This is a genomic window from Bacillus sp. SYZHCR11 (genome assembly GCF_057196865.1).
This window is the reverse complement of record NZ_JBXUND010000005.1, coordinates 159,695-217,365: the sequence shown is the minus strand read 5'-3', so window position 1 is coordinate 217,365 and position 57,671 is coordinate 159,695. Positions and strand designations below refer to the sequence as shown.

Sequence of the window (57,671 nt, the reverse complement as noted above, 5' to 3'; positions counted from 1 at the left end):
TTTAGTGAGACGATTTCAAGACAAGCTTCGCCAACTTTTGCTGTCGGTTACTACTATATTAGACTCCGTTTTTAGTGATCCCGCAAACTATAGAGGGTTATAAGTGTTCTTTATAAAATCTTTATATGCTTATGATAACATGTTTTAAGTAATACTTGAAAAGACTTCCAATCTAATTATTCCAGTATCACTATCAATACAACTTCCTTTTAATTGTATTTCTGATCTTGCAACATCACTGTTCATTTTCTAACAAGTATACATGATATAAATCATCAATCTTCACTTACCTATATATCATTACCGCTTTTCCTAAACGAGTATTTCTATTATAAGTTCTATCTATAAATTTGTCTCCATTCTCTATTGAGTATGTATTATCAACTGGAACAATAAATTTATTCGGATCAAATTTTTCTATAGACTTATTTAGATCTTCTGATGTGCCGATACAATTACCTATAATTGATAAATTATTAATTGTTAGAGTAAGCATACTTTGGTGTATTCGTTCTGAATCAGTCTTCTTGTCACTAGCTTCAACAAAATGCGGATGTTGATTTTTATATCCACATGTAATATAACGTCCGCCTTGTTCTAATAGATCAATTGCTTTAATAAGATGTAAATCAAAATAAGGATCAAAGATCACATCAAATTTACCCAAATCAGAATATTTAGACCAGTCAGCCGCTCCTCTTTCTATTTTAAATAATCTTGTAGGAGAAATGAGTCTTTTCTCATCTTCTGTCCAGTCTGATGTCGTGAGCGCTGTTGCCTCAATACCCTTTGAGATTAAACCATTTAAAATAAACATTGAAGTATTAGACCGTGAACTTAGAACAAGTGCTTTCTCACCTTTTTGAACACCTGTCTTCCTTATCATACTTGTGGAGGTCTGTCCTCCTATAGAATAGGAAGCTGCAATTTCATCATCCATAAAATCGGGGATACTTACCAGCTTAGATTTGTGTAATCTTAACCATCCTTTCGATGCTTCGTTAGTTACAACGCCTGGTGCAACACCAGGGAATGGCGGTTCAGGATAAGCACAATCAGGGATAACTCTGTCTCCTATATCAAAGTGATCTACATCAGTACCTTTTTTTATGATTCTGCCGACAAAATCTGAACCAAAGAAAGCAAAAGGAAGTGAATCTATCCCTGTACTTCCAGCCATCTTCAAAGCTGATTTTAATATTAATGCTTTGTCTCTATAATTACATGAAAACGCATCTACTTTAACTAGTACAAAGTTTCGGTTATCTTCATGGTTTGGATCAAAATGTGGCTCGTCAACCTCCACTATTCCGAAATGTAAATCAGTACCCGTCAGATTTACTGGTGACAATAATTGGATATCAGAATCTGAAACTAAATTAGTATTAATTAATGATAAAGTTTTCATTTTTGTCCCGCCCGGCATTAGATTATTTTGTAATGTTTTATATTCTCATAATAAACTTCTCTCTATTAAATCTTTTGGAAATAATAAGGAATACGACAATGTCAATTATTATTAACACTAATGACAATAATAATGAAATTTTAATACCAAATAGCATGGCACCTGCTGCTTGAGATATAATAAGACCCATAATAGGTAATGCCATAACTACGGAAACAGATTGTGCCGATTTACTTGTCTTTACACGTTGAGAAACTGTAATGATTAGTGAAATAGCTAAAAAGACTATTAATGGATCTAAGATGAGCCCAATAATTAACCAGTTTATATCAGGAAATATCATTTCACCAAAGACATAAAAACCAAACGTATCTAAAATAACTCCATATACAATCATTGATAACCATGTAATAATCATGGAAGGTATAGCAGAGGCAAGAATCTTTCCAAGCATTAGTTCTTTATTAGTTAAAGGTGTATATAATAAACCTTCAACAGTTTTGTTTTCTTTTTCGCCAACAAAACTTGAACTAGCTATGACTGTCGAAATGATAACTGGAATCAAGAGAAATAAAGGTTTGAAAAAATACATTAATACCGCATATGCAGCTGATTTTTCCTGATTTAACCCTTGCTGAAGCACCATTTCTTTTGGCAACCTTTCAAGAAATACGCTTATTCCGCCTATAGAAGTGGTAGGTATACTACTTGTGCCGCCCAAAAGGACAACTAATGGTAATATTACACTGAATATAAATGGAACAACCAAAAGGGAAGCTATTGCTGCCTTATCATTCTTGATTTCTAATAAGTCCTTATTGATTAAATTGGTTACGTTACGATTTCTAATCATGACTGCAATTCACCTATCTTATTAAAATATAATTCCTTAATTGTATGCTGCACTTCTGCAACTGAATATACTTTAATATCTTCTAAAATCAATTGCCTGATTAATAAAGCGATATCATCTGCTCGATTCAAACGTACACGGACATATGTTTGGCCATTATTATGTCTCTGCTCTGCTTTACCAAATGTCTTGCTTGTGCTGATTGTTTTCTCGATGGGCGAAGATTTAATATCAAATTCGAAATAAGGCCATTCTTCCTTTAACACGTCTTCTACAGATCCTGATGTTTTAAAACACCCATCTTGAATAATACCAATATCATCTGCTAATTCTTCTAACCCTTGTAATTGATGAGTACATATTATTATTGATGTACCATCATTTTTAACCATCTCTCGAAGATGGTCTGTTAGATTTTCAGACGTCACTGGATCAAGTCCTGAAGTGGGTTCATCCAGTATTAATAGTTCAGGTTTATGCAGCATAGCTCGAGCCAAAGCTGCCTTCTGTTTCATCCCTTTACTAAAAGTACCTAACTTAGATCTGGAACGATCCGTTAACTCAAAAACCTTAAGTAATTCTTTAATCCTTCTCTTTCTATCATTTGCGCTCATGCCATAAAACTTTCCCCAAATATTTAAGTTTTCAACAAGAGTAAGGTTTTCATATAAATTACCATCACTTTGAACACCAATCCTATTTCTCAATGCTGCACTATTCTTCTGGGTAAGGGGTTCATTAAACAACTTAACTGTTCCGTTCGTGGGAGATAACAGGCCGGTAAGTAAACGTACTGTAGTAGTTTTACCAGCACCATTAGGACCTAGAATTGCAAAAGTATGTCCCGTTTCTACATTAAAAGATAAGTCTTTAATAATTTCACGATCATTCATCTTTTTACTTAAGTTAATCACTTCTGCTATCATTAAATTTGCACTCCTATCGATCTTCTCAAGTAAGCAATTATTTTGATTTCATTATTTATCTATTCTTATATCTAAGTGGTCTTATATAGATGAATACTAGACAAATTATAAGTGTTAAAATACTAATGATCATTGAATAACCAAACGCATCGAACTCAATTCCATTTTTTAAAACATCCGTTGGTGAGAGAAAAGTAGTCGGGGACCAATTGTTAAATTGATGAACACCCTTCAAAAAACTGGATATGAAAACAATCATTGTTACTATTAATGCTGATACAAATGGTGAATTAAGCCATATTGAAATTGTGGCACTAACAATTACGAAGAGTAAAAACCCAAATATTTGAAGTGCAAATGCAGCAATAAGGTTTTCAAAATCCAAATCATCAAAGAAGACCCAGGTTTCATATGAAGCAAAAATACTCCCAACTACCGTGCCAATAAAAGTAATTGCTACACTTACTAGTACTTTAGGCCAAAACACTATCCAGGCATTTTCACCACGGCTTTTATAAAAATGCTGTAAAGATTTATCTTTACCGAACGCACACATATCGGCAACCAGATAAGCACAAATTAACATAACCAGTTGGGAGGAATTTTTAAAATAAGAAGCAATTAATTCATGCCAATGCGGGTCTGGCAATATCAATTTAGCATCATTAGATCCACTTAAATTACCAATAATATCGCCTGCATAGTATGTAAACAATGGAGAGGTTAGAGCTGAGAATATAAATACACCTATTAATACCAACATTCTTTTACTTCTTAGCCAATGTAGAAATTCAATCCTAAAAATTAAAATCACTCCTAAGATATTTTAAATGACCGTACCAAATTTGAAAAAGCATCATCCAAACTCATTTTTTTATTGCTGCATGATTGTATGTATTGTGATATGTTAGCTGATATAGACAGTACAGACGAGAAATACTCTTTCGGGAACTTTATAACTCTTGGATTCTGTGACTCTGTAAACACATCTACTCCATTATCTCTAAAATAACTTAGAACATAATCTAATGAAGTGGAATCTTTAATCTCAACCTCTGCATACAAACTGCCTTCACTTAAAAAATCTATTAACTTGCCGCTAAACAATAAATTTCCTTTATTAAGCACTAAGAGTGTATCAGCAATCTTCTCTATATCATTTAATGAATGGCTCGAAATAACTATTGTAAAGCTTTGAGCAATATTAGAGATTAAAGAAAGTATATCTGCTTTTCCAAACGGATCCAAAGCACTTGTTGGTTCATCTAAGAAAATTAATTTAGGTTCTAGTATAATTGCAGAAGCAATACCAAGTCGTTGTTTCATCCCTCTAGAAAATGATCCGACAAATCTGTTTTTAGCGTCTTTTAATCCAACAGAACTTAATATAGTGTCAATATTTTCACTATTCTTTTTAATATTTTTGCGTTTAAGCCTCAATGATTGTTCTAAAACTTCTTCAGCAGTTAGATATGGTTCAAATGAAGGCATATCAGGGCAGTAAGCAATGTCGTTATGATCACAAAAGACATTCCCATTTGAAATTTTCACTTGTCCTAGAATAGTGTTTATTAATGTTGTTTTACCCGCACCATTGGGCCCTATTAAGCCTACTACTCCCGAATTTTCATTTATGGAGCAGGAAATATTATTTAATGCGGTAAAATCGCCAAAAGAAACAGTCAAGTTCTCAATTTTTATAATTTCATCTGTTTTCATTTCCTAAACCTCCGCGTCCCCAAATAAAGTATATGACCCCCCCTAATGGAATTGATATACAACAAATAATCGCCCAAACCCATTTAGAGAATAAATTCGTCTTGTTAATTTTAATTAAATCACTAAAACAAAAATAAAAGTAGATTAGAATCAGCACTATGATAGGTATAATTATTTTTACTTCCATATCCAACTTCCTTTGACAAATAATATCCATTAACCTCAGCAAATGGGGTGCACTTCATAACTCTTAGCCCTTGGGGTAAACACTGTATCAAGAAAAAGGGACGCCTATGATATATAAACCGATTGTTATAACATTTTAACGACATAAGTTGCAGCTACACTTAAGATATATATTTCTCTTTTAATGTAATATTAATTAAAGTATATTGGTTATACTTTAAACCTACCTATAAGCAATCTTGATAGAAATACTATTTCCACCTTTGGAATCATACGTTTTTGAATATAGCTAGTTGTGTTCTGAAATAACTTCCAAGGCATTTGTATGATAGCTATGCGGCAGGTGTAAAGCCCAAATTGTTAAACAGCCCCTGGCCGGGGCTTTTTCAAGAACAAATAACTTAGAAGTTACTCAAATGTTAATAGAGCCGACACATGCTTTAAAAATCAAACTTCAATAAAGGTCGCAAATATATGATATCTCAAAGGTGAGTTTGTCAACAATCGATTATCAAGAATTGGAATAAAGAATGTTTTTTGACAAGTCTTCCGGATCAATGTGATATGCTTTTAACCTTTGCTTTAAAAGTAATTTAAAATCTACATTTGTGACAAAATGGTCTTGAATTGCATCAGCGATTGCACTGCATCTATTCTCACCGAAACTTTGCTGTACGCCGTTTTTAACAATTGGTTCTTCAGCTGTGTATAAATTATAAGCAATCTTTTTGTAAAGCAGGGAACCTGGCATTTCTTTATTTGGATGTTCAACAACTATATCGGTTAATATTTTTTCAACCTTATCAGAATCCTCACTGCTATAAAAAACAATAGCATCATTTCTTGGGTAACTTGATGTGTTTGATAAAATCTTCCCTGAAAAACTTAATTTTTCTTTTACTAATTTTGTTATTGATTTACTCCAAACCGAAATGGCATAATTCGGATGATCAGCAGCTATATAGTGACGTTTAACAGACTGGCCGTGCCGCCCAGACTTAGTATGTACAAACATAAAGAAACCGGGAGTTAAGTTAGGACGAAAACATGGCAAACATACAGTACCCTCAGAATTAAGTTTACTATTTATTCTAACCGCATCCACTTCAACTAAAGAGACTTCCTTTATTTTAACATCTTTCGCAGGAACTAACAATGTAGGATCTTTCACACTGTTAGAAATCATATCATCTAAGTTAGAACTGTGATATCTTTCTATGTTATCCATCAATGATAAATTACCAGTATGCAATGTACAATATAACCATTGAACAAGTTGACTTTTGGGTTTCTTAAGTACTTCAGAATACTTTTCGCCCTTAATTATAATAGTATCCAGATCAGGCTTAAGGGAGATTAAATTATATAATTCATTAATCGTATTTGTATCGGTTTTCATCTTATTCACCTCTATCTTTTAAATCAGATCACTTAGTATCAAAAAGATCTTGCATGTATTCCGGATACAGAATAGCCTGTCTGCCAACTCCTAATATTGCTTTATCCATAGCCGATAAACGAAATGAAAATTTCGCTCTGCTCATAATACGCTCTATCACAAACCAGCCTATATTAATTACCAGCCTTTTTTTATCTACTTTGTAGCTAACTGTGTCTTGATAAGCCTTAAAAGCAGAATGCATAACGGATTCACAGTTGTCTAAATAAGTTTTACCTCTTTCGACAAAATCTTTATCAATCTCTTTCGGCTCAGAAGAATCCTGTATACTTGAAGAAAATGTTTTCAATAATGCCTCAAAGAAAATACAACCTATGAGTCCTGCTAAATCTCTTAATATATCACCGTAATGAAATTCTTCAAAATCTATTATCCATACTTTCTCACCATCATACAGAAATTGATCTAACCGTATATCCCCGTGACACATCCCCATCATATTTTCTTTGTCATTGTAATGATTAAATAAAGCATTAAGCAATTCATCATCATGTTGGAGAAGTGAAAAAAGCTCTAATTCTGCTCCTGTGCAGTTCGCATATTCTTCTATCTCTAAAGCTAAAACAGGTCTGTACCAGTTTTGTCTATGAATTTCACTTCCATTCTTTTCATCAGGAAGCAAATGTATTTTCGCCAATATAACGGCTGCTTTATTTACTAACTCATCCATGTTATCAACTGCTTCGGAAAGCAGACCTTGTAATGATTCAGCATTTTCAATCCACTCGTACTGAAGGGTAAAATCATTTGAATCTGAATTTGTTATTCTTAATGAATTAACATCAATCGCCCCTTCTAGCACTCTATCCCATTTTAGTAGGTTATTGTACCTTCTGAAAACATCCTCTTTTTGTCCAAGTAATTTTTTTTTAAAAAAATACTTATTATTATGAATCTCTTTATATGATACATTACGTCCACTTCCTATTAGTTCCATCTCTCACACCCTCATTTCTGATATATTAAGCATTCCAATGTTCGTAAGAAGTTTATTAGCGCATTCAAATATGTATAGTTCTTCAATTATTGTTAAAGGATATGTCCTATTCAGTGAAAAAACTAAAGATAATTCCCCTTCTTCAATATGACGAGTTGACCACAATGCTGATAATACTCCCGGAGCTGAACCACCTTTATATATTATGACAGGTGTTTGCTTTAGTTCATCCCAAGGCACCCAGTCGTTTTTGATAATTTTATTAACTAGTATCACTATCATTTCTAAAGGGATAAAGTAATCAAGACCTTTTACCCAAGCTACATTTTTAAGAGCCCTATCCCTCCATGTGGATTCCGGTGAATGATCGTAGCACCATGCATCTCCAAAGATTTCTTTTGTAGGGTTGATATTAAGATTGGAGAGTGTTATATGATTTTCAGAGGCTATATTTTTTAAAGAGTTCCTAATTCTGTCTTTTCCAATGACTCTCAGTAAAATATCCATTGCACTATTGTCTGAGACAAGCAGCATTAATGATAATAATTCCTTTATGCTGTAATGTTTTCCTACATCTTTTTCTGATAATCCTGCAGTAAGGACACTTAAGTCCTCGGAGAATATTTCTATTTTTGAATCTAAATCTATTACTTTTTCATTTACAGCTTCATAAACTGCATTTGTTATAGCAATCTTCACCAAAGAAGAAATTGCAAAGTTTTTCTGCTCTCCATTTACAAAGGACTCCTTTTCCCCATTATGAGAAAATATTATTTTAAATGAAGCATCTAATTTCAGGAAAGCATCCTTAAGAGATTTAACATTTGAAATATCTGGTGTATGAGGAATAATCAACATTTTATCCAGAAATCCATCGGAATCAGTTTTTAACTTTATTTCACCGCATATCTGTTGATCAGATATTTTTATTACATTATTCTTGTCGTCATAAGTGTATCGTACTGAACCTAATTTCAGGCCTTTAATAATGTCCGACAAAGCTCTTATTTCAGTTTCTTTTTTTATTGGAGATACCAGTTTCGCTGCATCCTGATACACACAATCCTTTTTATCATTTAACAAATATAGAAATTTCTTATAAATACTATACTCATTCATATGATCACCGCCTCATTTACTAAAATGTATGTAGTGTTTAACCTATGATTCTATTAATGAATTATAGGTTTGATTAACACTCTCTTTATCATTTTAACTAAGAAATTAAAAACTAACGGACCAACTCCATGATACAGAGTATGAAACTGAGACAGACAGAGAGAGCGAAGTACCAACATTACCTAGTTGATTTTCTTCGTTAGCACTTTTTTGAACTTCTACTGGAGAAGTATAAGCAGTATAGCCTGAAATTAAATTTTTCATAATGATTATCACCTCATAAATTATTTGAAAAAAAGATCAGTTTAAGATAAAATTGGTGGAAAAGATTCATATCATTAAAAACAAAAAATAACATTTAAGTAATAATGAGGCAGTGACATTTTTACTATAATATAGTTTGTGGAAAAAGACAAGCGAATTTCCATAAAATTATATTAAAGTTTCAAAGAGGGAATCCTACGGTTCTTGAGAGTCATAATACTGAAAAGGTACCAGGAAACCGAAAAAACCTTATTAGGACAGGCTTGGATCCTCTAAAATAAAAAAGACCGGCTCTATTTAGATCCAGTCTTCGAAATAATATTGGTTTTGAGAAAAAGCTTCGTTCATCCTTTTCCCATCCTTACACAACTTTGGCTCCGTCTTTTTAGCTGAGAGAACGAGAAAGTGTCAGAGAGACAAAGAGTTGTAAGATGGAGTTACAAATAAACTGCAGCAAACATAAATTCTTTTTAACATATATTAGACTTTTCCTCCCGAACCCCCATTTTCATACTTTTTCTGTTCAAAATTAGCTGTTTTCATTCGCTTATCTCACGTTTTTCCAAATCTTTTCATCAGTTAAAATAATGATCTTCGAGAAAAGACAGTCAGGACAAGGTCTGCACATGAAAAAGACCCGGAAATCGGTATTGTTTATTTTACCGAAATCCAGGACTTAATAGGTAAACTATTTTATGACTGGGAAATGTTCTTTTTAGTTAGACGATTTCAACACAAGCTTCGCCACAGCTTCCACATGGGCCGTCTGCGGAAACATATCAACAGGCTGAATATATTCGACGCGATAGTCTTTCGACAGCGCCTGCAAGTCTTTCGCCAGTGTGGAAGGATTGCAGGATACGTAGACGAAGCGTTTCGGTTTTACTTTTTTGATGGTATCTAAAAATGTTCTGTCACAGCCCGTTCGCGGCGGGTCGACGATGACCACGTCGGGACGGAAGCCTTCTTTCGTCCATTTCGGGAGCCAGTGTTCGGCTGTTCCCGTGACATATGCCGCGTTTTTGATGCCGTGTTTTTTGGCGTTTTTCTTCGCATCATCAATTGATTCTTTAATGACGTCCATGCCGCGGATCTCTTTTGCTCCGCTTGAAACCCACATGCCGATCGTACCGACGCCGCAATACGCGTCTACGACTTTTTCTTTTCCTGTCAGCTGAGCCGCTTGTTTCACTTCGTCATACAGCTTGACCGTCTGCTCAGGGTTGAGCTGGAAGAAGGCGCGGGCGCTCAGTTCAAATGACACGTCACCGAGCACTTCTTGAATGGCATGGCTTCCTGCCAGCGCTTTTGTTTTGTCACCGAAAATGACGGATGTGCGCGCGCCATTGACGTTTTGAATAATCGATTTCACTTCCGGCAGCCGGTTCTGAATGGCTTTGACGATCTCGTCTTTATTCGGCAGTGTCTCTTTCGCGGTGACAAGCACGACCTGCACTTCGCCTGTTTCAAAACCGACTCTCGTCACGATGGTGCGGACATCGCCTTTTTTGGTCCGTTCGTTATAAACGGATATGTTGTGTTTTTCCAAAATACGGCGGACGATACCCGTTGTTTTGTTTGTCGCCGGATGCTGGACAATGCATTCCTTAATCGGGACGATTTTATGGGAATCAAGTCCGTATAAGCCGGCAATGATGCTGCCGCTTTGCGAGCGTCCGACTTGGAACTGGCTTTTGTTCCGGTAATTCCAAGGGTTGTCCATTCCGATCGTATCTTTAATGTTCATTTCTTCGACATTGAATCTCGTATGACGTTCCAGAGACTGAATGACGATGTCGCGTTTTTCGCGAAGCTGCTGGGTGTATGCCAGATGCTGAAGCTGACAGCCGCCGCACTGGTCGTAGACCGGGCATGGCGGCGTGACGCGGTGTTCAGACGGCTTGCGGATTTTTTTGACGCGTGCTTCTGAAAATTTCGGCTGCACATTTGTCGCTTCGGCAACGACTTCTTCCCCGGGCAGAGCGCCGGGAACGAAGACAACTTTTTTCTTAAAATAGCCGACGCCCTCTCCGTTAATGCCGAGACGTTTGATGGTCAGCGGAAATGTCTGCCCGATTTTCAATTCGGTAGGCGCCTTTTTTTGATGTTGATTCACGTTTTTTTCTCTCCGTTTCTATATAAAGCCTTTCTCCTGGGAAAGCGGCTGATTTGAAATATCACATTTTTTCAGTATAACATGCAGCCGGCGGTTCCTTCATGTTTTTCACTGGAAGTTTCCAAAAAATGATCAAAGCGGTTTTTCATTCAATACTTCTCCACAAATACAAGGACGCATAGCTTAAATACGGCGCCCATTCGCTGCTTACCTGAAGCATCACGTCTTTTGACGGTTTATCCTCAAGGGCGAAGCGGCGTTTGATGGCATTTTGCAGGCCGATATCCGCCAAAGGAAACAGATTCGGGCGGCCAAGGCCGAACATGAGGACGTTTTGGACGGTCCACGGGCCGATGCCTCTGATGGTGATCAGCTTTTTCATAATGTCTTCATCCGATAAATGGGTAAGTTCCGCCAGATTGAGCGCTCCGTCTGCAATCATGCGTGAAATGTCAATCGCATATTCCGCTTTTCTCATGCTGAACTGGAGCTCCCGCAATTCCTGATACTCAAGCGCCGCGATCGTTTTCGGCTCGGGATAGCACCAGACGCCGTCTTTTTGTTCGCCGAAGGCATGGACGAACCGTTCCGTTAAGGTAAATGCGAAAGACAGGTTGAGCTGCTGGTGGATGATGCATTTCATGAGACAGTTGTAGACGTCATATTCCAAGACGAGCGGGGTTCCCGCATGCTCCTCAAAAAGCGCCGACAGATTTGTTTTTGAGAAATGATCAAGCACAGGCTGAAGCGGCTGTTCCCATTGAAAAATGTGTTTGATCCGTTCAATCATCTCCTCGCGGTCCGTTTCTCCGCTGACGAGGAAGACCGGGTCTGCGGCGGTGCCTTCCGCTTGAACCGTGATGACGGACAGTTTGCCGTCCCGTGTTCTGAGCGGCACTTTGATTGATCTTGCATGAAGATCGACCGCATTCAGCGGATCGAGCGACAGCCTCTCAAGGACTTTATCAAAATGATACGGCGGCGTGACCGAAACCGTTTCCTTCCACATATGCTCCACCCCTTTTTGTCCAAGTATATCATGAAGCGGGCGGGCGGCAATTCGTATACTTTTCTTCATAACGCCGCATGATATAATGGCAGGCGGAGGGTTGTTTATGATACATATAACCGCAATCACAACACATAATGAGATATTAGATAATATCCCCCTATCACGTACAGAACAACCGGACATCGCATGGTACTGGATCGATTTTTTCGGCGCTGAGATGCATGAAACCGAGCTGCTGCGGGATTATTTTCACTTTCATCCGCTTGCGATCGAGGATTGCTTTCAGCACATGCAGCGGCCGAAAATCGACCATTATGACGGCTACCGTTTTTATGTGCTCCACGCCTTGAACCCGGACACACTGGAAATGGAAGAGGTGGACATTTTTCAGTCCGACCGTTTCATCGTCAGCTTCCATTTGCACGAATCCCCCGGCGTCTCAAGGGTGAGAGAACGGTTTTTCGCTTCTCCGGGATTAGCCAAAAAAGGGCCGGGGCACATCACTTATATGATTATGGATCAGCTTGTCGATGAATATTTCCCCGTGCTGTACAAAATTGAAGACCGGCTGAATGAAATTGAAGACAGCAGAACACATAAATCTTACGGCACTTTAATGAATGAAGTGTTTGAATTGCGGACTGATCTTTTGAATCTGAGACGGACGATCATTCCGATGCGCGATTTAATGTACCGGATTTTGAGCCTTGACCATGTAAAAGAAAGCCGTGAAACGAAGGCGTATTTCAGCGATATTTATGACCATCTGTTAAAACTGGCCGAGCTGATCGAGTCAAACCGTGATATGACGTCAGATTTGCGGGACAGCTATGTGACGCTGAATTCAAACCGGATGAACGCCATTATGATGACATTAACCATCGTCTCGACCATTTTTATCCCGCTGACGTTCATCGCGGGGGTTTACGGCATGAATTTCGATAACATGCCTGAGCTTCATTGGAAATACGGGTATTTTATCGTTTTGGGCGTCATGGCCGTTCTTGTCGCCGCCATGCTGTTTTGGTTCGCCCGCAAAGGCTGGTTTAATATTTTCAAGTAAGAACGGCTGCCGGCTGTTCTTTTTTTTGAGAAAACATGATAGTCTGGAAAAAAACGTAAAGAGGTGTGCGCCGTTACCATCCTTTCTCATAAAATCATTTCTTCTGTCCTCCTGCTATTCAGTGTTATGTCCATTGCCCCGCTGTATAACGGCTGTACGGTGTCTGATTACATCTTTGAGTCGCTCGGCTTTTCTTCCTGGTCTGAAGACGGAGCCCATATCTCCGTCATTCCCGGGGTCGTCCTTTACTTTGCGGCGTTAATCTGGTGTGCCGCCGCGTTCAGGCGGACGCTTCCCGCGGCGGGGCTGTTTCTGATCTTTCTCAGTATGGGGGCCGCTTCCGGTATCAGTCCTGCCACCGAATATGCCGCTTTTTCCTTAAAACAGTTCGCGCCCGAAAAAGAGTCTGTCGAATATTTGAAGCACCGCAGCGAATGCAGTCATCTGATTGAGCGAAAAAGAGCGGGCATGAGCTGCACGCTTTATATCAATCATTACGGAAAAGGGGAACAAACCATTTCTGTCACGCCGGATTTATCAGAAAACATAAAGGACGTCACATTCAAATCAAAAACATTCACTGTAAAACCCCGTTCAAAAACAATCATCAAAACCCGATTTACCGGATTTTATAAGGGGACAGCCGCATCAGACTCCGGATGGTCTTCAGAACCGGAACTGAAAGTGGCAATCCTGTACACAGCAGATTAACCATTTTGCATGTATAATGGTGGAAAACTTTTCATTGGAGGGACTGTCAAATGAAGATTGCCATTGTCGGACTCGGCAATATGGGCCGCCCCATCGCCGAAAATATCATGAAAGCCGGATACAGCCTGACTGTATATAACCGGACGAAAGAAAAAGCGGCTGACCTGCTGGATAAAGGGGCCGAATATGCCGAAACGCCCCGCCAGGCAGCTGAACATGCGGACATTGTGCTTTCAATGCTGTCAGACGATGAAGCTGTAACAGGCGTGACGTTCGGAGCTTGCGGCATTATTGCCGGGTTATCTGAAAACGGCATTCATATTTCAATGAGCACGATCAGTACGGCGCTGTCAGAACAGCTTTCCGCCGCACATTCGGGCAGAGGGCAGTCCTTTATTGCCGCTCCCGTCCTCGGCCGCCCCGATGCCGCTGAGAAGGCCGAGCTTCGCATCATCACAGCCGGACCGGCAGAAGCGAAGAAAAAGGCCGAACCGCTGTTTAACATCCTGAGTCAGCAAGTATTTGATACGGGTGAAGAAACAAAAACGGCCAATGCCGCGAAAATCAGCGTCAATTTCTTGCTCGTTTCTATGCTGGAGGCGTTATCTGAATCATTCTTAATGATGGATAAGTTCGGTTTAGAACAAAAACAATTTCTAGAAATCGCCAACGCGCTCTTTGGCTCTCCCGTCTATCAAAATTACGGCACGATCATGGCTGAGGAGAAATTTGAGCCGGCCGGCTTCAAAATGTCTTTAGGGCTCAAGGATACCAATCTGGCGCTCGCCGCCGCTGAACAGGTTTCCGCAAAACTCCCTCTTGCCGAACTGGCGAAGAGCCATTTTGAAAGCGGGATCGCACAAGGCTTCGGAGATTTGGATTGGGCGGCATTGATTAAATGTATCAAATAACAAAACACCTCTCCATTACCAGGAGAGGTGTTTTCTACAGGCGCGGCAGCTTCATTTCTTTCTCAAACATCAGGTCATCAATGCTTTTAAACGTGTAGCCTTCTTTTTTCAAATCGGTAATGGCATCGTCCAGAGCTTCTGAATTGTCCTTTGAAACGGTGTGAAGAAGGTAGATCGCGCCGGGATGCGCCTGCTTTATCATGTGATCATAGGCGTATTGTTTTCCTTTTTGCTCGTTAACCTTCCAGTCGACAAATGCGACGGACCAGAAAACCGTTTGGTAGCCGAGACGCTTCGTTTCTTTGAGGACATATTCGCTGAATACGCCGCGCGGCGGACGGAGATACAGGTTGTCCCGCTTTCCGGTAATGTTGTACACAGCTTCCGTGACGGAATCGAGTTCGTCTTGAATCTGATCGCCCGTTTTTGTCGTCAGATCAGGATGATGAAAAGAATGATTGCCGATGATATGGCCTTCCTTTGACATCCGTTTAATCAAATCAGGCTGCTCTTTCACAAAATGACCCGTGACAAAAAAAGTGCCCGTGACGTGATGTTTTTTTAACACATCAAGCACTTTCGGGGTGTACCCATTTTCATATCCGTTATCAAACGTTAAATAGATGGTCTTTTCTTTCGTATTGCCCAAATAAAAGGCATCATATTTTTTGACCAGATTGTCCAGCTGTCTGCCGGCATCGGGCGGCTGATGATTGACGCTGCGTTTAAATCCCCAGTTTATCCGTTCATTCGGCACCGCTTCTGCGCTGTTGATGCCTCCTGCAAGTAAAACGGCCATGCAGCAAATTGAACAAAACCATTTCATGACCAGCACTCCTTCTGCATTTTTCCTTATTTTGCAGTAGGCCCTGCCCTTTTATACAGCCGCATTATGGAAAAAGAAAACCCCCGGCATCCGCCGGGGGTTATTCCCAATCTTTTTTAAAGCGTTCGTATTTTGCTTCCAGATCATCAAGCATGCCGATGAGCCGGTCTATATCTTCAACATCCGTTGATTCAGGGTCTAATGAATCAATGACATTCATAAACATATCGAGTCTGTTCTTCAGGTAATCGAGCTGCTGATCTTTGCTGTTTACTGCATTCCCCATACTTCCACTCCATTCATTTTTTATAATGGTAGCGTATTTTTTGGCGTTTTTCAATGGTTCCGCTACTTGCGATCTTGGCAGATCAGGTCTAAAATTAACAGTTGGCAGACGTTAGTATGCCCATTTATAAAGGAGTTAGATAGTCATGACACAAAACACAGCACTGCGTCCGATCACACCGGAGTACGATCCTTGGGAAGCGTACATGGATGTCGACCAGTATGGAGATATGAAACTGACGAACGTTGAATTCACAACGACGACTTTGTGCAATATGAGATGCGAGCACTGCGCCGTCGGGTACACGCTCCAGCCGAAAGACCCGGATGCGCTGCCGATCGACCTTTTATTAAAGCGGCTTGATGAAATTCCTCTGTTGCGCTCTATCAGCATTACGGGCGGCGAACCGATGCTTTCGCTGAAATCGGTAAAGGAATACGTCGTCCCGCTTTTGAAATATGCGCATGAACGAGGCGTGCGCACACAGATCAATTCAAACCTGACGCTTGATATCGGGCGCTACGAACGGATTATTCCTTATTTGGACGTTCTTCACATTTCCCACAACTGGGGAACGGTCGAGGACTTTGCCGACATCGGATTTGCGATGATGGAGAAGAAACCGACATTTGAACAGCGGGCGCGCTATTTTGACAAAATGATTGAAAACAGCCGCACGCTGGTCAAAGCAGGCGTAATGGTTTCAGCGGAAACGATGCTGAACAAGCGGACGCTGCCGCATATTGAACATATTCACCGGCAGATTACGGAAGAAATGAAATGCCAGCGGCACGAAGTCCATCCGATGTATCCGAGTGATTTCGCCAGCGCGCTTGAATCACTCAGCCTGAAGGACATGAGACAGGCCATTCATCATCTGCTCGACATTCGCGATGAAGAGACATGGATGCTGTTCGGCACGCTCCCGTTTTACGCATGCAGCCCTGATGAAGAAGACCAGAAGCTCCTCCGCCGCCTGCGGGAAGCGAAAAACGTTACGGTGCGAAACGACCCTGACGGCCGCTCCCGCCTGAATGTCAACATTTTTGACGGAAATATCATTGTCACGGATTTCGGCGATACACCGCCGCTCGGCAATATTAAAACAGACAGCCTTCCCGATGCATATGACAAGTGGAGACAGACGAAGCTGAGCAAAGAGCTGAACTGCCGCTGCACAAACGTCCGGTGCCTCGGACCGAACGTCCTTGTCAAAAACAGTTATTATCAGGACACGGATTTTTCATTACGAAAAGCCAGAGGTTAACAGAAGATGGAAACGACAATTACGGACATTTTGAAAAGCAAAGTGGTTGAGATCATCATCGTCGCTCTCGTGCTTTACGCCGGTGTTTTTCTGATCAACCGCTTTGTCCAGGTGTTATTTAAACGCATAGATTTCTTGGAGGAACGGAAAGGGAAAACGATTGAAAGCCTCGTCCGATCCATCACCCAGTATACGGCGACGATCGGTTTTATCTTTTACGTCATTTCGTTATTCGTTCATGATTTCGGCCGAATTTTAGCCGGGGCGGGTGTTGCCGGTATCGTCATCGGTTTCGGCGCCCAGTCGTTAATCAAGGACATATTGGCCGGTGTCTTTTTGATATACGAACGCCAGCTTCATAAAGGCGATTACGTGACAATTAACAATCTGTTCAACGGCACAGTCGAAGAAATCGGGCTCCGTTCCCTCCAGATCCGTGAGTGGACCGGCAAGCTGCTTACCATTTCAAACGGTGAGGTCAGACAGCTTCAAAACTATAATATTGATTTTATGCGGATTACCGAGTCCGTCGTGATCAGTTACAAGGAAGATCCCGAGCGGGTATATGCCGTCTTAGAAAAAGCCTGCGACATGCTCAATGATGAGCTTCGCGATTCACTGAAGCGGGATGAATTTCTTAATGCGGCGGAGCCGTTTCAAGTGCATGGAATCATGAGCCTGAACAAATTGACGAGAGGCATAGAATTTACCGTCAAAGGCATGGTTCAAGATAAAGAATACTTCTCGGCAAGCCTTGCGGTGAGACGCGTTCTTGCCCGGGAGCTGTACAACAACAATGTGCAATTGCTTGAGGAAATGTATCACACACAAAAAAGCTGATTCCCGAACCGGAATCAGCTTTTTTTAGTTATCTCGGCTGCGCTGTCATTTGAAAACCGAATGTGACGTGATCCTGAACCGGAATCCAAGCCCCGATTCCTTGCGAAGTCACATTTTTGACGACAAGTTTCCGCTTGCTGCCTTTCAGCACCAAATACACTTCACCGTATGTTACTTTTCCTTTTTCATTAACGGCCGGAGCGTAGGCGTGCAGGTAGCCGAGCCGCTGCGGAGAAATTTTGTAGGTTTGATCGCGTTTTGTGCCTGCGCCGATAACCGTTTCAAACGCGAGCGGCAGTTTTGTTTTCTTCATCGCTTTTTGCATCATCATACTTTTTACGTCTTCTGCGTTCGGCACTTTCGCTGTGAGCCCGCCTTTGATTTTGTACTGCTGTTCCTGGGCGTATGAGATAACCGCGGTTTGCTGTCCGCCCCGGTTATCCGCTCTGTTCGTATTGATTTTTTTATATTCCCAGTTGGCGACCGTTTCGTTCGATTGATAGCCGAGCGCCCATTTCCCGAGAAATATTGTCGCCCGGTAGCCGATGGCAAGCGGTGAACCGGAAACCGAGGATTCATTCAGCATTTTTATCAGATGCGGATTTTCGATGTTGATCTCGGATGTATCTAACAATTCCTTTGCCAGTTTGCTCGGCTGAAGCATCGGCTGGTCCTGTGAAGCATTCGGATACGTATTTTCCTTTGAAATGCTTACAACAGAGTTGGGAACCTTAAACGGTTTCTTTGCACCGGCAGACGGCATTGCGAAAAAACTAAAGGATAACAGCAGAATCAGTGTGGCATGAAACAGCTTTCTCATCATATCACTCTTTCTATAGCATTTTCCTTTAGTCTTTTCCTCCGCAATCGTTGTTATCCGCATTTTTTACAGGTTAAAGCAGGAAAAAACCGATCGCCATGATGACATAAGCGGCAAGGAGCGTAGCCCCTTCAAACCAGTTCGAATCGCCGTCATTTGAAATCATCGTCATCAAAAGGACGGATGATATCATCGCCACAAGCTCGGGCAATGTGAATACAAGCGGCATATTGACCGGAAAAAAGATAGAACAGATCACAAGAACCGGGGCTACAAACATGGCGATCTGCAAAGTCGAACCTACCGCGATTTCAACGGCGACATCCATCTTGTCTTTGTACGCCATAATAATCGCCGACGCATGCTCTGCGGCATTTCCGACAATTGCGACGATAATCACCCCGATAAACAGCTCGCTCCAGCCGAACTGTTCAGCCACCGCATGAAACGTATGGACAAGGTTTTCAGATATGTAGGCGACAATAATAGTTGAAATAAATAAGACGGCTGTCGCTCTTTTCCCCGACCACTCTGGCTGCTCCTCTTCTTCCTTTGCCTCCGGCTGATTCGGCTGATAAACACCGCGGTGAGTGACGAGCTTGAAATAAAGAGCTGCCACGTACAAAAGGATCATGATGATGCTGATGCCGACACTCAAATCAAGCTTGTTTTTTTCCCCCATATCCATGGAAAACACTTCGGGAATGACAAAAGCTACGATAATGGCAAAAATCAGCAGGCCTGAATTATGCCGGGCATCATGAATATTGAATTCCTGCCGCTTGTATTTCAAACCGCCGATAAAAAATGACAATCCCGCGACGAGCAAAAGATTGCCGAGCACCGAACCGGTCAGTGAAGCAAGCACGATGCCCGTCAGCCCTTCTTTTAAGGCGAAAATCGATATAATCAGCTCTACCGCATTGCCGAACGTGGCATTCAGCAGACCGCCGATCCGCGGTCCCGCGATAATGGCAAGAGATTCAGTCGCTCTCCCCATATAACTTGCAAGCGCAATAATCGTCAAGCAATAAATAATAAACAAAACCGCTGACGGCCAGTGCATCAGGCCGCCGATGACTGAAAGCGGCACTCCCGCCGCAGCCGTAAAGAAAAAAATCCGATTCATATCTGCCTGGCTCCTTTTTTCGAATAAGTCTTTTTATATCCTTCTCAAAAACTCCTTCAATTACACTTCCTCGGCAGCCCGAATTGGCATTTTCAGGTTGCCGGACGCGGCAAATCCGTGTACGATCAAGAAAGATACTGAAGAAGGAGAAATACGCGATGTCACGACTGTACTTCTTTATTTTGGTTCTGCTTGTTTCCATCTCCGGATTTTCCCAAGGCATGCTTCTGCCGGTGATCTCCGTCATTTTTGAAACGAACGGAGAATCCGCAGCCATAAACGGACTTCACGCAACCGGCCTTTATATCGGCGTGCTTCTGGCGTCGCCGTTTATGGAGGCCCCGCTGCGCAAGCTCGGATTCAAACCTCTGATGGTCATGGGCGGATTTCTTGTTATCATCAGCTTATTCAGTTTTATTTGGCTTCAATCCATATGGTTATGGTTTTTTCTTCGGCTGCTTATCGGAATCGGGGATCATATGCTGCATTTTTCAACCCAAACGTGGGTGACTTCCAAGTCAACGCCCCGAAACAGAGGAAGAAACATTTCGCTGTACGGACTGTCCTTCGGGCTTGGATTCGCTGTCGGCCCGTTCATGGTCCCTCTTGTGAAAACAAGTCCGTCCCTTCCGTTTATCGTATCCGGCTGTATCAGTCTTTGTGCCTGGCTGTTTGTGTTTGCCTTACGTAACGAGTACCCGGCGCAAGGTCCGGATGAAACATCCGGGGACAACAGCGCAAAACGGTTTTACCGCGCCCTTCTTTTCGGCTGGGTCGCTTTTCTCCCGGCTTTCGGGTACGGTTTTTTAGAAACGGCGCTGAACGGAAGCTTTCCCGTGTACGCCCTTCGTTTAGGCATATCCGTGGATGCCGTCGCGCTGATCTTGCCCGCTTTTGCCATCGGAAGTATTGTATTCCAGTTCCCTCTCGGTTTATTAAGCGATCGATTCGGGAGAAAACGTGTCCTGCTCGTCATCTTATTAACGGGTGCCCTTTGCTTTTTGACGGCCGGACTGTTTCCGTCGCCTTCTGTCATCGGCTGCTGCTTTTTCACGGCGGGGATGGCGGTCGGCAGTATGTTTTCCCTCGGCATCAGCTATATGAGCGACCTGCTGCCGTCCCATCTGCTGCCGGCGGGCAACCTGCTCTGCGGCATTTCCTTCAGTCTCGGAAGCATGATCGGCCCGGTGGCGGGCGGCTGGTATATGCAGCGGTTTGAAAGCGCCAACTTGTTTTACTTTATTACGGTGATTCTGGTCTGTATTTGGCTTGCGCTCGTCTTCGGGAAAACAAAGCACAGCCCCGCTTCCGAATCCCATTCCTTTCCGGCCACATAAAAAAGCCGCCTGATCTGAGCCAGGCGGCTTCTTTCTAGTGGTATCCGTTCTGCCCGTTGGCGCTTCCGCTTGTTTTATTCTTCGGGCCGTTTTTTGAGTTTTGTTTATTATGGCTTCCGCCTTTTTTCGTATGCTTGGTCATAGCCGATTCCCTCCGTTTTTCAGCTTGAACGTCATCCGTTCCTCTATAGCTTGCTCCCGCGGTACGGATTTTCATCAGGAAGCTTTTTACGTTTATGTAAAAGCGCGTTGATTTCTCCTCCTAAAATCAACAGGGTTCCCGTAAGGTAAAACCAGATCATCAGGACGATAATTCCCCCGATGCTCCCGTATGTGGCGCTGTAGTTGGCAAAGGTGCCGACGTAAAATGAGAACAGCATACTGACGATAATCCAGCCGGCTGCCGCGAATACAGCTCCCGGCAGGACAAAACGGAGGGAAAGCTTTTTATTCGGCGCGAATATGTAAAGCGCGGTAAACACGATTAAAAGGATAAGCGGACTGATACCCCAGCGGACAACCGACCACACCTGCAAAAACAGGTCCGAGGCGCCGATGAAATCCGCGGCCAGCATTCCGATTTCTCTGCCGAACACCGGCAGAAGCAGTGCGATTAAAATCGTAACCACCATCGCAATGGTTAAAAAAATTGAGGTCAGGCGAATGATGATAAATGAGCGGTTTTCCTCGACTTCGTAGGCATGGTTAAATGCTCTGACAATCGCGTTCATACCATTCGAAGCCGACCAGATGACGGCGATAATCCCGAATGACAAAAGCCCGCCGCTGCGCTTGTTCAGCGTTTGCTCCGTTATGGATTTCACCATGGACATGGCGCTGTCGGGCGCGTATTGATCGACCGCCCCGAGCACGTCTTCTGCCGATATGGGAAGATAGGCGGTGAGCGTCAGCATGAAAATCATCAACGGAAACAATGACAGCAGGAAAAAATACGCCAGCTCCGCCGATTTACTTTGTCCTTCATGCAGAGAAAACCTTGCAAACAGCTCCTTTATAAAACTCATGACATCCCACCTCAATGATCGTTTTTCGAAAAATGCTCCTTCGTTTCTTTTAACAGGTCAATGACCTGCGGCGTCGTCTGCTTCAGCTTGGTGATCTGCCCGTTTAAAAAACTCAGATCTTCCGATACGGTATTGGCAATGTTTTTCACTTGATCCAGTTTTGCGGAAGCCTGCTGCTTCAGGGCTTCAGGATGTTTTCGGTAAAATGCCGCACGCCGCCTGCACGCGTCCATGTTCCGGAAACATGCCTCTCTCGTCGGCTTATGTAATAAGGACAGTGCTCCGCCGGCGGCAGCGCCGATCAGAATCGCTTTTGCCATGATGCGTGTCTGCTTCATCGGTCAATCCCCCTTATAAATGATGGTCTTTCTTTATTGTCTCCAGCAAATGACGGCACCCGGACTCGACCAAAGCGTACACCTCGCTGAAATTTCCGGTATAATACGGATCGGGCACGTCGGCAAGGTCTGACTCCGGTACATAATCAAGCAGCCTTGCAATACGCGGCGCCGCTTTTTTATAACCGGCCATGCTGCGCAGATGTCCGATATTTTCTGCATCCATCGCAATGACGTAATCAAAATCGGTCAGATCAGACTCACGGACCTGCCTCGCCGTGATGCCGCTTGCGCTGATCCCTTTCTCCTTCAGGATCTCCTTTGTCCCTTCATGCGGCGGATTTCCCGCATGCCAGGCGCCGATTCCCGCTGAATCAATGTTAATCTGCCCGTTCAGCCCGTTTTTCTTCACCATATCAGAAAATACCGCCTCTGCCATAGGCGACCGGCAAATATTTCCCAGACAGACAAACAGCACATGTATCATATCGATAACCTCCCTATTCTTTCCCCGCATTTTGAGGATCAAAAACCTTATCAACATCTTAGCAATTTTTCTGCGGCTGTGGAAATAAGCTTTTATTCTAAATGAATTCTGTTAGAATAAAGGGTACGAAAACGGTCATGAAAGGATGCATGAATTTGCCGAGCCAACAAACAGAAACGTTAAACAAAATGATTGAAGACATTTCGCAAAAGCTCAACATGCTCAATGTCGGCGTCATCAGAGCGGAAGATTTCAGTGATGAAAAAATAGAAGATCTTACATACCTTCATCAAATGGTCATGAAAAAAGCATCATTCAGCCCGAGTGAAATGCAGGCCATTGCCGAGGAGCTCGCCTCTCTCAGGAAATAAACCCATGTCAGACCTGCCGAAAAACGGCGGGTCTTTTTTGGTTTAAAAAAGTAAAAAATAAAAGTTCATCGGTTTGACACATATAAAAAGAAGGAGTATAGTAACTGTGAACTTGGTAGAACGATATACTAAATGAGCGGGCCGCTTATCTTTTTTTGTTTAGTAGAACGATATACTCATTGTGATATCAGCGATATTCAAGTTTGTCTATGCAACCGTTGTTTCAAACAGTTTTCAAAGAAAGGCAGTGGTTCAATAAAGGGGAATGGTGCTGTGCTTTTATCAATTAAAAAAATAATTTAATTCTTTATTAACCGCATTAGGGGATGTCATCATGAAAAACATATACACCAAAATGGCAGCGGGTCTTTATATTAACTATTTCCTGCTGGGCATGATCAATATTATTATCGCATCCAATATGGAGGCATTATCAAAACAGCTTCATACTTCCGCAGCCGGTGTCAGCTATTTGGTCTCCGCCATCGGGATCGGGAAGCTGATTTCGCTTCTGTTTGCCGGGAAGCTTTCGGATACATTCGGGAGACGGCCGTTTATCGTGTCGGGCGCCTTTCTGTATCTGATTTTCCTAATCGGGATTCCGCTTTCGACAAACTATACGGCCGCGTTTATCTTCGCCATTTTCGCCGGGATCGCCAATTCCTTTTTGGATTCCGGGACATATCCGGCGCTTATTGAAGGATTTCCGAAAAACGCAAGCTCTGCAACCGTGTTAATCAAAGCATTTGTATCAATCGGCGCGACGGTGCTTCCGTTTTTTATCGCGTTTATTGCGGACAGGCATTTGTTTTACGGCTGGACGTTTTTCGTACCGGGCATTATTTTCTTCCTGAACGGCTTTTTTCTGTTGAAAGTTCCGTTTCCGAATCATAAGCAAAAAGAAGACGGCGGCCGGACGGAAGCCTCTCCGTCTGATGACGCGTTCACATCACAGCCGTCGATATGGCGCGAAGGCGTTGCGATCATTCTGTTAGGCTTTTCATCAACGGCGCTGTTTATGCTCGTTCAAGTATGGCTTCCTAAGTTCGGGCAATCCGTTTTGGGCATGCCTGAGGTGCAGGCCGTCAAATTGTTGAGCTATTACAGCATCGGGGCGCTTGTGTCCGTGTTATTGCTGGCTGTGCTGTTAAACAGAGTGATTCAGCCGATTACGGTTATGGTGCTGTACCCTGTGATCGCGGCAATCGCGCTGCTTGCTCTGATTTTTATTCAGCAGCCGGCCGTATCGGTCATCAGCTCCTTTGTCATCGGACTTTCAACTGCGGGCATTCTGCAATTGGCGATGACGGTTATGGCTGTTTTATTCCCTAAAAATAAAGGTACAATCACATCTTTTGTTAATATAGCATCAAGCTTATCTTTTATTGTCATTCCGCTTGTAACGGGAGCGATATCCAAAGCCGCCGGCCTGACGCCTGTTTTTCTGCTTGATATCGGAATTGCGGCCGTCAGCGCCCTTCTCGCATTGTTTATCGGAATCCGCTTTAAGCAAGTGATGAAAGCCTGACTATTTTTTAAGGGAGAGGATTTATCATGCATTCTATCACGATCAGAAACACGGTCATCGGCGAAGGGCTTCCGAAGATCATTGTGCCGCTGATGGCGGCCGGAGAGAAAGAACTGCTCAAAGAAATTGAAGCCGTCAACGGGCTTCGCCCGGATATCATTGAGTGGCGGGCGGATGTATACGAGCATGTTGACAGCCTGGACGCCGTAAAAGGCATGCTTGAAAAGCTGCGGAAAGCCGCAGGCGCAACACCGCTGCTTTTCACATTCAGAACCCATAAAGAAGGCGGAAATAAAGTTATTGATGACCGCTTTTACATTGAATTGCTTAAAACCGCCATCGAAACAAAACACATTGACCTTGCAGACGTTGAGCTGTTTACGGGAGAAGCGGAAGTCAAATCAATTGTGAAAACCGCTGAAGACAACGGCGTATATGTCGTCATGTCCAATCATGATTTTCATCAGACACCGAAAAAAGAAGAAATCATTTCCCGGCTGCGGAACATGCAGGCGTACGGCGCGCACATTCCGAAAATCGCGGTGATGCCGCAAAGCACGGAAGATGTTTTCGTCTTATTGGATGCCACTCACACGATGAAAACACAATACGCGGACCGGCCGATCATCACGATGTCAATGGCGGGAACAGGCCTGATCAGCCGCCTGGCCGGCGAAGTCTTCGGCTCAGCGTGCACGTTCGGCGCGGGCAAAGAAGCATCAGCGCCCGGGCAGATTCCCGTTGAGGAATTGCGCAGCGTACTCAGCATTTTAAATAAACATATGTAATCAGCGTTTTTTGCCCTCAAAGCGGGTTGAAAAACAAATGAATGGACTAACGGAGGAATACATCATGAAGAAAGAATTAGGACGGATTAACGGAAAAACTCAGCTTATCGGATTATTCGCGACACCGATCGGACACTCTTTATCTCCGGCGATGCACAACCTGGCGTTTAAAAAATTAGGATTGAACTACGCTTACCTCGCGTTTGAAGTCGGCAATGAACAGCTGGAAGATGTGGTAACGGGAATGCGTGCCTTAAATGTCAGAGGCTTCAATGTCTCGATGCCGAACAAGATGAACATTCTCCCTTATCTCGATGAACTCGCGGATTCAGCGAAATTCACCGGCGCGGTAAATACAGTCGTTAATGAAAACGGCAGACTGATCGGACACTCCACTGACGGTATGGGATACGTCCGCAACTTAAAAGAACACGGCATCGATATCACAGGGAAAAAAATGACGCTGGTCGGTTCCGGCGGGGCCGCCACTCCGATAGCGATTCAATCCGCATTGGAAGGCCTCGGAGAAATCTCTATTTTCGCCCGCAATGACGCGTTTTTCGAAAAAGCGGAAGAAAATGTCCGCATCATCAATGAAGAAATGAAGGGATCTTCTTGTAAAGCGAAAGTCTTCCCGCTCGAAGATCAAGATGCGCTGCGTGCTGAAATCGCTTCAAGCGATATTTTCACAAACGGAACAGGTGTCGGCATGAAACCGCTTGAAGGCTTAAGCGTTATTGAAGATACATCCATGCTCCGTCCGGATTTGATTGTGACAGACGTCGTTTACAACCCCGTTACGTCGAAATTGCTTGAACAAGCTCAAGCGGCCGGCTGCAACACCATTAACGGTCTCGGCATGATGCTTTGGCAGGGCGCCATGGCGTTTGAATATTGGACAGGCCGTGAAATGCCGGTTCAGTATATTAAAGAGCAAATGTTTGAATAACCTATTGTGACAGAAGCGCCGAAGGACAATCCGTCTTCCGGCGCTTTATCTTTTTCTCCCTCCTCTCTCTTTCTTCTCATGCGCTAAAACGCTTATAATGGATGTAACGAATAAAACCAAGTGAGGAATGCGACGTATGAAACAGCAAAAAAAACGCCGGGTGACATTGCAGCAGGTCGCCGAACATGCCGGCGTCTCAACATCCACCGCTTCATTAATTGTCCGCAATAATCCCCGAATTTCAGAAGCGACCCGTGAGAAAGTGCTGCAATCCATGCGGGAGCTGGGGTACGTATATGATCGGGTCGCCGCGAATTTACGATCACAGACGTCCACAACGGTAGGATTGATTATCACTGACATTTCCAATACGTTTTTCTCAGAGTTTCTGATCGGCGTTCAGAATACGCTTGAGGAAGTCGGATTAACGGTGCTGTTAGGCACGACATTTGATTCCGTCGCCAAGCAGGAGCAGCTGATCTCGACCATGCTGGAGCACAGGGTCGGCGGATTGATTTTGTGTCCGGTTTCAGGGACGGCTGAGGAAACCCTTTCCCGCCTTGAGCAGCTTGACATTCCGGTCGTGCTCGCCGTCAGGGAGATTGCCGATGCCAACTGTGATTTTGTCGGAGCCGATTATGAGGAAGGCACCTATAAGGCAGTGCGTCATTTCATTGAGAAAGGCCATCAGGAGATTGCGTTTCTGGGCGGCGTGAAGCACTCATCAACATGGACGAAGCGTATGAAAGGGTTTAAAAAAGCGCTCCGTGAAGCGGATCTGGAAGTGAAAAATGAATATGTCATTGACAGCGCGCCGACCCGCGAAGCAGGCTGTGACGCCGTGACGGAGCTCCTCCGCCGGTCTGAGCGCCCGACCGCGATTTTCTGCTTCAGTGATTTGGTCGCGTTCGGCGTCATGCAAGGGATCAGAAAAGCCGGGCTCGTTCCGGGCGAAGATATTGACATTGTCGGCTTTGATAACGTGCCGGAAGCTGAAATTTCTTATCCTCCGCTTACAACCGTTTCTTCCTTTCCGCGGCAGTCGGGAAAAGAAGCGGCTCAATTGCTGCATCATAAAATCACCAATTCCCAGCACAAAAAACAACGCATTATTCTGGCGCCTGAGCTGGTCATCCGGGAATCTTCACAAAAAAAGCGGAACGCCTGATACGGCGCTCCGCTTTTATATTACGCAAGCAGTTTTAATGATTCGCGGTTGAATGCCGGAATGTCATCCGGTGTGCGGCTTGTGACCAGCTGGTTCTGGCAGACGACGACTTCTTCATCCACCACATTCGCGCCCGCGTTTTCCATATCGATTCGGATTGAAGTAAATCCTGTCGCTTTGCGCCCGTCCAATGCTTTCGCGTTGATGAGAAGCTGAGGGCCGTGGCAGATGGCGAACACCGGTTTTTTATCATCCATAAACGCTTTGGCAAATTGGACGAAACGGTCATCCGCACGCAGCATGTCAGGAGAGAATCCGCCCGGTATCAGCAATGCGTCAAAGTCTTTCGGATTCACATCATCGATGGACGCGTCCACTTTCACTTCCGCTTCCCCTTGTTTTCCTTTGACTGTTTTTCCTTTTTCCTGTTCAATTACGGTTAATTCATGACCCGCATCTTTAAAAGCTTTCGCAGGTTCAGTATACTCGACATCCTCAAAGTAATCCGTTAATACAACTGCAATTTTTTTACCCATAGTTACTACCTCCTGCTTGATGAAGTCTACATAAATCCATGTACCCCAGCCACACTAACATCAAACATAGGTAACGCGTTTACCGCCCGCCTGTTTTACATAGGTCATTATCCTCATTTTTTATCTTTTCACAAGAATCATCATGAAATCTATATAAACTTTCACAAAATATTCTTACAATGGTACTGCATGACAAAATTTGTTGAAAGGTGGAGAACAGGTGAGAATACAGAAAAGACGATGCAGCGTCAATATGACACTCCGTATTCTGCTGCCCCTAGTTATGATACTTAGTCTGATCCTCCCAACATCACCCATTAAAGCAGAAGAAAACAAATCCTCCAGTGTGAATCTCAGCATTTTAGCCACAACTGACGTTCACGCTAACATGATGGACTACGATTACTACAGCGACAAACCGACAACGGAATTCGGGCTGGCCCGAACGGCTCAGCTTATTGAGAAGCACAGGCGCGAAAACCCGAATACGCTGCTTGTCGATAACGGAGACCTGATTCAGGGGAATCCCCTCGGAGAATACGCCGTAAAATATGAGAAAAATGATATCATTTCAGGCGCAAAGACCCATCCGATCATTGAAGTGATGAACAGTCTGCATTATGACGCAGGAACACTCGGCAATCATGAATTTAATTACGGGCTTGAATTCCTGGACGGGACAATCAAAGGCGCTGATTATCCGATCGTTAACGCCAATGTGAAAACAGTAAGCGGCGAAAACCGTTATACGCCTTATGTCATAAAAGACAAAACCGTCACGGATGAAAACGGCGGCAAGCATCAGCTAAAAGTCGGCTATATCGGCTTTGTTCCTCCCCAGATCATGACGTGGGATAAGAAAAATCTCGAAGGCCGCGTTCAGGTCGAGGACATTGTGGAATCCGCAAAGAAAACCGTTCCGAAAATGAAAGCTGAAGGAGCCGATATCGTCATCGCCCTCGCCCACAGCGGTATCGAAAAAAAAGCGCAGTCTTCCGGAGCGGAAAACGCCGTTTTTGACCTGGCAACGAAAGTCAGCGGAATTGACGCGATCGTATCCGGCCATCAGCACGGGCTTTTCCCTGATGCCGAATACAAAGGCGCTGCTCAATTCGACGTCGATAAAGGCACGATTAACGGCATCCCCGTTGTTATGTCAAGCAGCTGGGGCAAATATGCGGGCGTCATCGACCTCCGGCTTGAAAAAACAGACAGCGCGTGGCATGTGGAAGATGCAAAAGGCAGCATCAAGCCGATTGCCGGCAATGTGACTTCGGAAAACGAAACCGTCGTCAATACCGTCAAAAAAGCGCACGAAGGCACTTTGAAATACATCAGAGAACCCGTCGGCCAGACAAAAGCCGATATCAACAGTTTTTTCGCCCAAGTCAAAGATGATCCGTCCATTCAAATCGTGACGGATGCGCAAAAATGGTACGCCGAAAATAAGATGAAAGATACGGAATATAAAGATCTGCCCATCCTCTCGGCGGGCGCTCCGTTTAAAGCCGGCGGGCGGAACGGTTCAAACTACTATACAAACATTTCCGCAGGTGACCTCGCCATCAAAAACATCGGCGATTTGTACCTGTATGACAACACGGTTCAGATCGTCAAGCTGAACGGAAGCGAAGTGAAAGACTGGCTCGAAATGTCCGCGGGGCAATTTAATCAGATCGATCAGGCAAAAGGCGGCAGCCAAGCGCTTTTAAATGACGCCTACCGCTCATACAATTTTGATGTCATTGACGGTGTCACCTATCAGGTCGATGTCACAAAACCGGCGAAATACAACGAAAACGGAACAGTCATTCATCCCGATGCAAGCCGGATCGTCAACCTTTCTTATCAAGGAAAGCCCGTCAGCGCCAAGCAGGAATTTCTGATCGTCACAAATAATTACCGCGCTTCAGGCGGCGGAGGATTCCCTCACTTAAGCAATGACAAAATCGTATACTCTTCTGCCGATGAGAACAGGCAGGTCTTAATGGATTACATCATCCAGCAGAAAACGATTAATCCGCAGGCTGATCATAACTGGTCCATTCTTCCGGTCAAAGGGACAAACCTGACATTTGAATCTTCCTTGGCCGCAAAGCCGTTTGCCGACCGCGCAGATGACGTCGCCTATATCGGTGAATCACAAAACGCGGGCTACGGACAGTACAAGCTCCAATTCAAAGATGATGAACCGGGCACAGATCCGCCGAAAGATGACGCATGGAAACTCACCGTTATGCATACAAACGACACGCACGCCCACCTTGATAACGCGGCGAGGCGGATGACGAAAATCAAAGAAATCAGAAGCAAAACCGACCGCAGTATTTTGCTGGATGCGGGAGACGTTTTCTCAGGCGATCTCTATTTCACAAAGTGGCAGGGGCTGGCTGATTTAAAATTGATGAACAGCATGGGCTACGACGCAATGACCTTCGGAAATCATGAGTTTGATAAAGGTCCGGATGCTCTCGCCAGCTTCCTGAGCGGTAACGGGAGCGCGTCTGACCCATCCGGGAAATACAATTTTCAAGCGCCTGACTTTCCGCTCGTCAGCTCAAATGTCGATGTGTCCAAAGAGTCAAAACTCAGACCATTCATGAAAAAAGCAGACACATTTACGGCAGGCAAAAAGAAAAAAGCAGGCATCTATCCATATATTCTGCTTGATGTAAACGGAGAAAAAGTCGCCGTATTCGGCTTGACGACAGAAGATACGTCCGTCACATCAAGCCCGGGAAAAAGCATTGTCTTTCATGATGCCTTCCAATCCGCACAAGATACGGTAAAAGAAATACAGAATAAGGAACATGTCAATAAAATTATCGCCCTGACCCATATCGGGCATCAGCGTGATCTCGATCTTGCCAAAAAAGTAAAAGGCATTGACTTAATCGTCGGCGGACATACGCATACGCTTGTAGATAAAATGGAAATTGTCAAAAACGAAGAGCCGACCATCGTCGCCCAGGCAAAAGAATACGGCGAATATTTAGGCCGTGTCGATGTCGCATTTGACAAAAACGGCGTCGTCCTGCCGGAACAATCCTCTCTTCAAGCGCTGCCGGTGAATGAGCAGACGAAAGAAGACCCGGATCTGAAAAAAGAGCTTGATCCGTTTAAAAAAGAGCTCGTCTCAGTTAAAAATGAAAAAGTCGGTTCAACGAAGGTCGCACTTGACGGCCGGCGCGAGCATGTCCGCTCCAAAGAAACCAATCTCGGAAACTTCATCGCGGACGGCATGCTGCAAAAAGCGAAGGAAGCGGCCGGCGCCCAAATCGCGATCACAAACGGGGGCGGCATCCGCGCGGGCATTGATAAAGGAGACATCACACTCGGCGACGTGCTGAATGTAATGCCGTTCGGCAACACGCTTTACGTCGCGGATTTAACCGGAAAACAGATCAAACAAGCCCTGGAACAAGGATTAAGCGGAATTGAGGCTCAAGGCGGCGCCTTCCCTCAAGTTGCCGGTTTAACATACACGTTTACACTGAATAAAAAGCCGGGACACCGTGTTCTTCAAGCTTCGGCCGTACAGGATGACGGCAGTGTAAAGCCGATTTCTGATAAGAAGACATACAGAGTCGCCACCAGTAACTTTGTCGGTGAAGGCGGAGACGGATATTCCGTCTTTAACGAAGCGTCCCATAAAGAAGACCTTGGCTTTGCCGACTATGAGGTCTTCGTTGAGCAGCTTGAAAAAGCGGGAAAAGCGGTGGAACCGAAAGTTGACGGCCGCGCGCAGGAAGTGTACCTGCCGACAAAACAAAAAAACGGTTCGTGGACGCTTGAAGATGACAGCGCATTTGCCGTCTATGCCAAAAACGCCAACACGCCGATCGTGTATTACGATAAGAATGACGGCGCCAAAAAGCCGATTGATCTCAGCGTGACCAAAAAACAAATCGGCCTGTTAAAGGACAGAACATCGGATTCTTCCCTTACGATCCTGCATGACAAGTTCAGCATGAAAATGCCTATGGCAAACGCCGCTTCAGCTGATACACGATTCGGCGTGGCGCCGAAAGGAAAAGTTAGCGGGGCGGCGCTTTCAAATGTATACGACTTTACAATGAAGCAGAAAAACAAAGACATCAAAACATTCAAAGCGCCGGTAAAGCTCACCCTGCGCATTGAGAATATGAAAAAGGCGAAACAGCCCGGTATTTATCATGTAGACCGGAAAAAGAACGTCTATACAAAAACAGACAACGGTTCGGTTTCACACGATCTCGTCACGGGCTATACAAATCATTTCAGTGAATACACCATATTAAACGCAAACACGAAGAGCGCGCCGCCGACAAGCGGAGATCATGGCTCCGGAAAGCAGCCAAGCGGACAAAAACCGTCATCCGGCCCTGCGCAGGACGGAGTATCGCCGGGCGGCCTGCTTCCTGATACAGCCACAACGATGTATTCCATCCTTCTTGCCGGGTTACTCATCAGCGCGCTCGGAACGGCACTGTATCTGTACCAAAGAAGAAAAGCAAAAAAAGTGAACGAAGCATAAAAAGACCGCTTTTATCGGGCGGTTCATCCCAAGAGCTCTCCTGATCTGATATCAGGAGAGCTTTTTCTGCCGGTCCCCCTCTGAGTCGACAGCCGTACGGCCGAGTGATAAAATATGAACGTTATTCGCGAAAGACTGCATCCGCATCGTTTAACACTTCACGGCGGGGCCTCTTTTTTACACGGCGCCGCCTGTTTGGAGGACTTTTTTTGAAGATTACAGGAAACAAACGAATCCGCATGTCTTACAAGAAAAAGCTGTTTTACGTGATAACAGCGCTTTGTTTTATCAGCTCGATCATTTTTGTCACTCACAACGCTTCTTTTTATGAGCGGCCGATTGCCAGAGTGACGAAAACAACATTGGAACACCAGTCTGACGTACAGGACATGCATAAAAACAAAGATAAGATTTTCAATCAGACGATCACTGCCAGACTTGAAAACGGCAGTCAGAAAGGGCAGCTCATTCATTTGTCCAATCAGTATTCTTTATCCGGAGCGAATGATCAGAAATATTCGATTGGCGATGAAGTATTCGTTTCTATTGATAAAGGGAAACCATCAAACAAAGATATATCGGGAAGCATTATAGATAAAAAACGGGATAAACAGCTTTTGCTGATCGCTTGGGTTTTCATCTTCACCTTGCTTATCGTCGGAAAAAAACAAGGCTTCTTTTCGATCGTCAGCCTGATGTTTAACGCCGTTTTACTGTCGTTTGCATTAGATTTGTACAGGAAGCATCCTAATATAGGGTTAATTTTTATCTGCGGTATCTGTATTCTCATCTTTACGGTCATATCATTGCTGCTTGTCAGCGGTTTTCACGCGAAAACATACGCCGCCATAGCCGCGACGCTCGCAGGCACTTTCGTTTCCCTGCTGATTACGTATCTGGTGATGCTGGCAACCGGAGAGAAAGGTCTCAGATATGAGGAAATGCAGTATTTAACCCGCCCTTATCACACGGTGTTTATGGCCGGGGTATTTATCGGATCACTGGGAGCGGTCATGGATGTAGCCATTACCATGACGTCATCTGTCTTCGGATTATATGAAGAAAACAAGGGTATCTCATTACAAGCTCTCAGACGTTCCGGGATGGAGATCGGAAAAGACATCATGGGAGCGATGACCAATATTCTGTTTTTTGCTTATATAAGCGGCTCTATTCCGATGATGCTTTTGTATTTGAAAAATGATTCCCCGATAGGATTCACTCTTTCTATGAACATTTCCTTGGAAATAGCCAGAGCATTGGCCGGGGGGATCGGAATTGTATTAACCATACCCGCCAGTCTGTATGCTTCTGTCTTTTTTATTAAACGAAAGAAGGCAAGCTCATGAATGTCATCGTAATTCTCGCGGCGATTTTATTTCTATTAATGGTCATTATCGGCGGAAAAAAAGGAGCGAGGTCTTTTATTGCGTTATTCTTAAATTTCGGGGTTCTCTTTCTCACCATTATTTTCATGACAGATCCGCATATCAATCCGATTGTTTTAACATTGCTCTCTTCCGCCGTGATTTGCAGCATTACTCTTTTTTATATTAATGGAGGAAACGTCAAAACCGTAACCGCCTTTATTTCTGCGATGCTGACCATTGCATTGCTGCTGTTTTTTATTATGTCCGTAACAAAACATACTTCGATTCAGGGATTCGGTGAAGAAGAATTGGGGGATATCGGCATATTCACACTGTTTGTCGGGGTGGATTTTGTGAAGGTTACCGCAGCTATGATCATCATGGGCACGATTGGGGCGATTACTGATGTCGCGATTTCCATTACTTCACCCATGCGGGAGATTTACAGTCATAATCCGTCCATGAGCAGAAAAGAACTGTACACATTCGGATTAAGCATCGGGAGAGATATTTTAGGAACGAATACGAATACGTTATTCTTTGCTTTTTTCGGCAGCTATTTGGCTTTAATTATCTGGTTTAAAGACTTATCATACTCAGCTGAAAAAATAGTGAACTCAAAAGTATTCAGTGCGGAAGCCGTCACCATTCTTTGCGCCGGAATCGGGATCGGCATCATCATTCCCGTTACGTCCTGGATCACCGCCTGTTTTTTAGCAAAACCAAATAAACATTAAAAGCTGCCGGGACACGCCCGGCAGCTTTTTTTATCTTATACCCACTTTACAACGTCTTTTGAGGCAGATCTTGTTTTCGGGCGCGGTTCTCTGACACGGTAGCCGAATGCGGCCATGACAGAGATGTCGAAACTTCCGTTTTCCAGAAGCCCTTCTTCTTCAAGAATCCGGTGGATCTCTTTGTAGTTGAAGCCTTCAACAGGGCAGGAATCGATGCCGATCTGCGCAGCGGCTGTCATCATATTGCCGAGGGCGATGTAAGTCTGTTTGGATGCCCAGTCAAACAGCGCGCGATCTGATTCAAGCAGATTGAAATCATTTTTCTGGAAGTCTTCCGTTTTGCTGATATAGCCTTCATACATATCTTCCGGCATTTTTTTGACTTCCCGCAAGTGGTTTTTGACATAGTCGGCGTCAAAACGGATATCCTTTGCCGTCCGGGCAAGCAGAAGTACGAAATGGCTTGCGGTCGGCAGCTGCTTTTGCGCCCCCCATGTGAACTCGCGGAGTTTTTCACGAAGCTCCGGATTTTGAACGACGACAAATTTCCAAGGCTCCAAACCGAGTGAGCTTGGGGATAATCTTCCCGTTTCTAAAATGAATTCAAAATCGCTTTCTGAAATTTTTTTCTCAGGATCAAATTCCTTTGTAGCGTGTCTGAATTGATACGCTTCGATGATCTGCTGTTTTTTATCTGACATTCATGATCTCTCCTTTTTATCTCGTTATGTACTATTGTAGCCATTATTTTTGAAAGTACCAGTACGCACATTTTTGTTGGATAGTATTCATTTTGATACTGACAAAAAAACGGGCTGCCGCGGCAGTCCGTTTTTATTTTTCTCTTCTCGCAAAGTCGACGAAACGGAATTTATCGAGCCTGTGCCGGCTTTCCGTGTACTGAAAGAGGCTGGTATCCTCCAAAAAGACGCGGTTTTTCACGACCGCCATATGGCTGAACCCGCCGAGATCCAAATACTTCCAGTCTTCCTCCCCCGCCGGCTCCACGACAATTTCCTTTTGCGCGTAGCTGATGGACAGGCTGAGCTCTCCTTCGAGATACTCATAGATCGAATCTTCACAAATCGCCTTCGTTAATAGAGGCACATGTTTTTTCACAAAGTAATCCTTGTCCAAAATAATATGTTCTCCGTCAATCCGTCTTGATCTGACGACTTCCCACACCTTTTCATCCGCTTCTGTACCAAGCTCTTTTGCGGCTTCCGAGGGAGGCAGGATCAGCCCGAGACGGTGAACCTCCGTTCTCGTCTCTTTTCCGAGCGTTTCCGAAAGCTCTTTGAAGCTGATCAGGCCTGAGACGGGAAAGCGCATTTTTTCTCTGTCTAATATGACGGAGCCTTTGCCTTTGATTTTCTGGATGTAGCCGTTTTGCGCCAGCATATTGAGCGCTTTACGGACGGTTTCTCGTGATGTGCCGTATTGATCGCATAAATCATTTTCAGACGGAAGAACGTCTTCAGCCTTCCGCTGGCCGCTTTCAATCTGCCGCACCATATCTTTATAGATTGTGATATATTTATTCACTTTCATTCATGACCACCCAGATTAGTGTATCACGCTTTTGTCAGATGATAAACGATCGATTCATACGGACGGAGCGTCAATCGTTCCGGCCGCCCTCCCCTCGGTTCATCATTCGTCAGCAGCACCGTAAACCGCCAGCCGTCCGTGTCTTTAAGCGGAACCGTAAAGTCCGCTTCTTTCCCGTAGAAGTTGTTGATGCACAGAAGTTTTTCATCCTTGCCGTGTCTGACGTACGCCAGAACCGCCGGATCATCTTCAGCAAGCAGCTCAAACGTTCCTTCAGTCACGATGTCATATTCCTTTCTGAGCTTGATGAGCTTCTGATAATGGTAGAAAATTGAATCCGGGTCCCGCAAAGCCGCTTCCGCGTTAATGTCCCGATAATCATCCGCCGCCGGAATCCAAGGCGTTCCCGTCGTGAAGCCGCCGTTCGGCCCGCTGTTCCATTGAACGGGGGTTCTTGCATTGTCTCTTGATTTCTCTTTTAAAATGGCGATAATGTCTTTTTCTGACACGCCTTCTTCCTTCATCTTTTTGTAAATGTTCAGTGATTCGACATCGCGGTATGAGCCGATGTCATCGAACTTCGGATTGCCCATGCCGATCTCCTCACCTTGATAAATGTAAGGCGTGCCCTGCATCATATGAATGGCCGCCGCCAGCATTTTGGCTGATTTCGTCCGGTATACGCCATCGTCTCCGTATCTGGATACGGCCCGCGGCTGGTCATGGTTGCACCAGAATAATGCGTTCCAGCCTCCGCCGTTTTGCATCTCCGTCTGCCAAAACGCTAAAATCCGTTTCAGCTTCAGAAAATCAAACGGAGCGAGCGCCCATTTTTCACCATTCGGATAATCCACTTTTAAATGATGAAAGTTAAAGGTCATATCGAGTTCTTTATTTTCAGGGTTTGTGTACCGGATGCAGTGGTCAGCCGTTGTCGAGGACATTTCACCGACCGTCATGCTGTCATATTTCGAAAACACTTCCCGGTTCATCTCATGAAGAAATTCGTGCACGCGCGGCCCGTCCGTATAATAAGGGCGCCCGTCACGACCATCCTCGGCATCAGGAAACGATTGGTCTTTAGAAATGAGGTTGATCACATCCAGCCGGAAGCCGTCGATCCCTTTTCGGAACCAAAAATGCATCATGTCGTAAACCTGTTTTCTCATCTCTTCATTTTCCCAGTTCAAATCGGCCTGCGACACATCGAATAAATGCAGATAGTGCTGGCCTGAGGCCGGGTCGAGCTCCCAAGCGGAACCGCCGAATTTTGATTCCCAGTTGTTCGGCGCCCGGCCGTCTTCCTTTCCGTCTTTCCAAATGTAAAAATCCCGATACGGACTGTCGGGTGACGAAACCGCTTCTTTGAACCACTGATGCTCGACTGATGTATGGTTTACGACAAGATCCATGACGACCTTTATTCCTCTTTTGTGCGCTTCATCGAGAAGGCGTTCAAAATCCTCCATCGTTCCGTATTCTTCATAAATGGTGCAGTAATCGCGAATGTCATAACCGTTGTCATTCTGCGGCGAATCGTAAATCGGCGTAAGCCAAATGACATCAATCAAAAGCTTCTGCAAATAATCAAGCTTCTCGATAATACCGTTCAGATCACCGATCCCGTTTCCCGTCGTATCATTAAAGCTCTTCGGATAAATTTGATATACCGCTGCCTTTTTCCACCATGGTGTGCTGTCTGTTTTCATTTTTCTTCACCGCCTGTATTGTTTTGAATGGAAAGGGAAAAGGGACAGCCTGATAGAAGGCGCCCCGCAGGTTTTCTATTTTTGCCGTTTCAGCCGCGCATACCCGTATGTTCCCGCAAACGGGAGAATCAGCACAATCAGCATTCCGATCGCAAACGGGCCCCAGTACCGGCTCATAATGGAGAAGATCCCCGGCACGCCGCCGACACCGACCGAGCTTGCGAGAACGCCTTTGACGGAGATGAACATCCCCGCAATCCCCGAGCTGATCATGGCGATCACAAACGGAAATTTGTAACGCAGATTCACGCCGAAAATCGCCGGCTCGGTAATGCCCAAATATGCGGAAATGCCGGCCGTCAGTGAAAGCCCCCGCTGTTTTTTATCTTTTGTAATGAGCATCATGGCCAGAGCCGCCGATCCTTGAGCGATATTTGACAATGCGAGCATCGGCCATAAAAATGTGCCGCCGAGCTTTGATCCGATTAATTGAAGATCGACCGCGAGAAACGTATGATGCATCCCCGTGATGACAAGCGCCGAATACAGCCCTCCGTACAGCAGGCCTCCGATGGCGGAGAATTGGCCGAAAACGGCAATCAATCCCGCCGTCAGCGCGTTACCGATCGCAAAGGTGATCGGACCGATGATAACAAAGGATAGAAAACCGATGACCAAAAGCGTCACCGGCGCGACGACCAACAGCTGAATGCCCTCCGGCGTCCGTTTCGTCAAAAAGAGCTCAAGCCTGGCAAGTAAATAAGACGCCAGCAGAATCGGGAGCACCTGACCTTGATACCCGACTTTCTGCACCTCAAGGCCGAACAAGTTCCACACCGGAATATCGCCGCTCTGCTCGGCGGCCCCGTATCCCCATGCGTTTAACAGATCAGGATGCACCAGCATCAGCCCGAGCACGATGCCCAAAAGCGGGCTTCCTCCGAACCGCTTCACTGCCGACCAGCCGATTAAAGCCGGCAGAAAAGCGAAGGCCGTCCCCGCGATCAGATTAATCATATTGGCAAGATCCGCCCATTGCGGATACACTTGAACAATCGATTTCGTGCTGTAGAAAATGCCTTCCGCCGTTAAGATATTGTTCAGACCCATTAAAAGCCCGGCCGTGACGATCGCCGGCAAGATCGGAATAAAGATGTCCGCAAGCGTTTTCACAGCACGCTGTAAAGGATTCATGTTTTGCGATGCCGCCTTCTTCACGTCATCCTTGGACGCTTCCCCGATCCCCGTTTCCTTCACTAATTCCGCATATACTTTGTTGACCGTCCCCTGCCCGATCACGACTTGAAACTGCCCGTTTACCGCAAAAGATCCTTTGACAATGTCTATTGCATCAAGCATTTTTTGGTTTACCTTGGTTTCATCTATTAATGCAAACCGCAAACGCGTCACACAATGAGTCGCCGCCTCAATATTTTCGATTCCGCCGACAGCTTCAGCGATCTGCCGCGCAGCCCGGTTAAACTCACCCATGCCAACCCCTCCGTAACCGTTTTCATTTTGTCTCAAAAAACTTGTATATACATGTTTATGACTCTATTGTAATGATGTATATACATGTCGTCAATCTATTTTTATAGCGCTTTCATCACAAATATACTGCGAAAGACCCTGAAACAAAAAAAGCCCCGCCGGAACCGGGCCTTGACTTCTTGTTTGGTCGGGAACATGTCCGGGCGGAATTCACAACAGGAGCACAAAAAGCATACAGTACTGTACAACTAAGTTAAAGAGGTGTGAAGAGATGCCATCCACTGTTATCAACCTGTACTATTTGAAGATTAACAGTATTTCTGGCAACGGATCTATTACGATTGGGGAAGCGGCATACAACAGTCCCACCACAAATAACAAATCACAAGGACTGAACTCTTCATTCGGCGATACGTCACCTATAGAATCGATGATGGAGAACTTGTTAAATGATCCTGATGTCAACGACCAGACAGCCATCGGAACCGCAGATACCGCAAATATTACGCCGGTGCCGCCCATTATAGATTAAAGGGGTTTTTATGAATGCCTTACCAAATTAACGTCGTCAATATAAAAGTAAACGGAGCAACGCAAAACGGAAACGTCGATATCGGTCAGACCGTACAAAACAGCCACACCGCCAACAGCAAATTTGTCGGCGCGAACTTTTCTTTAGGGGATTTTTCGCCGGCCGCCGGATGTTTGAATTCGGGCCATCTTGACCCTGACGTGAGCGATCAGGATCAGATCGCCAACCCGTCAATGCCGATCGCAAATCAAATATAGGGAGGTTCTGCCGAAGTGGATATCGAAAAAATGAGAAAGTGGCTTGAGATTACAAACGAGCACAAGCCCAGCGACTTTTGGACCAATGTCCTGAAACGGAAATCTCCCGAAGATTTTTTCTCCTTACAAAAAAACACCCTGACTTATGATATTTATCAGGATGAACAGCACACATTTGTCATTGTGGAAATGCCCGGCGTTTACGAAGAAGAATTGACATTGAGGCTGCTGTCAAGAACACGGCTGCATATAAGAGGAAACATCACACCCCTTTTTCCGAAGAACATGGGCGTCTGCCAAAACCGGTATTACGGGGAAATCGATGAGACGATTGAGCTTCCTGAACCGGCTGAGCCCCACCTGTTACAGGCGCAGTGCGTAAACGGCCTGCTCCACATTTCCTACCCGCGCCTTATGGAGCACATTCCTTTTCAGAAAAAAATATAAAGAGCCGGCTTACGGGCGGCCCAGCCGTCTGTATACTTTCTCCTTATAATGAGAAGATGCGGGTTTTGAGAACATGGCTTTCTCCTCCGTCAGTTTGTCGAGTCTGACTTGTTTTTCCGTCCGTTTGTTCCGCAGGTGATCCCGCTCCTGTTCATTGCGGCACTTGGCGATCAAATAATCGAGCGTCATCAGCTCTTTCTTCAGCGCGCCCTCATCCTCGGCGATTCCGGCGTTTTTTAATATGCGGTAGCCCATTCTGAGCGACTCCGGAAGATGTGCGGCATCGTCTTTCGGCAGGGGCTTTCCCATTCCATTGATGCCGGCGAACTCTCCATCCTTAATGGCGCGCTTGATTTTATCTTCAGCCACGATATGCGCAATATCCATCACTGTTCACCTCTTTCTTCAATAGAATCGGGTGTGATCATACGGAAATTCACATCCCAGTTTGTGCCATTTGTGTTTTTTAAAGCTGTCATTCAACAGATCAACCGCCGCTGCGACAGCGTTTTTCGCCCTTTTTCCGATGAGCCTTTTCCACCTTTTCTATTTGCTGGTTTCATGGTATATTGATTACGTTCGTTTTTTCTATCGTTCCGTGTAAACCGTGATCGGAAAAAAGGAGTGTAACAATGAAAACATTTATAAAAGAAAGAGGACTTGCCTTCTTCTTGATAGCGGTCGTGTTATTGTGGGTGAAAACATATGTCGCTTATATTTTAAACTTTAACCTCGGCATAGACAACACGATCCAGAAAATATTGCTTTTTGTGAATCCGCTGAGCTCCAGCTTGTTCTTTCTTGGATTTGGGCTTCTTTTCAAGAAGAAATTACAGCAGACAGCCATTATTGTGATTCATTTTTTATTGTCTTTTTTGCTTTTTGCAAACATCGTCTATTATAGATTCTTTAATGATTTCATTACCATCCCGGTCATGATGCAGGCAAAGACAAACGGCGGCCAGCTCGGAGACAGCGCGTTCTCGTTAATGAGATGGACAGACGCCTTCTACTTCCTGGATACCGTCATTTTGATTATTTTGGCCCTTAAGATGAAAAAACCGGCTGAAAAACCGGCGAAGAAATCATTCAGAATCGTTTTGGCTTCCGCCGTGCTTGTGTTCCTGATCAACCTCGCCGTCGCGGAATCCGACCGTCCCGAGCTTTTGACACGCTCATTTGACCGAAACTATCTGGTGAAATACTTGGGCACGTACAACTTTACGATTTACGATGCCGTGCAGAATGTGAAATCAAACAGCCAGCGCGCGCTTGCCGATTCAAGCGATGTAACGGATGTGGAAAACTATATGAAGGCCAACTATGACGTGCCGAATAACGTCTACTTCGGAAAAGCCGAAGGAAAAAACGTCATCTACGTCTCATTAGAGTCTCTGCAGTCCTTTATCATTGATTACAAAATTAACGGCAAGGAAGTGACGCCGTTTTTAAACAAACTGGCGCACGATAATCAAACATTCTACTTTGATAACTTTTTCCACCAAACGGGACAAGGTAAAACATCTGATGCGGAATTTATGATGGAGAACTCTCTGTACCCGCTTTCGCAAGGTTCGGTTTTCGTCAATAAAGCGCAAAACACGCTGCAGTCCGTTCCTGCGATCTTAAAAGGCAAAAAGTACACGTCTGCCGCTTTCCACGGAAATACGCAGACTTTCTGGAACCGTAACGAAATGTACAAATCGGAAGGCATCGATAAGTTTTTCGATTCCGCTTATTATGACATGAGCGAAGAAAATACGAAAAACTACGGCATGAAAGACAAACCGTATTTCAAAGAATCCATGCCGCTCTTAAAGAGCCTGCCGCAGCCGTTCTATACGAAGTTCATTACGCTGTCCAACCACTTCCCGTTCGGAATGGATAAAGAAGACACGGACTTCCCGGCGGGAGACTTTGGCGATTCAGTCGTCAATAATTACTTCCAGTCCGCGAACTATCTGGATGAATCAATTGAACAGTTCTTTAATGACCTGAAAAAAGACGGCCTGTACGATAAGTCGATTATCGTGATGTACGGAGACCACTACGGCATCTCCGAAAACCATAATAAAGCGATGGCGAAAGTGCTCGGCAAAGATGAGATCACTGAATACGACAATGCCCAGCTTCAGCGGGTGCCGCTCTTTATCCACGCTCCCGGCGTGAAAGGCGGCCGCAATCATAAATTTGCCGGTGAAGTCGATGTCGCGCCGACCGTTCTTCATCTGCTCGGCGTCGATACGAAAGATTATCTCATGTCAGGTTCTGATATCTTATCGAAAGAGCACAGAGAAGTCATTCCGTTCCGTAACGGAGACTTCATCTCGCCGAACTATACGAAAGTGTCCGGCAAGTATTACGATACGAAAACCGGAAGACTTTTAGATGATTCAGAAGTCGACAAAAAAGAAGACTCTCTCGTCAAGACTGAGCTTGAAATGTCTGATAAGATCATCAACGGCGATCTGCTTCGTTTCTATCAGCCGAAAGGCTTCAAGAAAGTGGATCCGTCACAATTCGATTATACGAAGCGTGAAGATTCCTCAGCAGACGATCAAAAAGAATAAACAAAAGCCAGATCATTGATATGATCTGGCTTTTTTATGTTCAGCTCCCGGCGGCGGCCATAGTGCGCTTTTGCAGGCTGTCGGAAAGAACTGAATAAGCGACGACTTTCTTTTTCTGCTGCTTGACGACATCTACATGATCTTCGTAGCTGTATACAAACACCGTCACATCTTTTTTTCCTTTTCTCGTCTTAATGACAAGCGGATCGGCTCCGTTTTGCGGATGAAGATAACGCTCTTCATCCCCTGGGTATATATAATGCCGTTCGATAAACACGGCTTCGTTAAAATCATCAATCACCCGTCGTTTGTCTTCGCCTTCCAGACGTTTTCCGCCGAGGGAAACGGCAGCGGACTCGTCACTGAGCTTTGAATGGGTTTCAAACTTGCGGAGGATCCATTCCACCGCTCCGGTAGGAAGGCATGTCAGCACAATCTTAATCAGGCTTATGACAACAATTGAAACAACTGCAATCCATGTCACCTTACATCATCTCCATACTTGTTCTACATGAATCTTAACATAGAAGGAAACATTGTTTTTTGTACATTATGTGAAACTTGATATATGTTCAAAAAAAATCCGGATCACATAGGTGATCCGGATTTTTCAAGTCTGCTTCTGATCGTCAAGGCGGACGGCCTCTCTCAGCTCTTCCGCGACAAATTCGACGTTCGGCCCGATAATGACCTGCGCCGTTTTATTCCCAGTTTTGATAACCCCTTTTGCTCCCGCTTTTTTAAGCGCCGCCTCATTAATGAGAGACGTATCCTGCACGGTCAGCCTGAGGCGGGTCGCACAGTGATCAATCGTTTCGAGATTTTGCCTGCCGCCGAGCCCCTTGAGCATGGCATGTTCTTCGACGGAACCGGCCGTATCTTCACTAAGCACTTCTTCCTCATCATCTTCCCGTCCCGGCGTTTTCAAGTTTAACGTTTTGATGAGCATATAAAAGACGACAAAATAGATCACCGCATAACAAAGCCCGATAACGAGCAGCAAAAGCGGTTTTTCGGCAATGCCGTAGCTGAGGAGATAATCGATCGCCCCCGCCGAGAATGAAAAACCTGACCTGATTCCGAGAACATTCACGATAAATAAAGAGAACCCGGTTAATATAGCATGAACCCCGTACAAAAGCGGTGATAAAAACATAAATGCAAATTCAATCGGCTCTGTAATTCCGGTAATAAATGCCGTCAGCGCGAGACCGATCATCATTCCGGCCGTCGCTTTGCGCTTACTTGGCTTAGCCGCGGCAATCATTGCCAGACAAGCGGCCGGAAGCCCGAACATCATAATCGGGAAGAATCCCGTCATATAAGTCCCCGCCGTCGGATCCTTCGCAAAGAAGCGGGCCAGATCTCCCGTTTTTCCGTGAAAATCGCCAAACTGGAACCAAAAAATATTATTCAGCACATGATGAAGACCGAATGGAATCAAAAGCCGGTTAAAAATCCCGTAAATCCCGGCGCCGATCCCGCCAAGCCCGATCATCCATTCCCCGAAGGACGTAATCACCGACTGAATCGGCGGCCACACAAATCCGAAGATACCCGCCAAAATAATGGTAATCAGCGCCGTTACAATCGGAACGAGCCTGCGCCCGCTGAAAAACCCGAGATATTCGGGCAGCTTCGTATCCTTAAAGCGATTATACGTGTATCCCGCAATTAACCCCGCGATAATCCCTCCGAAAACGGCCATATTATTTGTCGAATTGATTGATTTTACAGCCGCGTCCAGCATGATATAAGAAATGGCTCCCGACAGAGCGGCGGCCCCGTTGCTGTCTTTCGAAATCCCGATCGCGATTCCGATCGCGAAAATCAGCGGCAGATGATCAAATACCGCGGTCCCCGCCGCGTAAATGAACGGAATATTTAATAAGTCCTCTCTGCCGATGGCCAAAATAATACCAACGGCGGGCAGAACGGCAATCGGAAGCATAAAAGACTTTCCGAGTTTTTGCAAAAATTGAAGCATTTTACCCATCCCCCTTCTTTTTTCTTAAATATACCACATAAGTTATCTAGTGATCTATACCAATTTTCCTTCATTTATTCACATAAGGCTTGTTGGTTTTCTATTTATAAACCAGTTGTGGTAAGCTTGAATCAGATGATTAAAAATAGAAAGCGGGAATGACAATGATTGTAACGAACGATCAAGAATTAGAAGGCCTTAAAAAAATCGGCAGAATCGTCGCGCTGGCGCGTGAAGAAATGAAGAAAAAAGCCGAGCCCGGCATGAGCACGAAAGATCTTGACCTGATCGGAAAGGCGGTGCTTGACGAGCACGGAGCCGCTTCCGCTCCGGAGAAGGAATACGATTTCCCGGGCGTGACATGCATCAGCGTAAATGACGAAGTCGCTCACGGCATTCCGAGCGCCTCTAAAATCTTAAAAGCCGGAGATCTTGTCAATATCGATATTTCGGCGGAGTTCGGCGGTTTTTATTCCGATACGGGCATTTCATTTGTGCTCGGAGAAGGCGATGAACGTCTGCAAAAGCTTTGTAACTGCGCGGCATCCGCATTTCAGAAAGGATTGGATCAGGCAAAAGCCGGCAAACGTCAAAACCAGATCGGCAGAGCCGTCTACCATGAAGCCCGCTCCAACGGATTTACCGTCATTAAAACGCTGACGGGCCACGGAATCGGCAGAAACCTCCATGAAGCGCCGAACCACATCATGAATTACTACGATCCGTTTGATAACGCGCTGTTTAAAAACGGAACCGTGATCGCGCTTGAGCCGTTTATTTCCACGAAAGCGGAAACGATTGTTGAAGCGGGAGACGGCTGGACGTATAAAACGCCGGATAAAAGCCTTGTCGCCCAAGTGGAACACACCATCGTGATCACAAAAGACAAACCGATTATTTTAACTGCATTGTAATGTTTCATCTCCCTCCCGAACAGGTATACAACAACTAACCCGAAGGAGGGAGACGCATGAAAAAAGATAAAGAAAAAATCAAAATCGAAAACGAAATACACGCCATGCACGGCGTAACGAAACAGCAGATTTTAGAGGATTTCGAGGAATTTAAGGCGTACCTTCATCAGAAAATTTCCGCCGGAAAAAAACTGGGTCTGGATGACAGCAAAATCATCAAAAGCGCCGCCATCCTCGGGGACTATCTCGCCAAACACGAGGAGCCCCGCAATGCGGAAGAAAAACTCTTACAAGAACTGTGGGACATCGCGGATGATAATGAAAAACAGCATTTGGCCCAGCTTCTCGTCAAACTTGCCGGACACTGATACAGTGCCCGGCTTTTTTATGCTCCGTTATAAGAGTTGTGCTACACTGGACATATGTCTGTGAAAGGAGCCATTTTTCAACATGTGGTTTATTATCTTCGGGTTTATTTTCTTTATTGAAAGCATCATTCTCACCGTTTACGGGGTGAAGAAAAAGAAGGGGATGCTGATTTATTTCGGCGTCGTTTTCGGAATCATGACACTCGGAACGGTGCTGTTAAAATTAACCGGCCATTAAGCATGAAAAGACCGCCCTTTACATATATATGTAAGAAAGCTTTACATCTCTGAATCGAAAGGCTCAGTTTTTGCATTATCCCTTTTCAGCGTCTTTTTATAGATGTTACAATGCCAAAAGTTTGGCAAAAACTGAAGAAACCTCCCCAGCGGGAGAACGGAGAAAGGAGTTTTCTGACATGCATTATGGCAGTAAAGGCTGGTATGTAGAAGAGTTAAAGAAAAAAGGAATTACCCACTATGAAGGAAGAAAGCTTCAAAGCTTCAAAAAGTACTTCCTTGCCAATCTGCTGGAAACAAAGAAACAAGCATAACGTAAATCAGCCGTGCTGTCAGTGCAGCACGGCTTTTTTTCTATACATTAGTGAGCCTGTCCCTTTTTTTAAGGAAGGACTCCCTCCAGCTTTCTGACAGCGCTTCTTCCCGCAGTATTTCTTCAATCGCTGACAGATTGTCTGAATCACGGTATTTCACTTCGTTCGCATACCAGACGGAAATGCTTTCTTTGCCTCTCGACAGACGCTTGAGGACGGGACGCGGATCGACATATCCTTCTTCAAGCACCCTGAAATAAAAGCCGGTAAATCCCGTCTGCTGTACACGGAGCACCATATCTTTGATGCCATATTTGAGCGCGAGTTTGACGCAGGGCTGGCGCGGCTGGCTTACTTGAACGACGGCTTCACCCAGCTGAAAGATGTCGCCGATCCACACGTCTTGTTCGGCCAGTCCTTTGACCGTTACATTCTCTCCGAACGCGGCGGCGGGAAGTTTTCTCGCGAGCGTTGTTTCCCAATATGAATAATGCTCGGCGGGATACACGCACACCGCTTTATCGGGACCTCCGTGATGCTTCAGATCAGCCTGCCCGTCCCCGTCAAAATGGGTTTTATACAGCATGACGGGAGAATCTGCGGGCCGCTTGATGATGCCTGAATTGATTTGTCTGCCGGCAAATTCATGAATTGCGGGCTTTCCGAGATTGATAGATAAGACAGAATAGTCTTGCGTCATCTCGTTCACATCCTTTGCGAAATATCCTACCTTTCCTTTATCATAGTAAGAAAAAGGTGGTTTTTCCATGCTTCAGTATCATATGATTGCAGACGGCCGGGTTCAGGGCGTAGGTTTTCGCTACTTCGTCCAGATGGAAGCCGACAGACATAAGATAGCCGGCTGGGTAAAAAACCGTGATGACGGCCGGGTGGAAATCCTTGCCGAAGGCCCTGAAGAATCGTTAAAACAATTTGCCGAAGCGGTCAGAAAAGGCAGCCCCTTCTCAAATGTCACAAACGTAACCATCGAAGAATCACACCGTCTGAAAGGGTACCGCACCTTTTCCATCAGTTACTGATAAGGCTTGTCCTGATAAAAATAATTCGGCTTCACAATCGTATCGTCATATGATTTATGAAAAATGTGGGTGGAAGCCGGCGAGATCGGCGGAATCAGCCAGGTCCAGTCGCCCGTCAGCTTTCTGCCCGCGTCTTGTTCCTGTTCTTCAAAGCGTTTAAATTGATTCGCGGCCGTATGGTGATCGACAATGCTGACACCGTGTTTTTTGTATGAATAGAGCACTGCCTTATTCAGTTCCACCAGCACCTGATCTTTCCACAGGTCGGTATTCAGGCTGGCGGAAATCCCCATGACCGAAGCGGCTTTTTTGAGCATATCATACCGCTTTTCGTCAGCAAGGTTCCTTGCGCCGATTTCAGTTCCCATATACCATCCGTTAAAAGGCGCCGCGTTGTACGACAGTCCGCCGATTTCAAGCCTCATATCGGCGATAATCGGAACCCCGTACCACCTGAGATTTAAATCGGCAAACTCTTCAATATCCGGATGGGTGATCGGCACTTCTTTCACGAGCGTCTGAGGCAGGTCATACCAGACCGGCTGCCCGTCCCCTTTCATCCGGAAAAGCAGCGGCAGAATATCAAAATCGGTCCGCTTCCCGCGCCAGCCGAGTTTTTCGCAGACAGCCGTCAGCTCATATGATGCCGGATCACCGACTCTTCCTTTTTCAGTCTCATATCCCGCATAGCGGATGAGCTGGTGATTCCAGATTTCCACTTGTTTCTCCCCGTTCTTCTCAGGAGGGAAAATCGTAATCGTCGGTTTAATTTTTCCGCCGTTCGTGGCGATTTCAATATGTTCAAATAATGCGTCACGCACCTCTTCTTTCGTGTTCACATTGCGCCGGTCAATGACGTTCAGCGATTGCCAGAACAGACGCCCGATACAGCGGTTGCTGTTGCGCCACGCCATTTTCGCCCCGTGTTCAAGCTCTTCCGCCGTATGGACGTAACTTCCCGTCCGATCTATCTCATCTTTTATCGCGTGCAGTCGCGCGTTGATTTGCGATTCCATTCCGAGTTCGTGATAGCAGACATCAATAAAATCCTTCGCCTCATCCCAAAGTATTTCCGTATGTTTCAAAAAACTCTCTCCTTCAATTTACATCTGTTTCCCATTGTATCGTTTTTAGGTGTGAACACAATGGTTTTTTTGTATCATACTGGAAACTGCGAAGAAAAAACACCTGTGATTTTCGCAGGTGTTTTACAAAACGGAATGCAGTTTTTCAGCCAGTGTAAGCAAATCCTCACGGTAGTTTTTTCCCGTCATCGGAATTCCGTGACCCGTCAAAAGCGCTTCCGGCTCCAGTTCCGCCAATTTCTGAACGGATGCGGCCGCCGTCTGCGTATCCGCTGTAAAATAGGCGGGCGGACCGTGAAGCTCTTGCTTTTGAATGACAACGTCCGCAAGCGATTCCTGTTCAACAGTGATCACGGCATCACCGGCAAGCAGCACGCGGTCTTTATCCCGGAATAATGAAATATGGCCGGGGGTGTGACCGGGCGTATGCACCCATTTCCATTCTTCAAGAAACGGAACGGTACCGTCTGAAGGCAGTGCCTGAACGGACGGAATGCGGATCGTATGGCGCGGAAACAGCGGTGACAGCTTTGCGACAAGCCCTTTTTTCGCATCGGGCCTGGCAGGCGGATAATCCGCTTTCCCCGTGACGTACGGAAGCTCCTTTTCATGAATGTAAACCGGCACATTCCAAAGCTCAAGCAGTTCTTCAATCGCACCGACATGATCAAAATGACCGTGTGTCAAAATGACCGCCTTCAGCTCATACCCCTCTTTGAACCGGCGTTTCATTTCATTTGTAATCATCTCCGACGATTGAGGCATTCCCGCGTCAACCAGAATGATTTCCCGCGGAGCTGAGGGATTTTCGATAAAGTAAACATTCGCAATCTGCACGGTCAGTCCGTAAACGCCGTCCGCCGCTTTAAAACCGGCGCCGCTTCTCACTGAAAAAAGCGGCATAAACGGATCACTCATCATGGCACCTCCTCTGATGCCTTTAGTGTGCGACGAACCGGGTGTTTTATGTTAAAAAATCGTGATTGCGCCGATGATGAGCGCAAAGGCCGTCATGACGATAACGGCAAGAACCGCCCATTTCATCGCAAATTTCTGATGTTCATCAATGGTGACCCCGGCAAGCCCGACTAATAAATGCGTCGACGGCACGAGCGGGCTTAACATATGAATCGGCTGGCCGATAATCGAAGCGCGGGCGATTTCCACCTTATCTACACCGTACGCCACGGCAGTCTCAGATAAAATGGGCAGCACACCGTAAAAATAGGCGTCATTAGGCATCAGAAACGTAAAGATACCGCTCGTTAAGGCAACAATCGCCGGAATAAAACCTCCCATCTGTTCCGGAATAAGCGATACGAGGGAAATGGCCATTTCATCAACCATCTTCGTCCCCGTTAAAATTCCGGTAAACACGCCTGCGGCAAAAATCATCGAACCGATCGCAAGCACATTGCTCGAATGGGCTGAAATGCGCTCCCTTTGATCATTAAGTTTCGGATAGTTGACAATCAGCGCGATACAAAACGCAATGATGAACAGCACGGTTAAATTCACTTTTCCTGACACTAAAAATCCCACTAAAGAAAGCGTTAACAGTAAATTGAACCACCACAGTTTCGGCCGCTTCCATTCATCTTCCGCAGCCGCAGCCGTTTCATTTGTATGGGACGGCTGCTTTAATTCGATCACCCCGAGCCTTTTCCTTTCCATCCTTCCGAGTACATAAGCGACCACAATCATACACACCATTCCGCTCGCGATGACAGGCAGCATCGGCCCCGTCAGCTCTGCCGGATCAACGCCGAGCGCACTCGCCGCACGCGGCGCCGCGCCGCCCCATGGAATCGTGTTCATGATACCCATGCCGACCCCGGCGATTCCCGCTAAAATAATCGGACGGATTCCGAGCATGATATACAAAGGCAGCATTGCGCTTGTCGTAATCATATACGTCGTCGAGCCGTCTCCGTCCAGTGCGACAAGCATGGTCAAAACGGCTGTTCCGACTACAATTTTGAGCGGGTCGCCTTTAACCAGCTTTAAAATACGCGACACCATCGGATCAAATAAACCGGTATCAATCATAATGCCGAAATAAAGAATCGCAAACATAATCATCACTGCGATCGGTGCCACCTGTTCAATACCGGAGATCATCATCTCGCCGACCCGGTTAAAAGAAAACCCGGCAATCAGCGCAAACACGATCGGCGTTAATACGAGCGCCGTTAACACTGAAAGCCGTTTTGTCATAATCAGCACCATAAAAACAAGCATCATAAGAAAGCCTAAGATTGCTAACACAGTATGTCCCCCTCATCATGAATACGCTTACATTTTAAAGGCCCGATCCCCTTTATCCGCCTTTTTGCTATCTTATGAGAATTGGATATTGAAGTAAATATTTTGGATTTTAAAGATTTTTAATTTTTTATAACCTTTTCGTTCATTTTGTTCATTTATAAATCAAAAGCCTTCCGCAAATATGCGGAAGGCTTATTTTTCGCTGCTCATCATCTCTTTATAAAACTCGGTCTGCTCTTCTAAAAAGCGTTTTGCGCCGCTGCTGTTTTTATAAAAGCTCTCCCAATCCCGTTTTTTCAACATTTGCTTCCACTCCGCGGATGAAGTAATCTGTTTCAAAGCCTGATCCCAATAGGCGATCTCGCCTCCGGTCATGTCTTTCGGCCCCATGATGCCTCTCCAGTGCGCAAAGACAAACGGCACCCCCTGCTCTTTCCATGTCGGCACATCGCTGAAGCCGGAGAGCCTTTTGTCAGACGTAACGGCCGCCAATGTGATTTTCCCTTTCCGATAGGCGTCTCTCGCTTCTGAAATGGTCATTGAGGCGGCGTCTATCTCGTGACTGATAAGAGCTTCAATGACTTCATTACTGCTTCCGTATTGAAAAAAGCGGATATCAAACGGAGAAATTCCGGCCATTTCCGCCGCTCTCGCAAAGGAGAGCTGGTCATCATTTCCGAGGCCGGGCGCAAATCCGATTTTTATGCCGCCCGGATTTGCTTTAATATCGCCGAGCAGCCGCTTTCCGCTTTTTATCTTTGAATTCTTCGGAAGAGCGACGGTCTGCCACTCTTTTGCGATAATGGCCAAAGGCGTAAAATCAGCTGCCTTCAGCCGGCTTTGTCCCAAAATTTCATTGCTTAACAGCAGACTTGAATTCATACTGATGACATCCGTTTTTCGTTCGTTTACATATTTCCAGCCGCTGTCTCCGCCTCCTCCGGGTTTATAGATGATCTTTACGGGCCGGCCTAATATTTGCTTCCGCTCTATTACCGATTGCAAAGCTTTTGCCGTTACGTCCCAGCCCCCTTGAGGCGCTGCCGGGACGACAATTTCAACCGGCCCTTCAGCTGAACGGATGCCCGCCGCCTGCCGTCCGTCAAAAGAAACCAGCGCCGCCAGCATGACAAGAAGCACTCCCAACCGCTTCATTTCTCCCATCCCTTACTCATGTGCTAAATAATATTTCCGTTCCGGCCTGCCGATAATGCCGTACTCTAATTCAGCGAGCGCTTCTTCCCGAGAAACGAGAAACTCGGCGTAGCGCCGCGCCGTTGTTCTGGAGGCACCCATTTTTTCTCCCAGTTCTTCAGCCGTCATCCCTTTTTGAGCCGTTCTGAGCGCGTTTTTGATTTTTTGAAGCGTAATCGAATTAATCCCGGTCGGCAGATCATTGTGCTGTTTTTGTTCTTTCTGACCGCTTCCGAAAAACATGTCGATCACGGACTGGCTCAGCTCCGGCTGTGAGTGCAGCCATTCTCTTTTTTCACGGTACTGCAAAAGCACTTCTGTAAATTTATGTGCCGACACCGGTTTTATGACATAATGGGCAACGCCTGATCTGAGCGCTTCCTGCAGCAGCCTTGTTTCGGCAGAAGCCGTAATAATGATGATATCAACGGAAGGAAAACGGCCGCGGATAAGCGGGAGCAGATCTGTTCCCAGCTCATCCGGCATATAAATATCCAAAAGCAGCAGATCAGGCTGCCGTTTCTCAAGCAGCGATATGGTGTCTTTGGCATTGATTGCTTTGCCAATGACATTGAATCCATCAAGATGTTCGATAAATTTTTGGTGAATTTGCGCTATTCGAAAGTCGTCCTCTGCAATCGCGATGTTAATCACACCGATTCCCCCTTTGGCCTTTCTTTCGGTATAAACACCGTAAATACGGCACCGCCGCTCTTTTGCTGCGAAATCTCAATCGCTCCCTGCAATTCACTGACGGCTTCTTTCAGATTGGCTAAGCCGTATCCTCTCCTTGTCCCCTTTGAAGAGTAGCCCTTTTCAAATATCGTTTCTGTTTTTTCCTGAGGCACGCCGTCTCCTGAATCCGCCACTTCGATGACGATATCCCTGCCGATATCGGTCATAAAAAAGGATACCTCTTTTTTCTCTTTTTCGGCGACGGCTTCGAAAGCGTTATCAATAAGATTTCCGATGATCGTAATGAGCTGGGATGAACCCACATGCTCCGGCAGCGATTCTAAAAAGCTGTTTTCATCTATTGAAAGCTTCACTTTCTTCTCAGACGCCTTTCCCATTTTTCCTAATAGTATGGCCTGAACCCGCTGTGAATGAATGTTTTGAAAGAGGATTTCGTGCTGTTCATTCTGGATGGCGTACTCTTCTTTTATCAGTTCAATGGCTTCATTATATTCTCCCAGCTCTAACAGACCGAGTATCGCGTAAAGCTTATTCGAGAATTCATGCGTTTGCGCCCGGAGATCCTCCGAGTATTTTTTCATTTCAGTCAGCTTGTTAATCAGTTTCTTGAGCTCCGTTTTTTCGCGGAAGCTGATCACCGCTCCGTATACTTGTCCGTTCTGCTTCATTTCTTTCACGTTTAAGATAAATACTTTATCTCCGGCACGCACCTCCACGTTCGGCGGTAATTCTCCCCCTGCCAACACCGGCATGAGCTTTGCGCCCGGCATGATTTCTTTTATATGCCTTCCGATCATCGGTTCCGGAAGATTCAGCATATCAGCCGCAGATAAATTCATCATGGTTACCGCGCCTTCTTTGTTTACGGCGATAATCCCTTCTTTCATCGCAAGGAGCATCGCATTGCGTTCCCTGTACAGCGCTGCAATTTCATGCGGTTCAAGGCCGAGTGTATCTTTACGGATGCTTTTTGCGAGCGCCGCCGCTCCCCCGATGCCGATAAGAAACACCAAACATGCAAAATAGCCTAAATGCCGCAAATGCGCCTTCATATCTTTTTCTATCTCATCTTGTAGAAATTCGACTGTCACCGTTCCGACGACTTCGTTATGATTTTTTTCCTCCAAAATAACCGGGGCGCTTCCCCGGACGGCCTTCATTCCGTCGGAAACCGGAGACCCGCCGAACATGACGGTTTTATTTTGCAGATTTTGATTTTCTTTCGGAATACTGCTTCGGGCCGAATGAAATGCAACATGCCCTTTTTGATCAGTGATGTAGACGGCGTGCGCGCCTGCCTGTTCTTTCATTTGTTCAATGACGTCTAACTTTGTAAAAGCCTCTTGATCCGCAAGCCGGAACGCCTCTTTTACGGGAGGCATATATGAAATGGTTTTTGCCGTTTGCACCGCCAACTGTTCAGCCTGCTTCTGCCCTTCCTTTAATTGCTGAAAGGCAAATATAACCGTGAGCGTTCCGATGACAAGTATTAATAAAGCCGTAATTAATCCGGCGATTTTCATTTGCAGAGAGACATAAAACCGCTTCGCTTCCAACACAGCACCAGCCGTCCTTTCCTCCTAAAATCATACCATTTTTTAAATCTTTATTTCTCATTTTTGAGAATTTTCGTGATCTTTTTCTCTTGTCATTTCTTTCAAAAAGTGCAGTCTGGTATAATTTCCCTCAAGAGAGATAAGAAGGATGAACTTTTTATAATCGCTGCGCAAAAAAAGACTGACAGGAGCCAGTCTCGGGATGTTTCACAACGGACGTATATTCAGTTGACAAAGTGTTTCTCTATGATGGCTGAGATACATTTGAATGACCGGAAATATCAATCAATTTTCCTTTGACGGCCAGGCGTCCTTCGGTTCTTACCGCTTTGTCGCATGTGATTAATGTAATCTCTTTATCTTTTGTCTCCTGAATTGCGTTTGCTTCTATTTCTGAAATCATGGTTTTTGATGTTACAGAATAAATATAGTCTTTTCTAAAGTCGGTAATCACGATTTGCGCACCTTTTTTTATGTGTAAAAGAGGGCCGAACAATAGGTTCTCCTGCTTCAGATGGTGGCCTGCCAACGGGTAGTTTCCCTCGCCCATTTTCTGATCCGGACGCATAGTTGCCGCGCCGATCAGCAGGTTTTCATTGGTTGTGCCTTTTAAAATCGGAAGGTCTAAATCGATGCTGCTGATGGTTATCCGTCCGATTATCGGTTTCGGTTTGCGATTAAAACTTGACTGAACTGTTTCCCTGAAACCGGGCGGATGAATGGATTCAAATTCATAGTCCGCTTTTTTCATGTTATTTTTTCGCGCCTGTTCTGCGGTCAATTCCGATTCAATTTGGCTTTTACTGAGGTACGCGATCAAACAGCCTTTCATGAGAGGAGAGGAAATGAGAAGCAGCCCGGACAAAATAAGAACGGCAATGATCATTTTTTTAACCATGAAGAAAATTCCTTTCTTGTACGTCATGCGGTGAGTATTTGGTGAGAAATGATTCTCTTTTTAAAAAAGCACCTGATCGATTCTTACATGATCAGGTGCGATAACGTCTATCTATTCCTTGCTTTCTTCTTTCTTGATACAACAGCCGCGGCTCCGCCGGCTAATAGCAGCAGAATACCGGCCGTGACCGGCATCATACCGTCCGTATCACCGGTTTTCGGCAGGTTTTTGCCTGTATTCGGGTGATTGGTTTTACCATTGGTATCAGGGTGATGCCCGCCTTGATTCGTTTGATGATTCGGTGTGTCTTTCCCAGGTGCGGGGTTTTTTAATTTCTTATTAGAAACGACGACCTCAACAGCTTTTGACTGTCCTTTTTCAATTGTGAATTCAATTGGTTTTTCGTTCAGCTGATAGCCGTCAGGCGCTTTTGTTTCGATAAATCGATACTGTCCGGGCGCTAATCCTTTCACCGTAAACCGGCCCTTTTGATCCGTCTTCCATACCGCCGGCCGTTCTTTGCTGCCGCCGGTGTTTACCGGATGTCCGGCAGAATCCGTTATCTTGAATTCAGCACCTTCCAGCACCTTATTTTTATCGTCATGATCCACTTTTGTCAGTGTTACATCACCCGGCGTCAGTGTATTCTCCACACTGATTTCGACTGGTTTTATGTCGGTATTTGTGATCTTGAATGATATTGGCGTTTGATCCAAACTGTAAAGTTCAGGCGCTTTTGTTTCGATAAATTGATATTCTCCTGCTTTCAGTCCCCGTACAACAATCTGTCCGTGCTCATCTGTCGTCAGACCTTCTCTCAGCACTTTGCCGTTTGCATCTGTCAGATTAAACTTCGCACCTTGCAGGACTTTCCGTTTGTCACCTTGATCCAATTTTGTGAGAACAACACTGTTCTTGATGTTAACTGCAGTCAGGGCAGCCTGATCCGGTTTTCCGCTGTTCTCAGCCTTAATCGTAAACCGCACAGGGGTTGTTGACAGCAGATAACCATCCGGCGCTTTTGTTTCAACAAATTGATAGTCTCCGGGCGCCAAACCGCCGGCGTCAATTTTGCCGCCTTCTTTTGTCATCAGTTCTTCTCTTACGGTTTTTCCATCACTGTCAATGATTTTAAATACTGCACCGTCTAAAACGTTTCCGTCTTGATCCTTCTTAACCAGCTGGACAGAGCCTTTATAGTTGACAAAGGTGCCGGTCTCAGACGGCTTCGGCTTTCCTTCCGCTGTTTCTGAGATGGTAAACTCTTTTTTCTCCGTATTTAACACATAACCGTCAGGCGCTTTCGTTTCAATGAATGCGTAATGACCGGGTGCAAGGCCGGATGTTTCTACTTTTCCGTCTTTATCTGAAACCAGATCGTCCTGAACCGTTTTTCCATCACGGTCGACGATTTTGAAGACTGCACCTTCAAGGTTTCGGCCTTCCGCATCTTCCTTCGTCAGCCGGACAGAGCCTTTATAGTTGACGGCCGTTCCTGCGTCAGTTGACTCCGGCTTTCCTTCCGCTGTTTCTGAGATGGTAAACTCCACTTTCT

At 45.1% G+C, this 57,671-nt stretch carries 58 protein-coding genes; 23 read left to right on the top strand and 35 right to left on the bottom strand.

The window, feature by feature from the left end:
• Positions 1–286 precede the first annotated feature (286 nt).
• The 11 genes from AC2CGA_RS17745 to AC2CGA_RS17695 form a co-directional block, all read right to left on the bottom strand.
• Entirely contained in the window at positions 287–1,408 is a 1,122-nt protein-coding gene (locus AC2CGA_RS17745; RefSeq protein ID WP_088037540.1) for a quinone oxidoreductase family protein, read from the bottom strand.
• 37 nt (positions 1,409–1,445) lie between these two features.
• The gene (locus AC2CGA_RS17740) at positions 1,446–2,261 is read right to left on the bottom strand and encodes an ABC transporter permease subunit (RefSeq protein WP_014304636.1); all 816 of its coding nucleotides are present in this window, start codon (positions 2,259–2,261) and stop codon (positions 1,446–1,448) included.
• A complete protein-coding gene (locus AC2CGA_RS17735; RefSeq protein ID WP_014304635.1) occupies positions 2,258–3,187 on the bottom strand; it encodes an ABC transporter ATP-binding protein in 930 nt (309 codons plus the stop codon). The genes AC2CGA_RS17740 and AC2CGA_RS17735 overlap by 4 nt, the downstream gene beginning before the upstream one ends.
• A gap of 55 nt (positions 3,188–3,242) precedes the next feature.
• Positions 3,243–3,950 carry a hypothetical protein gene (locus tag AC2CGA_RS17730; protein WP_014304634.1) on the bottom strand — a complete coding sequence of 236 codons (708 nt, stop codon included), beginning with the start codon at positions 3,948–3,950 and terminating at the stop codon, positions 3,243–3,245.
• A gap of 53 nt (positions 3,951–4,003) precedes the next feature.
• Positions 4,004–4,906: an ABC transporter ATP-binding protein gene (locus AC2CGA_RS17725; protein WP_014304633.1), complete on the bottom strand. Its 903-nt coding sequence runs from the start codon at positions 4,904–4,906 to the stop codon at positions 4,004–4,006.
• 697 nt (positions 4,907–5,603) lie between these two features.
• A complete protein-coding gene (locus AC2CGA_RS17720; protein WP_014304632.1) occupies positions 5,604–6,491 on the bottom strand; it encodes a T3SS effector HopA1 family protein in 888 nt (295 codons plus the stop codon).
• A 28-nt stretch (positions 6,492–6,519) separates the two neighbouring features.
• Positions 6,520–7,488 (bottom strand): phosphotransferase, encoded by a 969-nt coding sequence (locus AC2CGA_RS17715; RefSeq protein WP_014304631.1) that lies wholly within the window; start codon positions 7,486–7,488, stop codon positions 6,520–6,522.
• Between the two features lie 3 nt (positions 7,489–7,491).
• Positions 7,492–8,607 carry a serine hydrolase gene (locus AC2CGA_RS17710; protein WP_014304630.1) on the bottom strand — a complete coding sequence of 372 codons (1,116 nt, stop codon included), beginning with the start codon at positions 8,605–8,607 and terminating at the stop codon, positions 7,492–7,494.
• Positions 8,608–8,712: 105 nt separating this feature from the next.
• Positions 8,713–8,871, bottom strand: coding sequence for an LxmA leader domain family RiPP (locus AC2CGA_RS17705; protein ID WP_198408421.1), 159 nt, complete (start codon positions 8,869–8,871; stop codon positions 8,713–8,715).
• 715 nt (positions 8,872–9,586) lie between these two features.
• Positions 9,587–10,987: a 23S rRNA (uracil(1939)-C(5))-methyltransferase RlmD gene (gene rlmD, locus AC2CGA_RS17700; protein WP_015388538.1), complete on the bottom strand. Its 1,401-nt coding sequence runs from the start codon at positions 10,985–10,987 to the stop codon at positions 9,587–9,589.
• 145 nt (positions 10,988–11,132) lie between these two features.
• Complete coding sequence (locus tag AC2CGA_RS17695) at positions 11,133–11,996, bottom strand: DNA-3-methyladenine glycosylase family protein (protein WP_015388539.1); 864 nt, start codon at positions 11,994–11,996, stop codon at positions 11,133–11,135.
• A gap of 106 nt (positions 11,997–12,102) precedes the next feature.
• On the opposite strand from AC2CGA_RS17695, the gene corA reads away from it, so the two are divergent.
• The 3 genes from corA (at position 12,103) to AC2CGA_RS17680 (ending at position 14,684) form a co-directional block, all read left to right on the top strand.
• The gene (corA, locus tag AC2CGA_RS17690) at positions 12,103–13,062 is read left to right on the top strand and encodes a magnesium/cobalt transporter CorA (RefSeq protein WP_003155549.1); all 960 of its coding nucleotides are present in this window, start codon (positions 12,103–12,105) and stop codon (positions 13,060–13,062) included.
• A gap of 63 nt (positions 13,063–13,125) precedes the next feature.
• Complete coding sequence (locus AC2CGA_RS17685; protein ID WP_041481845.1) at positions 13,126–13,773, top strand: hypothetical protein; 648 nt, start codon at positions 13,126–13,128, stop codon at positions 13,771–13,773.
• A 50-nt stretch (positions 13,774–13,823) separates the two neighbouring features.
• Positions 13,824–14,684, top strand: coding sequence for an NAD(P)-dependent oxidoreductase (locus tag AC2CGA_RS17680; protein WP_014304626.1), 861 nt, complete (start codon positions 13,824–13,826; stop codon positions 14,682–14,684).
• A 34-nt stretch (positions 14,685–14,718) separates the two neighbouring features.
• Here AC2CGA_RS17680 and pdaA read toward each other — a convergent pair whose 3' ends face one another.
• Together pdaA and AC2CGA_RS17670 are read right to left on the bottom strand one after the other, a co-directional pair.
• Positions 14,719–15,510 (bottom strand): delta-lactam-biosynthetic de-N-acetylase, encoded by a 792-nt coding sequence (gene pdaA, locus AC2CGA_RS17675; RefSeq protein WP_003155556.1) that lies wholly within the window; start codon positions 15,508–15,510, stop codon positions 14,719–14,721.
• Between the two features lie 100 nt (positions 15,511–15,610).
• A complete protein-coding gene (locus AC2CGA_RS17670) occupies positions 15,611–15,796 on the bottom strand; it encodes an SE1561 family protein (RefSeq protein ID WP_003155558.1) in 186 nt (61 codons plus the stop codon).
• A gap of 145 nt (positions 15,797–15,941) precedes the next feature.
• Between AC2CGA_RS17670 and yfkAB the strand changes: the two genes are divergently transcribed.
• On the top strand, positions 15,942–17,063 hold the full coding sequence (gene yfkAB / locus AC2CGA_RS17665; RefSeq protein WP_060658281.1) for a radical SAM/CxCxxxxC motif protein YfkAB: 1,122 nt from the start codon (positions 15,942–15,944) through the stop codon (positions 17,061–17,063).
• Between the two features lie 6 nt (positions 17,064–17,069).
• Positions 17,070–17,903 carry a mechanosensitive ion channel family protein gene (locus AC2CGA_RS17660; protein ID WP_043866918.1) on the top strand — a complete coding sequence of 278 codons (834 nt, stop codon included), beginning with the start codon at positions 17,070–17,072 and terminating at the stop codon, positions 17,901–17,903.
• Between the two features lie 28 nt (positions 17,904–17,931).
• On the opposite strand, the gene AC2CGA_RS17655 is transcribed toward AC2CGA_RS17660, so the two are convergent.
• Together AC2CGA_RS17655 and cax are read right to left on the bottom strand one after the other, a co-directional pair.
• Entirely contained in the window at positions 17,932–18,726 is a 795-nt protein-coding gene (locus tag AC2CGA_RS17655; RefSeq protein ID WP_088005349.1) for a YfkD famly protein, read from the bottom strand.
• Between the two features lie 70 nt (positions 18,727–18,796).
• Positions 18,797–19,852, bottom strand: a complete 1,056-nt coding sequence (gene cax, locus AC2CGA_RS17650) for a calcium/proton exchanger (protein ID WP_003155564.1) — start codon at positions 19,850–19,852, stop codon at positions 18,797–18,799.
• Between the two features lie 158 nt (positions 19,853–20,010).
• Here cax and AC2CGA_RS17645 point away from each other — a divergent pair, with 158 nt between their 5' ends.
• On the top strand, positions 20,011–21,189 hold the full coding sequence (locus AC2CGA_RS17645; RefSeq protein ID WP_014304624.1) for an MFS transporter: 1,179 nt from the start codon (positions 20,011–20,013) through the stop codon (positions 21,187–21,189).
• 185 nt (positions 21,190–21,374) lie between these two features.
• Here the strand turns inward: AC2CGA_RS17645 and AC2CGA_RS17640 are convergent, their stop codons facing one another.
• The 3 genes from AC2CGA_RS17640 to AC2CGA_RS17630 are packed head-to-tail and all read right to left on the bottom strand — an operon-like array spanning position 21,375 to position 23,039.
• The gene (locus AC2CGA_RS17640; protein ID WP_003155567.1) at positions 21,375–22,214 is read right to left on the bottom strand and encodes a YihY family inner membrane protein; all 840 of its coding nucleotides are present in this window, start codon (positions 22,212–22,214) and stop codon (positions 21,375–21,377) included.
• Between the two features lie 11 nt (positions 22,215–22,225).
• Positions 22,226–22,552, bottom strand: coding sequence for a hypothetical protein (locus AC2CGA_RS17635; RefSeq protein ID WP_014304623.1), 327 nt, complete (start codon positions 22,550–22,552; stop codon positions 22,226–22,228).
• Positions 22,553–22,565: 13 nt separating this feature from the next.
• A complete protein-coding gene (locus AC2CGA_RS17630) occupies positions 22,566–23,039 on the bottom strand; it encodes a low molecular weight protein-tyrosine-phosphatase (protein ID WP_014304622.1) in 474 nt (157 codons plus the stop codon).
• Between the two features lie 155 nt (positions 23,040–23,194).
• Here AC2CGA_RS17630 and AC2CGA_RS17625 point away from each other — a divergent pair, with 155 nt between their 5' ends.
• The 5 genes from AC2CGA_RS17625 (at position 23,195) to AC2CGA_RS17605 (ending at position 27,843) form a co-directional block, all read left to right on the top strand.
• Positions 23,195–23,410, top strand: coding sequence for a DUF1128 domain-containing protein (locus AC2CGA_RS17625; RefSeq protein ID WP_003155571.1), 216 nt, complete (start codon positions 23,195–23,197; stop codon positions 23,408–23,410).
• Between the two features lie 334 nt (positions 23,411–23,744).
• Positions 23,745–24,938, top strand: coding sequence for an MFS transporter (locus AC2CGA_RS17620; protein WP_024085014.1), 1,194 nt, complete (start codon positions 23,745–23,747; stop codon positions 24,936–24,938).
• Positions 24,939–24,964: 26 nt separating this feature from the next.
• Positions 24,965–25,726, top strand: a complete 762-nt coding sequence (aroD, locus tag AC2CGA_RS17615; RefSeq protein ID WP_060658279.1) for a type I 3-dehydroquinate dehydratase — start codon at positions 24,965–24,967, stop codon at positions 25,724–25,726.
• A gap of 64 nt (positions 25,727–25,790) precedes the next feature.
• A complete protein-coding gene (locus tag AC2CGA_RS17610; RefSeq protein WP_003155575.1) occupies positions 25,791–26,675 on the top strand; it encodes a shikimate dehydrogenase in 885 nt (294 codons plus the stop codon).
• Between the two features lie 136 nt (positions 26,676–26,811).
• Positions 26,812–27,843 (top strand): LacI family DNA-binding transcriptional regulator, encoded by a 1,032-nt coding sequence (locus tag AC2CGA_RS17605; protein WP_025854009.1) that lies wholly within the window; start codon positions 26,812–26,814, stop codon positions 27,841–27,843.
• Positions 27,844–27,863: 20 nt separating this feature from the next.
• Here AC2CGA_RS17605 and AC2CGA_RS17600 read toward each other — a convergent pair whose 3' ends face one another.
• Positions 27,864–28,379: a type 1 glutamine amidotransferase domain-containing protein gene (locus AC2CGA_RS17600; RefSeq protein WP_003155578.1), complete on the bottom strand. Its 516-nt coding sequence runs from the start codon at positions 28,377–28,379 to the stop codon at positions 27,864–27,866.
• A gap of 220 nt (positions 28,380–28,599) precedes the next feature.
• Between AC2CGA_RS17600 and AC2CGA_RS17595 the strand changes: the two genes are divergently transcribed.
• The 3 genes from AC2CGA_RS17595 (at position 28,600) to AC2CGA_RS17585 (ending at position 35,002) form a co-directional block, all read left to right on the top strand.
• Positions 28,600–32,895 carry a multifunctional 2',3'-cyclic-nucleotide 2'-phosphodiesterase/3'-nucleotidase/5'-nucleotidase gene (locus AC2CGA_RS17595; RefSeq protein ID WP_484480260.1) on the top strand — a complete coding sequence of 1,432 codons (4,296 nt, stop codon included), beginning with the start codon at positions 28,600–28,602 and terminating at the stop codon, positions 32,893–32,895.
• A gap of 209 nt (positions 32,896–33,104) precedes the next feature.
• The gene (locus tag AC2CGA_RS17590) at positions 33,105–34,244 is read left to right on the top strand and encodes a YibE/F family protein (protein ID WP_003155584.1); all 1,140 of its coding nucleotides are present in this window, start codon (positions 33,105–33,107) and stop codon (positions 34,242–34,244) included.
• On the top strand, positions 34,241–35,002 hold the full coding sequence (locus tag AC2CGA_RS17585; RefSeq protein WP_003155586.1) for a YibE/F family protein: 762 nt from the start codon (positions 34,241–34,243) through the stop codon (positions 35,000–35,002). The genes AC2CGA_RS17590 and AC2CGA_RS17585 overlap by 4 nt, the downstream gene beginning before the upstream one ends.
• 35 nt (positions 35,003–35,037) lie before the next feature.
• Here the strand turns inward: AC2CGA_RS17585 and AC2CGA_RS17580 are convergent, their stop codons facing one another.
• The 4 genes from AC2CGA_RS17580 to treP all read right to left on the bottom strand — a co-directional run bounded on the left by AC2CGA_RS17580 (position 35,038) and on the right by treP (position 39,753).
• On the bottom strand, positions 35,038–35,703 hold the full coding sequence (locus tag AC2CGA_RS17580; RefSeq protein ID WP_003155588.1) for an NAD(P)H-dependent oxidoreductase: 666 nt from the start codon (positions 35,701–35,703) through the stop codon (positions 35,038–35,040).
• Between the two features lie 133 nt (positions 35,704–35,836).
• Positions 35,837–36,553 carry a trehalose operon repressor gene (treR, locus tag AC2CGA_RS17575; protein ID WP_139885639.1) on the bottom strand — a complete coding sequence of 239 codons (717 nt, stop codon included), beginning with the start codon at positions 36,551–36,553 and terminating at the stop codon, positions 35,837–35,839.
• A 23-nt stretch (positions 36,554–36,576) separates the two neighbouring features.
• Positions 36,577–38,262 (bottom strand): alpha,alpha-phosphotrehalase, encoded by a 1,686-nt coding sequence (treC, locus tag AC2CGA_RS17570; protein WP_139885638.1) that lies wholly within the window; start codon positions 38,260–38,262, stop codon positions 36,577–36,579.
• A 75-nt stretch (positions 38,263–38,337) separates the two neighbouring features.
• On the bottom strand, positions 38,338–39,753 hold the full coding sequence (gene treP, locus AC2CGA_RS17565) for a PTS system trehalose-specific EIIBC component (protein ID WP_003155593.1): 1,416 nt from the start codon (positions 39,751–39,753) through the stop codon (positions 38,338–38,340).
• Positions 39,754–40,024: 271 nt separating this feature from the next.
• On the opposite strand from treP, the gene AC2CGA_RS17560 reads away from it, so the two are divergent.
• From AC2CGA_RS17560 to AC2CGA_RS17550, 3 genes are read left to right on the top strand one after another with little or no spacing between them, the layout of a single operon-like run.
• Entirely contained in the window at positions 40,025–40,285 is a 261-nt protein-coding gene (locus tag AC2CGA_RS17560; protein ID WP_007408496.1) for a spore germination protein, read from the top strand.
• Between the two features lie 14 nt (positions 40,286–40,299).
• The gene (locus tag AC2CGA_RS17555) at positions 40,300–40,542 is read left to right on the top strand and encodes a spore germination protein (RefSeq protein ID WP_003155595.1); all 243 of its coding nucleotides are present in this window, start codon (positions 40,300–40,302) and stop codon (positions 40,540–40,542) included.
• Positions 40,543–40,557: 15 nt separating this feature from the next.
• Complete coding sequence (locus tag AC2CGA_RS17550) at positions 40,558–40,989, top strand: Hsp20/alpha crystallin family protein (protein WP_003155596.1); 432 nt, start codon at positions 40,558–40,560, stop codon at positions 40,987–40,989.
• A gap of 9 nt (positions 40,990–40,998) precedes the next feature.
• Here AC2CGA_RS17550 and AC2CGA_RS17545 read toward each other — a convergent pair whose 3' ends face one another.
• Entirely contained in the window at positions 40,999–41,376 is a 378-nt protein-coding gene (locus AC2CGA_RS17545) for a DnaJ family domain-containing protein (protein ID WP_003155597.1), read from the bottom strand.
• 245 nt (positions 41,377–41,621) lie between these two features.
• Between AC2CGA_RS17545 and ltaS the strand changes: the two genes are divergently transcribed.
• A complete protein-coding gene (gene ltaS / locus AC2CGA_RS17540; RefSeq protein ID WP_003155599.1) occupies positions 41,622–43,559 on the top strand; it encodes a lipoteichoic acid synthase in 1,938 nt (645 codons plus the stop codon).
• A 40-nt stretch (positions 43,560–43,599) separates the two neighbouring features.
• Here ltaS and AC2CGA_RS17535 read toward each other — a convergent pair whose 3' ends face one another.
• The gene (locus AC2CGA_RS17535; RefSeq protein WP_003155601.1) at positions 43,600–44,043 is read right to left on the bottom strand and encodes a YfmQ family protein; all 444 of its coding nucleotides are present in this window, start codon (positions 44,041–44,043) and stop codon (positions 43,600–43,602) included.
• Positions 44,044–44,169: 126 nt separating this feature from the next.
• A complete protein-coding gene (gene nagE / locus AC2CGA_RS17530; RefSeq protein WP_484480259.1) occupies positions 44,170–45,546 on the bottom strand; it encodes an N-acetylglucosamine-specific PTS transporter subunit IIBC in 1,377 nt (458 codons plus the stop codon).
• A gap of 164 nt (positions 45,547–45,710) precedes the next feature.
• Here nagE and map point away from each other — a divergent pair, with 164 nt between their 5' ends.
• The 4 genes from map to AC2CGA_RS17510 all read left to right on the top strand — a co-directional run bounded on the left by map (position 45,711) and on the right by AC2CGA_RS17510 (position 47,379).
• On the top strand, positions 45,711–46,460 hold the full coding sequence (gene map, locus AC2CGA_RS17525) for a type I methionyl aminopeptidase (RefSeq protein WP_003155605.1): 750 nt from the start codon (positions 45,711–45,713) through the stop codon (positions 46,458–46,460).
• A gap of 56 nt (positions 46,461–46,516) precedes the next feature.
• Positions 46,517–46,828 carry a DUF3243 domain-containing protein gene (locus AC2CGA_RS17520; protein WP_003155607.1) on the top strand — a complete coding sequence of 104 codons (312 nt, stop codon included), beginning with the start codon at positions 46,517–46,519 and terminating at the stop codon, positions 46,826–46,828.
• 82 nt (positions 46,829–46,910) lie between these two features.
• On the top strand, positions 46,911–47,066 hold the full coding sequence (locus tag AC2CGA_RS17515) for a hypothetical protein (protein ID WP_003155608.1): 156 nt from the start codon (positions 46,911–46,913) through the stop codon (positions 47,064–47,066).
• Positions 47,067–47,244: 178 nt separating this feature from the next.
• Positions 47,245–47,379, top strand: coding sequence for a YflJ family protein (locus AC2CGA_RS17510; RefSeq protein WP_003155609.1), 135 nt, complete (start codon positions 47,245–47,247; stop codon positions 47,377–47,379).
• A gap of 40 nt (positions 47,380–47,419) precedes the next feature.
• Here the strand turns inward: AC2CGA_RS17510 and AC2CGA_RS17505 are convergent, their stop codons facing one another.
• A complete protein-coding gene (locus AC2CGA_RS17505; RefSeq protein ID WP_025854000.1) occupies positions 47,420–48,079 on the bottom strand; it encodes an MOSC domain-containing protein in 660 nt (219 codons plus the stop codon).
• 67 nt (positions 48,080–48,146) lie between these two features.
• Between AC2CGA_RS17505 and AC2CGA_RS17500 the strand changes: the two genes are divergently transcribed.
• Positions 48,147–48,419 carry an acylphosphatase gene (locus tag AC2CGA_RS17500; RefSeq protein WP_003155611.1) on the top strand — a complete coding sequence of 91 codons (273 nt, stop codon included), beginning with the start codon at positions 48,147–48,149 and terminating at the stop codon, positions 48,417–48,419.
• Here the strand turns inward: AC2CGA_RS17500 and nosA are convergent.
• From nosA to AC2CGA_RS17460, 8 genes are all read right to left on the bottom strand, one after another.
• Complete coding sequence (nosA, locus tag AC2CGA_RS17495) at positions 48,413–49,504, bottom strand: nitric oxide synthase (protein WP_003155612.1); 1,092 nt, start codon at positions 49,502–49,504, stop codon at positions 48,413–48,415. The two genes, AC2CGA_RS17500 and nosA, sit on opposite strands and share 7 nt — an antisense overlap.
• Positions 49,505–49,627: 123 nt before the next feature.
• On the bottom strand, positions 49,628–50,422 hold the full coding sequence (locus tag AC2CGA_RS17490) for an MBL fold metallo-hydrolase (RefSeq protein ID WP_003155613.1): 795 nt from the start codon (positions 50,420–50,422) through the stop codon (positions 49,628–49,630).
• Positions 50,423–50,473: 51 nt separating this feature from the next.
• Positions 50,474–51,772, bottom strand: a complete 1,299-nt coding sequence (gene citM, locus AC2CGA_RS17485; RefSeq protein ID WP_014304607.1) for an Mg(2+)/citrate complex secondary transporter CitM — start codon at positions 51,770–51,772, stop codon at positions 50,474–50,476.
• A 192-nt stretch (positions 51,773–51,964) separates the two neighbouring features.
• Positions 51,965–52,927, bottom strand: coding sequence for a tripartite tricarboxylate transporter substrate binding protein (locus AC2CGA_RS17480; RefSeq protein ID WP_052587388.1), 963 nt, complete (start codon positions 52,925–52,927; stop codon positions 51,965–51,967).
• A gap of 12 nt (positions 52,928–52,939) precedes the next feature.
• Positions 52,940–53,620 carry a response regulator gene (locus AC2CGA_RS17475; RefSeq protein WP_052587294.1) on the bottom strand — a complete coding sequence of 227 codons (681 nt, stop codon included), beginning with the start codon at positions 53,618–53,620 and terminating at the stop codon, positions 52,940–52,942.
• Positions 53,617–55,221 (bottom strand): sensor histidine kinase, encoded by a 1,605-nt coding sequence (locus AC2CGA_RS17470; protein ID WP_032865769.1) that lies wholly within the window; start codon positions 55,219–55,221, stop codon positions 53,617–53,619. Before AC2CGA_RS17470 ends, AC2CGA_RS17475 begins: the two co-directional genes overlap by 4 nt.
• A gap of 241 nt (positions 55,222–55,462) precedes the next feature.
• Positions 55,463–56,116, bottom strand: coding sequence for a class A sortase (locus AC2CGA_RS17465; RefSeq protein ID WP_024085002.1), 654 nt, complete (start codon positions 56,114–56,116; stop codon positions 55,463–55,465).
• Between the two features lie 107 nt (positions 56,117–56,223).
• On the bottom strand, positions 56,224–57,671 hold a 1,448-nt coding region (locus AC2CGA_RS17460; protein WP_484480258.1), incomplete at its 5' end, for an MSCRAMM family protein.

What these genes read in the sequence shown, in the direction of transcription:
- AC2CGA_RS17670 (WP_003155558.1), bottom strand. Translation starts at nt 15,796, where the DNA reads ATGGGGAATGCAGTAAACAGCAAAGATCAGCAGCTCGATTACCTGAAG.
- AC2CGA_RS17600 (WP_003155578.1), bottom strand. Translation starts at nt 28,379, where the DNA reads ATGGGTAAAAAAATTGCAGTTGTATTAACGGATTACTTTGAGGATGTC.
- AC2CGA_RS17635 (WP_014304623.1), bottom strand. Translation starts at nt 22,552, where the DNA reads ATGAAGCAGACACGCATCATGGCAAAAGCGATTCTGATCGGCGCTGCC.
- aroD (WP_060658279.1), top strand. Translation starts at nt 24,965, where the DNA reads ATGCATTCTATCACGATCAGAAACACGGTCATCGGCGAAGGGCTTCCG.
- AC2CGA_RS17465 (WP_024085002.1), bottom strand. Translation starts at nt 56,116, where the DNA reads ATGGTTAAAAAAATGATCATTGCCGTTCTTATTTTGTCCGGGCTGCTT.
- AC2CGA_RS17640 (WP_003155567.1), bottom strand. Translation starts at nt 22,214, where the DNA reads ATGAGTTTTATAAAGGAGCTGTTTGCAAGGTTTTCTCTGCATGAAGGA.
- AC2CGA_RS17660 (WP_043866918.1), top strand. Translation starts at nt 17,070, where the DNA reads ATGGAAACGACAATTACGGACATTTTGAAAAGCAAAGTGGTTGAGATC.
- AC2CGA_RS17500 (WP_003155611.1), top strand. Translation starts at nt 48,147, where the DNA reads ATGCTTCAGTATCATATGATTGCAGACGGCCGGGTTCAGGGCGTAGGT.
- AC2CGA_RS17740 (WP_014304636.1), bottom strand. Translation starts at nt 2,261, where the DNA reads ATGATTAGAAATCGTAACGTAACCAATTTAATCAATAAGGACTTATTA.
- AC2CGA_RS17580 (WP_003155588.1), bottom strand. Translation starts at nt 35,703, where the DNA reads ATGTCAGATAAAAAACAGCAGATCATCGAAGCGTATCAATTCAGACAC.
- AC2CGA_RS17510 (WP_003155609.1), top strand. Translation starts at nt 47,245, where the DNA reads ATGCATTATGGCAGTAAAGGCTGGTATGTAGAAGAGTTAAAGAAAAAA.
- AC2CGA_RS17735 (WP_014304635.1), bottom strand. Translation starts at nt 3,187, where the DNA reads ATGATAGCAGAAGTGATTAACTTAAGTAAAAAGATGAATGATCGTGAA.
- AC2CGA_RS17655 (WP_088005349.1), bottom strand. Translation starts at nt 18,726, where the DNA reads ATGATGAGAAAGCTGTTTCATGCCACACTGATTCTGCTGTTATCCTTT.
- cax (WP_003155564.1), bottom strand. Translation starts at nt 19,852, where the DNA reads ATGAATCGGATTTTTTTCTTTACGGCTGCGGCGGGAGTGCCGCTTTCA.
- AC2CGA_RS17725 (WP_014304633.1), bottom strand. Translation starts at nt 4,906, where the DNA reads ATGAAAACAGATGAAATTATAAAAATTGAGAACTTGACTGTTTCTTTT.
- AC2CGA_RS17695 (WP_015388539.1), bottom strand. Translation starts at nt 11,996, where the DNA reads ATGTGGAAGGAAACGGTTTCGGTCACGCCGCCGTATCATTTTGATAAA.
- AC2CGA_RS17555 (WP_003155595.1), top strand. Translation starts at nt 40,300, where the DNA reads ATGCCTTACCAAATTAACGTCGTCAATATAAAAGTAAACGGAGCAACG.
- treR (WP_139885639.1), bottom strand. Translation starts at nt 36,553, where the DNA reads ATGAAAGTGAATAAATATATCACAATCTATAAAGATATGGTGCGGCAG.
- AC2CGA_RS17545 (WP_003155597.1), bottom strand. Translation starts at nt 41,376, where the DNA reads ATGGATATTGCGCATATCGTGGCTGAAGATAAAATCAAGCGCGCCATT.
- AC2CGA_RS17610 (WP_003155575.1), top strand. Translation starts at nt 25,791, where the DNA reads ATGAAGAAAGAATTAGGACGGATTAACGGAAAAACTCAGCTTATCGGA.
- AC2CGA_RS17645 (WP_014304624.1), top strand. Translation starts at nt 20,011, where the DNA reads ATGTCACGACTGTACTTCTTTATTTTGGTTCTGCTTGTTTCCATCTCC.
- AC2CGA_RS17605 (WP_025854009.1), top strand. Translation starts at nt 26,812, where the DNA reads ATGAAACAGCAAAAAAAACGCCGGGTGACATTGCAGCAGGTCGCCGAA.
- ltaS (WP_003155599.1), top strand. Translation starts at nt 41,622, where the DNA reads ATGAAAACATTTATAAAAGAAAGAGGACTTGCCTTCTTCTTGATAGCG.
- AC2CGA_RS17620 (WP_024085014.1), top strand. Translation starts at nt 23,745, where the DNA reads ATGAAAAACATATACACCAAAATGGCAGCGGGTCTTTATATTAACTAT.
- AC2CGA_RS17480 (WP_052587388.1), bottom strand. Translation starts at nt 52,927, where the DNA reads ATGAAGCGGTTGGGAGTGCTTCTTGTCATGCTGGCGGCGCTGGTTTCT.
- AC2CGA_RS17585 (WP_003155586.1), top strand. Translation starts at nt 34,241, where the DNA reads ATGAATGTCATCGTAATTCTCGCGGCGATTTTATTTCTATTAATGGTC.
- map (WP_003155605.1), top strand. Translation starts at nt 45,711, where the DNA reads ATGATTGTAACGAACGATCAAGAATTAGAAGGCCTTAAAAAAATCGGC.
- AC2CGA_RS17505 (WP_025854000.1), bottom strand. Translation starts at nt 48,079, where the DNA reads ATGACGCAAGACTATTCTGTCTTATCTATCAATCTCGGAAAGCCCGCA.
- yfkAB (WP_060658281.1), top strand. Translation starts at nt 15,942, where the DNA reads ATGACACAAAACACAGCACTGCGTCCGATCACACCGGAGTACGATCCT.
- nagE (WP_484480259.1), bottom strand. Translation starts at nt 45,546, where the DNA reads ATGCTTCAATTTTTGCAAAAACTCGGAAAGTCTTTTATGCTTCCGATT.
- AC2CGA_RS17720 (WP_014304632.1), bottom strand. Translation starts at nt 6,491, where the DNA reads ATGAAAACCGATACAAATACGATTAATGAATTATATAATTTAATCTCC.
- treP (WP_003155593.1), bottom strand. Translation starts at nt 39,753, where the DNA reads ATGGGTGAGTTTAACCGGGCTGCGCGGCAGATCGCTGAAGCTGTCGGC.
- AC2CGA_RS17520 (WP_003155607.1), top strand. Translation starts at nt 46,517, where the DNA reads ATGAAAAAAGATAAAGAAAAAATCAAAATCGAAAACGAAATACACGCC.
- treC (WP_139885638.1), bottom strand. Translation starts at nt 38,262, where the DNA reads ATGAAAACAGACAGCACACCATGGTGGAAAAAGGCAGCGGTATATCAA.
- AC2CGA_RS17560 (WP_007408496.1), top strand. Translation starts at nt 40,025, where the DNA reads ATGCCATCCACTGTTATCAACCTGTACTATTTGAAGATTAACAGTATT.
- AC2CGA_RS17705 (WP_198408421.1), bottom strand. Translation starts at nt 8,871, where the DNA reads ATGAAAAATTTAATTTCAGGCTATACTGCTTATACTTCTCCAGTAGAA.
- AC2CGA_RS17730 (WP_014304634.1), bottom strand. Translation starts at nt 3,950, where the DNA reads ATGTTGGTATTAATAGGTGTATTTATATTCTCAGCTCTAACCTCTCCA.
- AC2CGA_RS17710 (WP_014304630.1), bottom strand. Translation starts at nt 8,607, where the DNA reads ATGAATGAGTATAGTATTTATAAGAAATTTCTATATTTGTTAAATGAT.
- pdaA (WP_003155556.1), bottom strand. Translation starts at nt 15,510, where the DNA reads ATGAAATGGTTTTGTTCAATTTGCTGCATGGCCGTTTTACTTGCAGGA.
- corA (WP_003155549.1), top strand. Translation starts at nt 12,103, where the DNA reads ATGATACATATAACCGCAATCACAACACATAATGAGATATTAGATAAT.
- AC2CGA_RS17515 (WP_003155608.1), top strand. Translation starts at nt 46,911, where the DNA reads ATGTGGTTTATTATCTTCGGGTTTATTTTCTTTATTGAAAGCATCATT.
- AC2CGA_RS17630 (WP_014304622.1), bottom strand. Translation starts at nt 23,039, where the DNA reads ATGATACATGTGCTGTTTGTCTGTCTGGGAAATATTTGCCGGTCGCCT.
- AC2CGA_RS17745 (WP_088037540.1), bottom strand. Translation starts at nt 1,408, where the DNA reads ATGAAAACTTTATCATTAATTAATACTAATTTAGTTTCAGATTCTGAT.
- AC2CGA_RS17715 (WP_014304631.1), bottom strand. Translation starts at nt 7,488, where the DNA reads ATGGAACTAATAGGAAGTGGACGTAATGTATCATATAAAGAGATTCAT.
- AC2CGA_RS17490 (WP_003155613.1), bottom strand. Translation starts at nt 50,422, where the DNA reads ATGAGTGATCCGTTTATGCCGCTTTTTTCAGTGAGAAGCGGCGCCGGT.
- AC2CGA_RS17680 (WP_014304626.1), top strand. Translation starts at nt 13,824, where the DNA reads ATGAAGATTGCCATTGTCGGACTCGGCAATATGGGCCGCCCCATCGCC.